Origin of the sequence: Streptomyces sp. NPDC046939, assembly GCF_040644575.1 — a bacterium.
Classification (GTDB): Bacteria; Actinomycetota; Actinomycetes; order Streptomycetales; family Streptomycetaceae; genus Streptomyces.
Genome location: NZ_JBEYWV010000026.1, coordinates 1 through 54648 on the forward strand (window position 1 = coordinate 1; position 54648 = coordinate 54648).

Below are 54648 nucleotides of genomic sequence, written 5' to 3' on the forward strand. Positions count from 1 at the left end.
CCCTCCTCGTCCTGGACAACTGCGAGCACGTCGTGGCGGCCGCTCCCCGCGCCCCTGAGATGCGCACTCCGTGCGCCATCTCCCGATGGAGGCGCGGCGAAGCCGCATGCCTCCAGGGGCGCGGGGAACTGCGCGACCAGCCACGACGGCGCCGCACCCGAGGTCAGGTCAACGGAAGCGGCAGCGGACCCGTGTGGGTGACCAACAGGCCCGACACCGCCCGGGTCAGGGACACGTACAACCGGCGGAGCCCCGTGCGTTCGTCGGGTTCCGCGGCGACCACCGACCCCGGTTCGTCGAGGACCACGTAGTCGTATTCAAGCCCCTTGGCCAGGGACGCCGGGACCAGGGTGAGGCGGGCCTCCGCCGTCGTCTCCTCACCGGGCGCGAGGAAGGACAGGCCCGCTCCGGTCAGGGCCTCGGCCAGCTCGCCGCAGCGCGCGTCCGCCGCGATGAGACCCACGGAGCCTTCGTGCGCCAGGGATTCGACGCACGCGGCGACCACCTCCTGCGGCCCCGACACCTCACGCACCTCGAACGCCCCCGGGTTCTCACGGACCGACTCCACGGGGGCGAGGCCCGGCGCGATGAACGGGAGGAGGCGGGAGGCGTACGTGATGACGTCGGTCGGTACGCGGAACCCGGCCGTCAGCTCCTCGATCACCGCGTCGGGCTTGCCGAGGTGGGCCAGCGCCTCGCCCCAGCTCCGGGTCGCCCATGGCGTCGTGCCTTGCGCGAGGTCCCCGAGGACGGTCACGGACCCGGTCGTCGCGCGCCGCCCCACGGCCCGGTACTGCATCGGCGACAGATCCTGCGCCTCGTCGAGGACGACGTGCCCGAGCGAGTGCGTGCGCGTGACGAGATCGCTCGCCTCGTCGATGAGCACCGCGTCGGCGAGGGACCACTTGGCGCTTCTGACGCTCCGGGCCGGTTTCGCCCACAGCACGGCCTTCTGTTCCTCCGGGCTCAGCACACCGTCCGCGTGCTCCGCGAGGAACTCCGCGTCGGACAGCAGCCGCAGCACCAGCTTCGCGGGGTCGACGGCCGGCCACACCGCCTTGACCACGGCCTTCACCGCCGCGTTCCGCGCGACCGCGTCCTGCACCCGGTCGTCCGGCGCCTCCCCCGCCCGCTCCATCTGGACGAGCACCGCGTGTGCGATGCGCTGCGAGAGAGCGTCGCGGGCGGCCCCGTACCGCATGTCGCGGTCCATCAACTCCCGTACGATGTCGGCCAGTTCGTACGAGGGGACGCGCCAGCGGCGCGAGCCGCGCACGACGACGACGCCCTCGTCCGGCAGCGTGATGTGCGAGCGCAGCGCCCGCCGCACGACCTCCGCCATCCGCGCGTCGCCCTTCACGAGGGCCGCTTCGGCGCTGTCGACGCCCCGCACCTCGACGTGCGTGCTCACGAGGTCGTCGACGGTGGCCTGCTTGACGTCCAGCTCGCCGAGCGCGGGAAGGACTTGTTCGATGTAGTGGAGGAAGGACGCGTTGGGGCCGATGACGAGTGTGCCGGTGCGGGCGAGCCGCTCGCGGTGCGCGTACAGCAGGTACGCGACCCGGTGCAGGCCGACCGCCGTCTTTCCCGTCCCCGGGCCTCCCTGCACGCACACCGATCCGGCGAGCCCGCTGCGCACGATCTCGTCCTGCTCGGGCTGGATGGTGGCGACGATGTCCCGCATCGGGCCGACGCGGGGCCGTTCGATCTCCTGCTGGAGCAGTTTGCTGGTCCGTTCCGCCTCGGCGGGGTCGGAGAGGTGCTCGTCCTCGTACGCGGTCAGTTCGCCGCCGGTGTAGCCGAAGCGGCGGCGCAGCGCGATGTCCATCGGGTCCTTCTTCGAGGCCCGGTAGAACGGCTGGGAGACGGGGGCGCGCCAGTCGATGACCATGGGGTCGCCGTCGGCGTCATGGACGTGGCGCCGCCCGATGTAGAACTGCTCGCCTTCGGCGCCCTCGGCTAGGTCGACGCCGGGTGCGTGGAGGTAGTCGAGGCGGCCGAAGAAGAGCGGGGTGTGGCTGAGGTCGGCGAGGGCCTTGATCCGTTCGTCGATCTGGCGTTGCAGCACTTCGGCGTTGACCCAGTTCGCGGTGACGTCGCGGATGTCGAGCGCCTCGGCGTCCTCGCGCATGGCGCGCAGGGCGGCGCGGGACGCGTGGAGATGTGCGCGCTCACGGTCGAGCGGCGTGGACGTGCTCACGGCTTGCCTCCGGCTACGGATACGCGGGGTACTCGGGTACGCGGTACGCGCGTACGCGGCACTCAGGTACGGCTACGGGTCCGGCCGGTTTCCGTCCGGCCGGCGGCGCTCCGGCTTCGGCGACCGCGGCGGCGACAGCGGTGAAGGGAGGCGGGCAGACGCGCGAGTGTACGGGACGGGTGGCTGCCGGAGCCAACGGTTTTCCCGGTTCCCTGGCGCGGCCGTGATCCGGGGTGTCTCAGGGTCGGGGTCCCCCGCAGGTCGTACACGGGTTGGTCCGCGGGACCGATGTGCGGGTATGCCCGGAATCGCATCCTGGATACATGACCACAGCGACCTTCACCCCGGCCCCGCCCGGCGCCACCGAGGCGACCGGATCCTCCCGTCCGCACCGTGTCGGCGACGCCGCGCGGGCCGTCCGGGCGTTCGCCTCGGCGGTGTTCTCGGTCGTCGTCCTGGGCGACACCGACGGCACCCTGTACCGGGACGCGGGCGTCGTCCGCCACCACTGACACCGGCCCTCAGCCTCTAGGGTTCGGGCATGACCACCCAGGAACTGCGTGACCACTGGGCCCGTGCTCTGCGCGCGGCGAGCGGCGGGACGACGGACCTCGATCCGTACCCGTACGCCGACAATCTGCTCTCCCGCTGGGCCGAACCCCAGCGCAAGTACCACACGACAGAGCACCTGACCGCCGTGCTGGACCGCATCGACGTCCTGGCGGACCACGCCGACGACCCCGCGCTGGTGCGGCTCGCCGCCTGGTTCCACGACGCGGTGTACCGGCCGGACCGCTCGGAGAACGAGGAGCGTTCGGCCGCCCTCGCCGAACGCGCCCTGGCCGAGGCGGGGCTGCCGGAGGCGGCGGTCGCGGAGGTCGCCCGGCTCGTCCGTCTCACGGTCGGCCACGACCCGGCCGACGGCGACACCAACGGCGAGACCCTGTGCGACGCCGACCTGGCGATCCTGGCCTCACCCCCGGAGGCGTACGCCGCGTACACGAAGGCGGTCCGCGCGGAGTACGCCTTCGTGCCCGACGAGGCGTTCCGCGAGGGCCGCGCGGCGGTCCTGCGCCACCTCCTCGGCCTCCCCCGCCTGTTCCGCACCCCGTACGGCGCGGCCCACTGGGAGTCCACCGCGCGGGACAACCTGACGACGGAGCTGGACCTGCTGGACCCGGCCTGACCTATCGGGGCCGGGGGTGCTTGGGCCGCCGCAGCCCCGCCTCCGTGAGCCTGCGCACCAGCTCCTTCGAGCCGACCGCCACGGCCCCGGCGCGCACCGCGTCCTCGTAGCGGTGGGACGGCAGGTCGTAGTGGTCGCGTTCGAAGGCGCGGCGCGGGGCGCCCAGCCGCTCGGCGAACGCGTGGAGTTCGTCGAAGGAGACGTCGCTGACCAGGTGGGACCACATGCGGCCGTGGCCTGGCCAGGTCGGCGGGTCTATGTAGACGGTCACCGGGCGTCCCGTCAGCCCGTGACCGTGGAGAGCGACCCCACCGGCGCGACCACCACGCCCGCCTCGGAGCACACCCAGTGCGGGTCGGCGCCCAGCTCCGGCTCGACGTCCAGGGCGTGCGGGCCCTCGGAACCCGATCCCGGGCCGCACACCGGGCACAGCGGCCACCGCCCGTGCCGTTCGAGCAGGCCGTCCTTGACGTCCTGGGCGACGAGCCCGGCCACGAACTCCACGCCCTCCGGCCACTGCTCGACCCACCAGCGGCGGGACGCGATCGACTCCTCGACGAGCGAGACGACGTCCGGTTCGGCGACGTCCGCCGCCTTCAGGTCCGCGAGCACGAGCGCGCGGGCCGCGTGCAGGGCCTGCTCCAGGGGGCTGATGGTGTCCATGCATCAATTGTGCGCCTCTTGACCCCCCGAACGATTGAAAATATCTTTCAGGCGTGAGCAATGACGTGAAGGAAAGTTTCTCAAGCGACGCGCCGCCCGCACCCGCAGCGCTCGCCGCCAAGGTGCGCACCCTCGCGCCCTCCATGACCCGGTCCATGCAGCGCGTCGCCGAGGCCGTCGCCGCCGACCCGGCCGGCTGCGCCGCCCTCACCGTCACCGGCCTCGCCGAGCTCACCAGCACCAGCGAGGCGACGGTCGTCCGCACCGCCCGCATCCTCGGCTACCCCGGCTACCGCGACCTGCGGCTCGCCCTCGCCGGGCTCGCCGCCCAGCAGCAGTCGGGCCGGGCGCCCGCCGTCACCGCCGACATCGCCGTCGACGACCCGATAGCGGACGTGGTCGCCAAGCTCGCCTACGACGAGCAGCAGACCCTCGCCGACACCGCGGCCGGACTCGATACCGTGCAACTGGCTGCCGCCGTGAGCGCGCTCGCCGGGGCGCGGCGGGTGGACGTGTACGGGGTCGGCGCGTCCGGGCTCGTCGCCCAGGACCTCGCGCAGAAGCTGCTCCGCATAGGGCAGGTCGCGCACGCGCACTCGGACCCGCACCTGGCGATCACCAACGCGGTGACGCTCCGCTCGGGGGATGTGGCGGTCTCCATCACGCACTCCGGCGCGACGGGTGACGTGATCGAGCCCCTCCGACTCGCCTTCGAGCACGGCGCGACGACGATCGCGATCACGGGGCGGCCCGATGGGCCGGTCTCGCAGTACGCGGACCACGTCCTCACGACCTCGATCGCCCGCGAGAGCGAGTTGCGTCCCGCGGCGATGTCGTCCCGTACGAGTCAGCTCCTCGTCGTGGACTGCCTGTTCGTGGGGGTGGCCCAGCGCCGCTACGAGACGGCGGCGCCCGCGTTGTCGGCGTCCTACGAGGCCCTGGCCCACCGCCATCGCGCCACGCCGCGGGGCCCCCGGTCATGAACGCGGGCCGGCGCCCAGCCCCTGGACGTAATCGCCCGGCCATCCCGCCGTCGTGGCTGGTCGCGCAGTTCCCCGCGCCCCTGAGATGCGCACTGCGTGCGCCATCTCAGAGAGGCGCGCGTGACGCGAACCCTATGGGGCTGCGGCGGAGCCGCATGCTCCAGGGGCGCGGGGAACTGCGCGACCAGCCACGACGGTGCCGCAGCCGAAGACCCGCGGGGGAATGCCGCACGAAGTGCGCATTCCAGGGGCGCGGGGAACTGCGCGAGCGACCACGACGGCGCCGCACCCGAGAGCCGGAAAAGCGCCGCAGGCATGCGCGAGCAACCACGACGCGACCCGCACCAGGCCCACTCCATAAACCACCCCGTACCGGAAAGAGCCGCCCCCCGATGACGACCACGGACTACACCGCCCTCCAAGCCCAGCTGGCCACCCTGACCACAGAAGCCTTCCGGCCGGAACTCGCCGAGATCGACCAGCGCTCCACCCTGGAGATCGCCGAGATCATGAACGGGGAGGACGCCACCGTCCCCACCGCGGTCGCGGCCCAGCTCCCCCAGATCGCCGCCGCCATCGACGCGACAGCGACCCGCATGGCCCGTGGCGGCCGTCTGATCTACGCGGGCGCGGGCACGGCGGGCCGCCTCGGCGTGCTGGACGCCTCCGAGTGCCCGCCCACCTTCAACACGGACCCGGGCGAGGTCGTCGGCCTGATCGCGGGCGGCCCCTCCGCGATGGTCACGGCGGTGGAGGGCGCCGAGGACTCCAAGGAGCTGGCGGCGCAGGACCTGACCGCGCTGGACCTGACCGAGAACGACACCGTCGTCGGGGTCTCCGCCTCGGGCCGCACCCCGTACGCGATCGGCGCGGTGGAGCACGCCCGCACGAGCGTCGGCGCCCTGACCATCGGCCTGTCCTGCAACGCGGACAGCGCCCTCGCGGCGGCGGCGGACCACGGCATCGAGGTCGTCGTCGGCCCGGAGCTGCTGACCGGTTCGACCCGTCTGAAGGCGGGCACGGCACAGAAGCTCGTCCTGAACATGCTGTCGACGATCACCATGATCCGGCTCGGCAAGACGTACGGAAACCTGATGGTCGACGTACGCGCGTCGAACGAGAAGCTGCGGGCCCGCTCCCGCCGCATCGTCTCCCTGGCCACGGGCGCCGACGACGCCGTCATCGAGGCCGCGCTCGCCGCGACGGACGGCGAGGTGAAGAACGCGATCCTCGTCGTGCTCGGCGAGGTCGACGGGGAGACGGCGGCCCGTCTCCTGGCCGAGTCCGACGGCCACCTGCGCGCGGCGCTCGCCGCGGCGGCGACCACCACAGCTCCCTGAACCGAAGCCCCTCCATCCGCACCACCCGCACAGCAAGGCAGCACGCACCATGGCTGAGAACAAGAACCGCGACGTGGCGGCCTCGATCCTCCCCCTTGTGGGCGGCGCCGCGAACGTCACCTCCGTCGTCCACTGCATGACCCGGCTCCGGCTGGGTCTCGCGGACCGCTCGCTCGTCCAGGACGAGGCGCTGAAGGCGCTGCCCGACGTCATGGGCGTGGTGGAGGACGAGACGTACCAGATCGTCCTCGGCCCGGGGAAGGTCGCCCGGGTGACGCCGGAGTTCGAGGCGCTGGTGGCGGAGGAGCGGGCCGGGGCGCCCGCCCCCGCGCACACCACGACGGCCGACGACCTCGCGGCCCAGGGCGCCGAGTTGCGGGCGGCCCGCAAGGCGAAGAACGCCACGCCCTTCAAGCTGTTCCTGCGCCGGATCGCCAACATCTTCGTACCGCTGATCCCGGCGCTGATCGGCTGCGGCATCATCGCCGGCATCAACGGCCTGCTGGTCAACCTGGAGTGGCTGCCCGGCGTCACCCCCGCCCTGGCCGCGATCGCCTCCGGCTTCATGGCGCTGATCGCGGTGTTCGTCGGCTACAACACGGCGAAGGAGTTCGGCGGTACGCCGATCCTCGGCGGCGCGGTCGCGGCGATCATCGTGTACGCGGGGGTCGCGAACGTCTCGGCGTTCGGCCAGAAGCTGAGCCCCGGCCAGGGCGGTGTGCTCGGCGCGCTCGGCGCGGCGGTCCTCGCGGTGTACGTGGAGAAGTGGTGCCGCAAGTGGGTCCCGGAGGCGGTCGACGTCCTGGTCACGCCCACCCTCACGGTCCTGGTCTCCGGCCTGGTCACGATCTTCGGCCTGATGTACGTCGCCGGTGAGGTCTCGACCGGGATCGGTACGGCGGCGAACTGGCTCCTGGACAACACGGGCGCGTTCGCGGGCCTGGTCCTGGGCGGCCTCTTCCTCCCCCTGGTCATGCTCGGCCTGCACCAAGCCCTGATCCCCATCCACACCACCCTGATCGAGCAGCAGGGCTACACGGTCCTCCTCCCGATCCTGGCCATGGCGGGTGCGGGCCAGGTCGGCTGCGCGATCGCCGTCTTCAAGCGCCTCAAGCACAACAAGTCGATCCGTACGACGATCAAGTCGGCGCTGCCCGCCGGTTTCCTGGGCGTCGGCGAACCCCTCATCTACGGTGTCTCGCTCCCCCTGGGCCGCCCCTTCGTCACGGCATGCGTGGGCGGCGCGGCGGGCGGCGCGTTCGTCGGCCTCTTCTCGATGCTCGGCACGAAGGTCGGCTCGACGGCGATCGGCCCGTCCGGCTGGGCCCTGTTCCCGCTCCTCAAGGGCGACCACAGCCTCGGTACGACCTGCCTCATCTACGGCGGCGGCCTCCTCATCGGCTACGCGGTCGGCTTCCTGGCCACGTACTTCTTCGGCTTCAGCAAGCAGATGCTCTCCGAGCTGAACCAGGACGTCGACGCGGGCGAGTCCCCATCGGCCCGCGCCGAAGCTGTTCCGGCGTCTCCCGAACCGGCGCGGGCCTGACTGGCCTGACCTGCGCCTTTGTCGCCATCTCGGAGACTGACGTACGCTTACTTGTACGTACAGGAAAGCGTACGTCTTCCGAGGAGGCCGCGATGCGCACCATGACCTACACCGAGTCGCGAGCGAAGTACGCCGAGACGCTCAACGCGGTCGTGGACGATCGCGAGGAAGTGATAGTGACGCGCGCGGGCCACGATCCAGTGGTGATCGTGGCACTCGACGAGTACGAGTCCCTGAAGGAGACGGCGTACCTGCTCCGGAGCCCGGAGAACGCGCGGCGCATCCTTCAGGCGATCGAGGAACTCGAGGCCGGCGGCGGCTCCGTTCGGGAGATGCTCGATTGAAACTCGTCTGGCATGAGAAGGCCTGGGCCGACTACGTCTGGTGGCAGGCTCAGGACCGCAAGACCCTCAGGCGGATCAACGCCTTGCTGCAGGACATCATCCGCAACGGCAACGAGGGCATCGGCAAACCGGAACCCTTGCGCCACGGCTTCCAGGGCTATTGGTCCCGGCGCATCACCGAGGAGCACCGCCTCCTGTACAAGATCGTCGATGACGAGATCCGCATCGCCGCCTGCCGCTACCACTACGAGCGGCCCTGATCACGGCAACCGCCCCTCCTGATTGACGACCCGGACCGATCACATACGGGCCGAGGCTCATCGCGCGTTCCTCTCGTGCAGCACCGCCACCATCCGCAACGTCATGTCCAGGTTGACGCACCCCAGGTTCACCAGCGGATACGCGACATCCCCCGCCGCCGACGCAGCATCGACGCGCAACGACGGCAGCGTCACCCCCAACACCCCCAGCTCCGCCCGCAATTGCTCGACCGCGTCCTCGACCACCCGCAACCGCTCCGCATCCCGCACCACCATGCTCCACCCCTTCACGCGAAGTTGCTCTTTCGCCACACAGCGTGACGGCTGAATCCCTACGCTGGCCAGGGGGCACCCCCCAACAGCCGCACCTGCTGCACCGGAGCTGATGCAGATGACCGGACCGAAGGACCTCGACCCCGCCGCGCGCCGCGTCATGATCGGCGAAGAACTCCGCCACGCCCGCGAGAGAGCGGGCCTCACCCAACAGGCGCTGGGTGAGCGGCTGTTCGTGAGCGGCTCGTACATCGGCCAGATGGAGGCGGGTACGCGGCGCATCCTGCCGGACATGGCGCCGCGCCTGGATGAGGCGCTGAACATGGGCAGCTTCTTCGTACGCCATTGCGTCAAGGCGAACGCGTCGAAGCATCCCGAACAGTTCGCGGAGGCGGCCGAGGCGGAGGCCCTGGCGACCTCGATCATGGAGTACGGGGGCATGCTCATCCCCGGCCTGCTCCAGACGCCGGAGTACGCCCGCGCGGTGTTCCTGGACTACCAGCCCACCGCGGCCGACGAGGCGATCGACAAGCTGCTGAACGCCCGGATGGAGCGCGCCCGGCTCCTCGACGACCCAACAAAGCCGTTGTTGTGGGCCGTCCTGGATGAGGCGGCGCTGCGTCGGCCGGTCGGCGGCCCCGCGGTGATCGCGGCGAACCTGCGCCACATCGCCGAGCTGATCGGACAGCGACGAGTAGTCGTGCAGGTCCTCCCGTTCGCGGCGGGCGCCCACGCCTCACTGCACGGCGCGCTCAAGCTCATGCACTTCAACGACGCACCCCCGTTGTCCTTCATCGAAGCCCCCGGCACCGGACGCCTGTTGGACGACCCAGCCACGACCGCCCGCCACCAGCTCTCCTACGATCTACTCAGGGCCAACGCGCTCACCCCGAACCAGTCTCTGGCCCTGATTACCTCAGTGGCAGAGGATTACGAGCATGAAGATCACGAGCCCCGAGCCTGACCTGACATCGGCCACCTGGCGCAAGTCCACGTACAGCGGCGGCGAGGGCAGTAATTGCCTGGAAGTCGCCACCGACTTCCCCGGACTGGTCCCGGTCCGCGACTCCAAGAACCCGGCCGGCCCGAGGCTCGTGCTCCGGGCGGAGACCTGGTCCGCCTTCGTCGCGGGTCTGCGTCAGCGCTGATCAGTCCAGTCGCGGCCAGGGCGAGCCTGCCTCATCCTGGCCCCATGGCTGACAGCACGTTTTCGAAGATTTCCTGGACGGAGTTCCGGCCGAACCAGCGGCGGCTCGTGACCGGGGCCGCGCTGTGGGGCGCCGGGCTGCTCGTGTCCACCGTCGGCGTAGGCGTCCTCGCGTACGAGGTGGTGCGGGCCGGTCGTACGTGGACCGGCGCCTGGGAGGTGCCGCCCGCCGAGATGGCGTCGCGCGCCTTCCATCAGGCGCAGAGCGCGGCGCAGGCGGGCCGGGACGCCTGGAACAGCTACCAGGAGTCGCCGCTCCGGTAGGGCGCCGCTACCCGGCCCAGCGGCCCGACAGGAACGTCACCGCGTACAGGGTCGACAGCGGAGCGACCACGCACAGGCAGACGTACGTGGCCCGCTGGCTGCGCACCGTCCAGGCCGCGAGGCCCGCCCAGAGCGGCCACCACAGGAGCGTCGCGCGGGGCACGGACGTGTACCAGTAGGACGTGCCGAGCGCCCACAGCGTCAGCGCGATGTACGTCGCCTCGGCCCAGCGGCGACGGCGGAGCAGCCAGGCGAACAGGGCCAGCCCGAGCAGCATGGCGAGGAGTTCGGCCTGGCACATGACGGCGTACCCGGTGGCGTAGGCGCCGTCGAACGCGGCGTCCCAGGTGTGCGCCCACGCCTGCCACGGCGAGTGGAACGTGCGGTACCAGCCGCGTTCCTCCGCGTGCTTCCACGCCATCCAGTCGCCGGTCTCCGCGTACAGATACACGGTGTACGCGAGGACGGGCACGGCGGGCAGCGCCAGCCACGGCAGCCGCCGCCAGCGCCGGCCGGGGCCGTGCGCGACGAGGAACTGCACGAGCAGCGCCGCCGCCAGGAAGAGCCCGCTGACCCGTACGGCCGTGGCGGTCGCGGTGAGGAACGCCGCGAGGGCCCACTTGTCGCGCCGCCCGGCGAGCAACGCGGGCAGCGCGAACGCGAGGAACAGCGACTCCGTGTACCCGGCGGCCAGGAAGACGGAGCAGGGCGACAGCAGCAGGAGCAGCACAGCCCGGCCGCCGACCACCGGACCGGCGATGCGGGCGAGGGCGAGGACGGCGACCGCGCCCGACACGAACGAGATCAGCAGTCCGGCGGCGGTCCAGTCGGGCACGACCGTGTGGACGGCGCGGAGCACGAGCGGGAAGCCCGGGAAGAACGCCTCGGTGTTGTCCGCGCCGTGGAAGTAGCCGAACTCGGCGATGGTCCGGTAGTGCGCCCAGTCCCACTGCTGGAACGCCGAGAGCAGCGGCCGGGCCTCCTTGGCGTCGGGGGACGCGGGGAAGAGCCGGGTCACGCAGTACGCGGTCAGGAGCAGCCCGAGCCGGGTGAGCAGGTAGATCCGCAGCACCGTCCGGTCGAGCGGGTTCAGCCGCGGGCGCCTCGGCCGGCGCCGGGGCGCGGCGGCCCGGGTGGGTATGGACGGCGCTTCCAGAAGGGCCGCGGGCATACGGGAGCTCCGTTCGGGTCGTGCGTGTGGGGGGAGGTCTCAGGGGCGGTCGGGCGGAGACGTCCGCTGCGGGTCCGAGGTGGGGGGTGACGAGGTCCGCAGGGAGGTCGGGGGCGCGGTGAAGCCGGACGAGCCCGCTGAGGAGGTGGAGGAGGTGGAGGAGGAGGACGAGGTCCCGGCCGAGGCCCCGGTCTCCGTCTCGGTCGCGGTCCCGGTCCCGGTCCCGGTCCCGGTCCCGGAGGAGGATGAGGTCGCGGTCCCGGTCGAGGCACCGGTCGCCGTCCCCGTCTCCGTCTCCGTCGAGGACGCGGTCGGTGACGCGTCGGGCGGGGACGTCGGCGTGGCCTGTGCCGTCGACGGCGGGCCCGACGACGGCGCGGGCCTCGGCACCCCGGTCCGCGCGGGCTGGACCGTGCCCGGCCCGTCCGCGAGGAGATGCGCGACGCCGCCGCCCGCCCCGGCGCAGAGCACGACGGCCGTGGCCGCCGCGACGGCGAACCGGCGCTGCCGCAGCCGGTCGCCGCGCGCCCGGACCACGGGGCCCGGCAGCGGCACGGTGGCGCGCCCGCCGGACGCGGCCAGTTCCTTGAGCGCCTCGGCGAGGCCGGGCTCGTCGCGGTGCTCAGTCACGGTGTGCCTCCTGCGCGCGCGGGTCCTGCATACGGGCGGCCAGGGCGGTCCTGCCCCGGGACAGATGGGTCTTCACGGTGCCGGTCGACAACCCGGTCTCGCCCGCGATCTGCTCCACGGAGAGATCACAGATGTAGTGCAGGGCGACGACCCTGCGCTGCTGCGGGGAAAGCTCCTTCAGCGCCTCGACGAGGGCCACGGAACCGGGGTCGGGCGCGCCGACGTGCGGCGCGGCGCCGTGCCGCAGCCAGGCTTGCTCGCTGCGGCGCAGCTTCTTGAAGCGCCGTATCGCGAGCCGCCAGGCCACGGTCCTGATCCACGCCTCGGGGGCGGCCTCCCGGTCGAGGCGTCCGCGCCGGCTCCACGCCTTCACGAACGCTTCCTGCACGACGTCCTGCGCCTCCTGGGCGTCGCCGAGCATGACGTAAAGCTGCCCGGTGAGCCGCCCGACCGCATGGGCGTAGAACTCCTCGAACTCCTCTGCGGTCAACGCCGTGCTCCCTGTGGTTCCCGACCGTGTGCTGTCCGACCGTGCTGTCGTGATCTATAGACCTGGCGGCCGGACGCCGGTTGACACGCGTGAGAGGAATTTCGGGGACCTTAACCCGACAACGCCCGAGGGCGGCACCCCCTCCTGGTGGAGGAAGTGCCGCCCTCGGGACGAACAGACGAGCTGAACCGGTACGGAGGCCGGATCAGAAGTCCATGTCACCGCCCGGCATGCCGCCCGGAGCGCCCGCGGCAGCGGCCTTCTCCGGCTTGTCGGCGATGACGGCCTCGGTGGTGAGGAACAGCGCGGCGATCGACGCGGCGTTCTGCAGCGCGGAGCGCGTCACCTTGGCCGGGTCGAGGATGCCCTCGGCGATCATGTCGACGTACTCGCCCGTGGCGGCGTTCAGACCGTGGCCGACGGCCAGGTTGCGCACCTTCTCCACGACGACGCCACCCTCGAGACCACCGTTGACGGCGATCTGCTTGAGCGGGGCCTCCAGGGCGAGCTTCACGGCGTTGGCGCCGGTCGCCTCGTCACCCTCCAGCTCCAGCTTCTCGAAGACCGCGGAGGCCTGCAGCAGGGCCACGCCACCACCGGCGACGATGCCCTCCTCGACGGCCGCCTTCGCGTTGCGCACGGCGTCCTCGATGCGGTGCTTGCGCTCCTTGAGCTCGACCTCCGTGGCGGCACCGGCCTTGATGACGGCCACGCCGCCGGCCAGCTTCGCCAGACGCTCCTGGAGCTTCTCGCGGTCGTAGTCCGAGTCGCTGTTCTCGATCTCGGCACGGATCTGGTTGACGCGACCCTGGACCTGGTCGGTGTCACCGGCGCCGTCGACGATCGTCGTCTCGTCCTTGGTGATGACGACCTTGCGGGCGCGGCCGAGCAGGTCGAGACCGGCGTTCTCCAGCTTGAGGCCGACCTCCTCGGAGATGACGGTGCCACCGGTGAGGATGGCGATGTCGCCGAGCATGGCCTTGCGGCGGTCACCGAAGCCCGGGGCCTTGACGGCGACGGACTTGAAGGTGCCACGGATCTTGTTGACGACCAGGGTCGACAGGGCCTCGCCCTCGACGTCCTCGGCGATGATCAGCAGCGGCTTGCCCGACTGCATGACCTTCTCCAGGAGCGGGAGGAGGTCCTTCACGTTGCCGATCTTGGAGTTGACGATGAGGATGTACGGGTCGTCGAGCGACGCCTCCATCCGCTCCATGTCGGTGGCGAAGTACGCCGAGATGTAGCCCTTGTCGAAGCGCATACCCTCGGTGAGCTCCAGCTCCAGACCGAAGGTCTGGGACTCCTCGACGGTGATGACGCCTTCCTTGCCGACCTTGTCCATGGCCTCGGCGATGAGCTCGCCGATCTGGGTGTCGGCGGCGGAGATGGAGGCCGTCGAAGCGATCTGCTCCTTGGTCTCGACATCCTTGGCCTGCTCGAGCAGGGCGGCGGAGACGGCCTCGACGGCCTTCTCGATGCCGCGCTTCAGGGCCATGGGGTTGGCACCGGCGGCCACGTTGCGCAGGCCCTCGCGGACCAGGGCCTGGGCCAGGACGGTCGCGGTCGTCGTGCCGTCACCGGCGACGTCGTCCGTCTTCTTCGCGACCTCCTTGACCAGCTCGGCGCCGATCTTCTCGTACGGGTCCTCGAGCTCGATCTCCTTGGCGATGGACACACCATCGTTGGTGATCGTGGGGGCGCCCCACTTCTTCTCGAGGACGACGTTGCGACCCTTGGGGCCCAGGGTCACCTTGACGGCGTCGGCGAGCTGGTTCATGCCGCGCTCGAGGCCGCGCCGTGCCTCCTCGTCGAACGCGATGATCTTGGCCATGTGAAGTGGTCCTCCCGGACGGGGTGGAAAAGCAAGCAAACGGACCGTGCTGGCGCCCGCGACGGACGGCCCCCGAGCCTCGTGGTTCCTTGCCCCACCGGCCCCCGGACCTCACCGACCCGATCCAAGTTCTGTCACTCTCACTGGGAGAGTGCTAAGCCCAATGATTAGCACTCGACCCATGCGAGTGCAAGCGGCTACCACAGATCGGCGGGGGGCGCGCGCAGCACGGAGCGCGGTCCGGGCGCCCCCGGGCACGACGAAGGGCCCGTGCCCCCTCGGGGAAACACGGACCCTTCGTCTCGTACGAAGCCTGTCAGTCGCGACGCGCTTCAGCCGGCGGCGGCCAGACGGACCATGTCGGCCTGCGGCCCCTTCTGGCCCTGCGAGATCTCGAACTCCACTCGCTGACCCTCTTCGAGGGTGCGGTAGCCGTCCATCTGAATCGCGCTGTAGTGGACGAATACATCCGCACCACCGTCGACCGCGATGAAGCCGTACCCCTTCTCCGCGTTGAACCACTTGACGGTGCCCTGAGCCATGCCTAACTCCCCTATTACTGGCCCTTGCACAGATCCGCACTTCGCGGATCCGGGTCAGACCTCACCCTCCCCAATGGGTGGGGGTGTGCGCCGGAACGCGTCGACCGCGGCTGAATGTATCTGCCCAACTGCCGTCTGCAACAGGTCAATCGGACGAGAAATCTGGGCACCCTCGAACGGGGAAACCGGGCCAACTCACCGGATCCCAGGGCAACTCGGGCCGGGTAAATGCCGTAAAAGGCCCGAAGGGGTTCGACACTTTGGCTGCTTCTTGTCGCGTCCCGAGCGGAAACTCATATGCGCCCGTCATGCACCACGCGGGGAAAGGAGGCAGCTTCCCCAACTGTACCGCGCTCAACCATGCAGAATTGCCCCCTCCGCTTCTCTCGCGGAGGGGGCAATCGGGGTGACGCAGCGTGCGCGGGGGCCGGACAGGGCCGGATCAGCCGCCGGCGACGGCGGGAATGATCGACACGCCGGCGCCGTCCGGCGTGGCGGTGTCGAGGCCCTGCTCGAAGCGGACGTCGTCGTCGTTGACGTAGACGTTGACGAACCGGCGCAGCTTGCCCTGGTCGTCGAGGACGCGGGCGGCGATCCCGGTGTGGTTCCTCTCCAGGTCGGCGATGACCTCCCCGAGGGTCCCGCCCTCGGCGGCGACCTCGGCGGCCCCGCCGGTGTAGGTGCGCAGGATGGTAGGAATCCGAACGTTGACGCTCATGCTGGCAAACTCCTGGGACTGGGCTGCGGGTGAGGGGGGCTCAGTGGTCGAGGCCGGCGGCCCGGAACGCGTCGAGGGACGGCTTGATGGTCGCCGTGGCCTGTGAGGTCTCGGCGACGGCGTCAAGCGTCTTGAGACCGTCACCCGTGTTCAGGACGACCGTCGTCAGGGACGGATCGATCAGCCCCGCCTCGATGAGCTTCTTGGTGACGCCGACCGTCACCCCACCGGCGGTCTCCGCGAAGATCCCCTCGGTCTGCGCGAGCAGCTTGATCGCCTCGACGACCTGCTCGTCGTTGACGTCCTCCACGGCACCGCCCGTGCGGCGCGCGATGTCGAGGACGTAAGGACCGTCGGCCGGGTTGCCGATGGCGAGGGACTTGGCGATGGTGTTCGGCTTCTGCGGCCGCACCACGTCGTGGCCGCCCTTGTACGCGACCGAGACCGGCGAGCACCCCTCGGCCTGCGCGCCGAACAGCTTGTACGGCTTGTCCTCGACGAGCCCGAGCTTGATCAGCTCCTGGAGCCCCTTGTCGATCTTCGTGAACTGCGACCCGGACGCGATCGGGATGACCAGCTGGTCGGGCAGGCGCCAGCCGAGCTGCTCGCAGATCTCGTAGGCGAGCGTCTTGGAGCCCTCGCCGTAGTACGGGCGCAGGTTCACGTTGACGAAGCCCCAGCCCTCGCCGAGCGGGTCGCCGATCAGCTCGGAGCAGAAGCGGTTCACGTCGTCGTAGTTGCCCTCGATGGCGACGAGGTCACCGCCGTAGACACCGGCCATGACGACCTTGCCCTGCTCCAGGTCGTGCGGGATGAAGACGCAGGAGCGGAAGCCCGCCCGGGCGGCGGCGGCGCCGACGGCGCCGGCCAGGTTGCCGGTGGAGGAGCAGGAGAGGGTGGTGAAGCCGAAGGCGCGCGCGGCCTCGATGGCCTGGGCGACGACGCGGTCCTTGAAGGAGTGCGTGGGGTTGCCCGAGTCGTCCTTGACGAACAGCTTGCCCTGCTCGACGCCGAGTTCCCGGGCGAGGTTGTCTGCCTTGACGAGCTTGGTCCAGCCGGGGTTCAGGTTCGGCTTCTCGGCGACGTCGGCCGGGACGGGAAGCAGCGGGGCGTAGCGCCAGAGGTTGGCCGGGCCCGCCTCGATCCGCTTGCGGAGCGCCTCCGGGTCACCGGCCGGAAGGTCGTACGCGACCTCCAACGGGCCGAAACACTCGGCACAGGCGAAGATGGGACCAAGGTCAAAAGTGGTGCCGCACTCGCGGCAGGAGAGCCCGGAAGCCGGACCGAGATCGACGGTCCTGGCGGGGGTGGCGACAGTCTGTACAGCCATGAGAGGCGAGGCCCTTTCTCCTCATCTTCCTCGCGGCGCATCTCGCCGCGAGACGGATTTGGCACCTTCCCTAGCCGGGAGCCTCGCGGTGGACGTTGCGGTGTCCTACGAGACCGGCTGGAGGGTTGCCGGGGCTTCAACGGGCCGTATCCCTCTGCCCCTCTGGATGAGCGGTATGTGGTTGTCCGGCGCGGCGACCCCGGCATGCGATGGTCACCGGCCTTGTTCAAGACTGTAACCGAAGGCCCGGACCCTTGAGATAGTCGTCCGAACCGCGAGATGGATCACATCCCACGCCCCCGAAGGAGCCACCGACCGTGCTGGAAGAAGTCGAACGCTGGCTCGAACAGCGCTCCTGGTCCGTGGCCGACCGCCCGCTGCACCAGCTCGTCGCGGCGAAGCGCGCGTCCGGCCAGACGGTGAGCGTCGTGCTGCCCGCGCTCGACGAGGAGGCGACGGTCGGCGACATCGTTCGCATCATCCGGCGCGAGCTGATGACGGAGACGGTCCCCCTCGTCGACGAACTGGTCGTCCTCGACTCCGGCTCCACCGACCGCACCGCCGAGGTCGCCGCGGCGGCCGGGGCGCGCGTGGTCCACCGGGACACCGTCCTGCCACGCATACCGGCCCGGCCCGGCAAGGGCGAGGTGCTGTGGCGCTCCCTGTACGTCACGAGCGGCGACATCGTCTGCTACGTCGACGCCGACCTGCGGGAGTTCTCGGCGGACTTCGTCTCCGGGATCGTCGGCCCGCTCCTCACCGACCCGGACGTCAGCTTCGTCAAGGCGATGTACGACCGCCCGCTCGGCCAGGCCGCCGGGCAGGGCGGCCGCGTCACCGAGCTGATGGCCCGCCCCGTCCTCAATCTGCACTGGCCGCGCCTGGCCGGTTTCGTCCAGCCCCTTGGCGGCGAGTACGCGGCCCGCAGGTCCCTCCTCGAACGGCTGCCGTTCCCCGTCGGCTACGGCGTCGAACTCGGGCTGCTCGTGGACGCGCTGCACACCGTCGGCCTCGGCGCGCTCGCCCAGGTCGACGTCGGGGTGCGCATCCACCGCCACCAGGACGGGCTCGCGCTCGGCCGGATGGCGGCGGCCATCTACCGCACCGCCCAGGTGCGGCTCGCCCGCGGCCACCTGGTGCGGCCCGAGCTCACCCAGTTCGAGCGCGGCGACAGCCGCTTCGAACCGAGGACGTACGCCGTCGACACCGAGGAGCGTCCGCCGATGGCCGAGATCAGCGAGTATGCGCGGCGTCGCGTGGCGTAAGGGCGCGCGGTCATAAAACCTGCCTAGATTGCCCTCATGCGGCTCAAACACCTCACCAGCATGATGATGACGGCGGCGGCGGTGGCCGCCCTCGTCATGAACCCCACCGCCGCCGTCGCCGCCGAACGGGGCGTGCACCGGGACGCGGCCACGGACGCCGGACACTCCCGGCTCTGGCTCTACAGCGGGTTCGGCATCTCCCTGTGCGCACTCGGCGCGCTCGGCCTCGGAGCCGCGCGCAGCCGCCGCCGCGTTTGAACCCGGCCGAGCCGGGCTAGCGTGCCCATATGGCTTCCACGCAAGGTGCTGCTGAGGTTCTCGTCGCGTCCAACCGCGGTCCCGTCTCGTACGTCCTGAAGGACGGCGCCGACGGGGCCGGCATCGAGGCGAAACGCGGCGGCGGCGGACTGGTCTCCGCGCTCAGCGTCGTCAAGGACAAACTGTGGGTGTGCTCCGCCCTCACCGACGGCGACCGGGAAGCCGTACGGCGCGGCGTCACCGAACCCGGCGTCCGGATGCTCGACATCGACGCCGGTGTCCACGCGGACGCGTACAACGGCGTCGCCAACTCCGCGCTCTGGTTCGTGCACCACATGCTGTACCAGACGCCCCTCGAACCGTCCTTCGGCCCGGAGTTCCGCCGCCAGTGGGAGTCCTACGAGGCATACAACCGGGCCTTCGCCGAAGCCCTCGCCGAGGAGGCCGCACCCGGCGCGACCGTCGTCGTGCAGGACTACCACCTCACGCTCGTCCCCGGCATGCTCCGCGAACTCCGCGACGACCTGCGCATCGGGCACTTCTCCCACACGCCCTGGGCGCCCGTCGACTACTTCCGGATGCTCCCCGACGACATCGCCGAGAAGATCCTCCAGGGCATGCTCGGCGCGGACCGGCTCGGCTTCCTGACCCGGCGCTGGGCGGACGCCTTCACCGACTGCGCTACGCGCATCCTCGGGGGCACCTCCGGCACGCGCATCGGCGTGCACGGGCTCGGCGCCGACGCGGACTTCCTCCGGGAGCGGGCCGGCCGCCCTGACGTGGACGAGCGGCTGGCGGCGCTGCGGGAACAGGTCGGCGAGGGCCGCAAGGTCATCGTCCGGGTCGACCGCACCGAGCTGTCCAAGAACATCGTGCGGGGCCTGCGGGCGTACGAACTGCTCCTTGAGACCCGGCCCGAGCTGCACGAGAAGGTCGTCCACGTCGCCTTCGCCTACCCCTCACGGCAGGACCTCGCCGTGTACCGCGACTACACCGCCGAGGTGTCGCGGGTCGCCGAAGCCATCAACGAACGCTTCGGCACGCCCGGCTGGACGCCGGTCGTCCTCCACGTCAAGGACGACTTCGCGCGGTCGCTGGCCGCGTACCGGCTGGCGGACGTCGCCCTGGTCAACCCCATCCGGGACGGCATGAACCTCGTCGCGAAGGAGGTGCCCGTCGTCTCCGAGGAGGGGTGCGTCCTGGTGCTCTCCCGGGAGGCGGGGGCGTACGAGGAGCTGGGGGACGACGCGCTCGTCGTGAACCCGTACGACGTGAGCGGGACGTGTGAGGCGCTTGGCGCGGCGCTCGCGATGTCGGGGGAGGAGCGGGCGGAGCGTACGAAGCGGTTGGCTGCGGCGGGGACCGCGTTGCCGCCCGGGCAGTGGTTCCTGGACCAGCTGTCGGCGCTGCGGGACGCTTGACCGGGCCGGCCTTTCGCGCCGCGGGCCCACCGCTCGGACGGCCTCCGCGGCTCTCGTCGTGGCTGGCCGCGCAGTTCCCCGCGCCCCTGGAATGCGCACTGCGTGCGGCATTCCCCTGTGGTCGTACGCGGCTTTCGTCGTGGTTGCTCGCGCCGTTCCCCGCGCCCCTGAGATGCGCACTTCGTGCGCCATCTCATGGGGCGCGACCGGGGGAAGGCGCGGCGAAGCCGCAGGCCTTCAGGGGCGCGGGGAACTGCGCGACCAGCCACGACGGCGGTGCACCCGGCGACGGATCGACCTGGGCAGACGGGAGGCCCGCTCGACGGGCCCGCGCTTGTCCGGTCAACGGGATACGTGACGGGCCAAGTTCGCGAGCAGCGCTGAGACCTCGGCCGGGCCGGTCACCACCAGGTCCGCCCGGTCCGCCAGCTCCGGAACCTCCGCGCTGCCGCTGCAGACCAGGACACCCGGCACCCCATCGAGCCGCAGCTTCTCGACCGCCGAGAAGGCCGGGAGGTCGCCCAGGTCGTCCCCCGCGTAGAGGACCGATTCCGCGCCGACCTCACGGACGTACTCCGTCAGCGCCACCCCCTTGTCCACCCCCGGCGGGCGCAGCTCGAGGACCATGCGGCCGGGCTCGACGACCAGGCCGTGGCGCGCGGCCAGCGCCGTCAAGGGCGCCCGGAGCGCCTCGAACGCGCCTTGCGGGTCCGCCGCCCGGCGCGTGTGGACCGCGACGGCCCGCCCCTTCTCCTCGACGTACGTGTCGTGCCAGAGCCCGCGTTCGTGCAGCACACCGGGGAGTTCGGAGCGGACGGCGGCGACCCCCGGATGCGGCGCGGGCGCGCGCACCGTGCCGGTCACCGCGTCCCAGCGCTCCGCGCCGTAGTGCCCGAGGACGACGAGGTGTTCGAGGCCGGGCACACCGGCGAACCCGCCGTGGCGGACCGCCACCCCCGCGGGCCGCCCGGTGATGACGGCGACGGAGGCGACGCGGGGCGCGAGCGCGGCGAGCGCGGGCACCGCGTCGGGGTGGGCGCGGGCCTGCTCGGGGTCGGCGACGATGGGCGCCAGTGTCCCGTCGAAGTCGACGGCGATGACGCTCCGCTCCGGCCGGGCGAGGATGGCGGCGAGGCCGTCACGCCCGGCGGCGGTGGAGGGGGTCGGAAGGTCGTCGCGGTGGTCGTCCGTGTGATGGCTGCCCATGCGGTCGACTTTATCCACAGGGAACCCCGCTAATCGTGGGCCGCGACACACCCGCGGCGCACCCGGGCGGGCTCAGCGCTCGCGCCGCCGGCTCTCCCGTACCCGGCGCAGCCTGTTCACCGTCACGGGGGCGAGTGCGAGCGCCCGCGGGTCGTCGAGCAGGGCGTTGAGGAGCTGGTAGTAGCGGACCGGCGCGAGGTCGAGCTCCTCGCGGATCGCGCGCTCCTTCGCGCCGGGTGTCTCCCAGCCGCGCCCCTCGAACGCGAGCACCGCCCGCTCGCGTTCGCCCAGGGAGTCCGGTGCGTCGGGTGTGTCCATGCCCGTCACGCTACTCGGCGGCTTCCGCGGCCGCCGCCTGGTTCTGGATCCTGCCGAGGACGGCGCCCGCGCTGCTGTTGGGGGAGACGGCGGAGCCGATCTGGTCCTTGATGTCGGCGCTGACGGAGGCCCAGGACGTCTTGCCGACGGGGTAGATCTCGGCGTTGGGCAGGCTCTTGAGGAACGGCCAGAGCTTCTTGTCCTCGGTGGCGGCGGACATGGCCTCGGAGGCGCTGTTGGTGACGGGCAGCAGGTTGTACTCGCGGGAGAACTCCAGGACGTTCTTCTCGCTGTAGACGAAGTTGAGGAAGTCGCCGACCTCCTTGCGGTGGCCGTTCTGCTTGAACGCCATCATCCAGTCGGCGACGCCCATGGTGGACTTGGCCGGCCCGTCGGGGCCGGGCAGCGGCACGGTGCCGTAGTCGACGCCCTGCTTGGCGGCCATCTGCATCAGGGTGGGGTGGCCGTTGAGCATGCCGACCTCGCCCTTGGCGAACGCGGCGAAGGCGCCGGCCCGGTTGAGGTCGCCGGGTGCGGTGGGCCCGGTGAGGCCCTTGCCGACGAGGTCGTTCTTCAGCCAGTCGAACGTGGCGACGTTCTGCTTGGAGTCGATGGTGTAGGAGCCGACGTCGTCGGTGTAGCCGTCGCCGCCGCTGAGCATCCAGATCATGGTCTCGGCCTGGGCCTCCTCCCGGCCGAGCGGCAGCGCGTAGGGGATCTTCACACCGTGCGCCTTGAGCGCCTTGGCGTCGGCCTCCAGCTCGTCCCAGGTGGTGGGCGGGGTGATGCCGGCGTCCTTGAAGAGCTTCTTGTTGTAGAAGAGGAGGCGGGTGGAGGAGGCGAACGGCATGCCGTACTGGGTGCTGTCGACCTCGCCCGCCTCGGCGAGCTGCGGCAGGTAGTCGGCCTGGGTCGGCACGTTGAGCAGGGTGCTGACCGGGTAGAGCTTGCCGTCCGCGGCGTAGTCGGCGTAGGCGCCTATCTGGGCCATGTCGGGGGCGTGGCCCTCGTCGACCATGGTCTTGACCTTGGCGTCCACGTCGTTCCACGAGTAGACGTCGACGTCGATCTTGACGCCCGGGTGGTCCTTCTCGTAGGCGGCGGCCAGCTTGTCCCAGTACTTCTGGCTGCTGTTGGCCGCGGAGTCGCCGTAGTCGGCGGCGACGAGCTTCAGGGTGACGTCGCTCGAGCCCGAGCCGCCGCAGGCGGTGAGTGTGCCCGCCATGCCCAGTGCGACCGCCGCTGCCGTCAGACCGGTGATGTACCGCTGCACCGCTGTTCCCACCCTCGTATGTGTGTCACGTGCGTGATCCCGTACATAGCGCCGCCGGGGATCACCCGGAGGCGGACCTAAGGTCTACACCACCCTGCGGCCCGGTCGGAAAACAGGGCCGTCCGCGCGCAAGATCGTGCGAATGGACTAGACCTCTCAAGGGTGTTCGCGCGACACTGTGCCCCGTGGAACATGTCATCGCCCTGGACGTGGGCGGCACCGGGATGAAAGCCGCCCTGGTCGGGGCGGACGGCGCGCTGCTGCACCAGGCGCGCCGGGCGACCATGCGCGAGCGCGGCCCGGACGCGGTGGTCGAGTCGATACTGGGCTTCGCCGCCGACCTGCGCGCGTACGGGGAGAAGCACTTCGGCGCGCCCGCCCTTGCCGCCGGTGTCGCCGTGCCGGGTGTCGTCGACGAAAGGGACGGCATCGCGGTGTTCGCCGCCAATCTCGGCTGGCGGGACGTGCCGATGCGGGCGCTGCTGAGCGAGCGGCTCGGCGCCCTCCCCGTCGCCCTCGGCCATGACGTGCGCACCGGCGGGCTCGGCGAGGGCCGGCTCGGCGCGGGCAAGGACGCCGACCGGTTCCTGTTCATGCCGCTCGGCACGGGGATCGCCGGGGCCATCGGCATCGAGGGCCGGATCGAGCCGGGCGCGCACGGTTCGGCCGGGGAGATCGGCCATGTCGTGGTGCGGCCGGGCGGTGTGCCGTGCGGCTGCGGTCAGCGCGGCTGTCTGGAGCGGTACGCCTCCGCGTCCGCCGTGACCCTGGCCTGGCAGGCGGCGAGCGGCGACGAGGAGGCCACGGCGGCGGACTGCGCGCGGGCCGTCGACGCCGGTGACCCGCTGGCCGCCAAGGTGTGGCAGGACGCCGTGGACGCGCTCGCGGACGGGCTCGTCATGGCGCTCACTCTCCTGGACCCCCGCACCATGATCATCGGTGGCGGTCTGGCCGAGGCCGGGGAAACGTTGTTCACGCCCCTGCGGGCGGCGGTCGCGGAGCGCGTCACGTTCCAGGCCCTGCCCGAGATCGTCCCGGCCGTCCTCGGGGACACCGCCGGCTGCCTGGGCGCGGGTCTGCTCGCCTGGGACCTGCTCCAGAACCCATCCACCGATAGCGCGGAGGTAACCGCCTGATGGCCACAGCAAAGGTGCTCGCCGGTGCCCGGGTGGTACTGCCCACCGGGACCGTCACCGACGGACGCGTCATCGTCGACGGCACGAAGCTCGCGGACGGGGGTACCTCCCTGCCCGAGCGAGGCCGAGAGCTCGGGGGAGCTCCCGGTGACGCCGAGCACGTCGATCTCTCCGGCCACTGGGTGGTGCCCGGCTTCGTCGACATGCACAACCACGGCGGTGGCGGCGCCTCCTTCACCTCCGGCACGGTCGAGGAGATCCTCAAGGGCATCCACACCCACCGCCTGCACGGCACGACGACGGTCGTCACCTCGTTCGTGACCGGCGAGAGCGACTTCCTCGTCCAGCGCGCGGGCCTGCTCTCCGAACTGGCCGAGCAGGGCGAGATCGCGGGCATCCACTTCGAGGGCCCGTTCATCTCGCCGTGCCGCAAGGGCGCCCACGACGAGACGCTCCTTCGCGACCCCGACCCGGCCGAGGTCCGCAAGCTGATCGACGCCGCCCGCGGCACGGCCAGGATGGTCACCCTCGCCACCGAGCTGCCCGGCGGCATCGACTCCGTACGCCTCCTGGCCGAACAGGGCGTGATCGCCGCGATCGGCCACACCGACGCCACGTACGAGCAGACGGTGGAGGCCATCGACGCGGGCGCCACCGTCGCCACGCACCTGTTCAACGCGATGCCCGCCCTCGGCCACCGCGCCCCCGGCCCGATCGCCGCGCTCCTGGAGGACGAGCGGATCACCGTCGAGCTGATCAACGACGGCACGCATCTGCACCCGGCCGCGCTCGAACTGGCCTTCCACCACAAGGGCGGCGAGCGCGTCGCGTTCATCACCGACGCCATGGACGCTGCGGGCTTCGGCGACGGCCGCTACATGCTCGGCCCGATGGAGGTCGAGGTGAAGGACAGCGTGGCGCGGCTCGTCGAGGGCGGCTCCATCGCGGGCTCCACACTGACCCTGGACCGCGCGTTCAAGCGCGCGGTGACCGTCGACGCGCTCACCGTCGAGGACGCCGTCCGCGCCCTTTCGGCCAACCCGGCCCGCCTGCTCGGCATCGACGACAAGGTGGGCTCCCTGGAGCCCGGCAAGGACGCCGACCTCGTCGTCCTGGACGACGCCTTCGACCTCAAGGGCGTCATGCGCAAGGGCGAGTGGCTGGTGGAGCCCCAACTCGGCTGACTGTGCGGGCGGTTGGCCCACGGACTGGGCCAACCGCCTTGACTTTGGCATGATCAACCCCCGTAACTGAAAGCGACACCGTACGTACGCGTCCCTGTCGCGCCCGAACCGCGTCTCCATCGGGGGGTGAGGTCCTGTGATCCTCACAGTCACCTTGAACACCGCGCTCGACATCACCTACCGGGTCGACGCCCTGCGCCCGCACGCCTCGCACCGCGTCCGCGAGGTCACCGAACGGCCCGGCGGCAAGGGGCTCAACGTGGCGCGGGTGCTCGCCGCCCTCGGCCACGAGGTGACGGTCACGGGCTTCGTCGGGGGCGCCACGGGACGCACCCTCCAGGACCAGCTCCGGGGCGCGGACCGGATCTCCGACGCCCTGGTCCCCGTCAGCGGTCCGACCCGCCGCACGATCGCCGTGGTCGACGCGGCGAGCGGCGACACCACCCAGCTCAACGAGCCGGGCCCGCTGATCTCCCCCGCCGAGTGGACCGCCTTCCAGGAGGCGTACGAGGATCTGCTCCGCTCCGCATCGGCGGTCGCCCTGTGCGGCAGCCTGCCGCCCGGCGTCCCCGTCAACGCCTACGCGACCCTGGTCCGCGCGGCGCGGACCGCCGCCGTGCCCGTCCTCCTGGACACCAGCGGCGAACCCCTGCGGCGCGGCATCGCGGCCCGCCCCGACATCGTCAAGCCGAACGCGGACGAGCTGGCCGAACTCACCGGCTCGCACGAACCGGCGCAGGCCATGAAGGACGCCCGCAGGCGCGGCGCGCACGCCGTCGTCGCCTCGCTCGGCGCGGAGGGGCTGCGGGCGCTCACCCCCGAAGGCGCCTGGCAGGCGCCCGCACCGGACCGGCTCAGCGGCAATCCGACGGGCGCGGGCGACTCGGCGGTCGCGGGCCTGATCTCCGGCTGCGTGGAGCACCTGCCGTGGCCGCAGCGCCTGGCCCGCGCGGTGGCGCTGTCGGCGGCGACGGTGGTGGCGCCGGTCGCGGGCGAGTTCGACGCCCCGACCTACGAGAAGCTGGTGGGCGAGGTACGGGTGACGGACCAGGTCAGCGCGGCCTGATCCGTCACGAGGAACTCAGCTGGGAGGGTTGGTCGTGAGCCACATCTGATCGATGTTGGCGTCACACGTGTTGCCCGCTTCGCAGGAGACGGTGATCGCGTTCGTCCCCTTCGTGAGCTGGACTATCGCCCAGGTGTTGGTCCAGCCCTTCTCCCAGTCGCCTTCCTTGGCGTGGGCGAAGTTCGTCATGTTGAGCGGCCGGGTCTGCTTCGTGCCGTTCACATTGATCGTGGCGTCGGAGTCCTTGCCGGGCACGCCGTAGTTCACGTACAGCCGGTACTGGCCGTCCTTCGGGATGTCGTTGACGGTCCAGGTCAGGCTCGCGCCGACCTTGTTGAACCCCGCGACATAGACCCCGCCGGCCGCCTTCGCGCCCTTCACGTCGGACGCCACGACCGTGCCGCCGTCCAGCTTCAGCGCCTTCGCGTCGGTCTTCGGCAGGGCGGCGGGCGCCTCGGCCGTGGCCGACTGCGACGGCGTCGCGCTGGGCTCCACCGACTGCGAGTCCGCCGTCGGGGTGCTGCCCGCGTCGTTCTTGCCCTTGTCGTCGTCCGTGCCGTTGCTCATCATGGCGACGCTGATGCCGATCACCACGGCCGCCACCACGGCGACCGCGCCGATAAGCAGCGCCTTCGTGTTCGGCCCACGGCCCCGGCCGCCACCGCCGCGCGAGGTCTGCGGCGGAGCGGGCCGCGCGGGCGCGCCGCCGGGCAGCGTCTCGGGCGCCTGGTAGTAGGCGTTCGGCTGGTTGTAGGCGTTCGGCTGCTGGTACGCGGCGGTCTGCTGCTGGTGCTGCGGCACCTGCTGCTGCCCGTACTGGCGCTCGCCGACCGCGCGGACGTGGTGGTGCGAGGAGCGGGTGTGCGGGTAGCCGTAACCGCCCCCACCGCTGGGCGGGGTCGCCCCGGCCGCCTGTCCGTCGGCGTACAGATAGCCGAACGGGTCGTCGTCCTCGGGCGTGGTGCTCGCGCCGTTGTTGCCGGGCGCCATCCCTGATCACTCCTCACGCGTTTGCCTACCCGGCGAGCGTACCCGCTGCCGGACCCCCCACGGCGTGGCCTTGACCTCACTGAAACCTGCGAAATCAGCCGTTCTCCCCGGTCAGACCGGTCAGCCCGCCCGCCGGTGCTGTTTGGCACGTGATCTTTTCTCCACGTACATGCGCTGGTCGGCCGAGCTGAGGACGTCCTCGGCCGTCATGCCGCACTGCGCCCAGCCGATGCCGAAGCTCGCCCCCACGCGCACTGCCCGGCCGTCCACGCGGATCGGCGGGATGATCGCGTTGCGCAGCCGGACGGCGAGGTCCTGCGCGTCCGCCGCGCCGAGCCCGTCGGCGAGGACCACGAACTCGTCGCCGCCGAGCCGGGCCACCGTGTCCCCGTCCCGTACGCCGTTGGTCAGCCTGCGGGCCACCTCGATGAGGACGGCGTCCCCCGCGTTGTGCCCGAACCGGTCGTTGATCGACTTGAAGCCGTCGAGGTCGCAGAAGAGGACGGCCAGCCCCTTCGTGCCGTCGTCCACGCCGGTCCCGGTGGCGTCGGGCCCGTCGGGCGACGTCAGGTGCACGTGGTGGTCGCCCTCGAACCCGTCGTAGAGCCCGGACTGGTGCGGGACGGCGGGGACGGCCGGGACGGACCCGTAGTCGTAGTCGTGGCCGTGGAGGCCGTGCGGCCCGTGATCGCCGTAGGCGGCGTCCAGCGAGTCGATCGCGCTCGGCCTGCCGGTGTCCTGCGGGCGCTGGCACAGCCGGGCGGAGAGCCGCGCGCGCAGCTCCGCCGAGTTCGGCAACCCGGTCAGGGAGTCGTGCGAGGCGCGGTGGGCGAGCGCCAGCTCGCGGCGCTTGCGCTCCTCGATGTCCTCGACGTGCGTGAGGAGGAAGCGGGGCCCGTCGGTGGCGTCGGCGACGACCGAGTTGCGCAGGCTGACCCAGACGTAGCTCCCGTCGCGCCGCGCGAGCCGCAGCTCGGCGCGCCCTCCCTCCGCCGAGGTGCGCAGGAGCGTGCCTATGTCCTCCGGGTGCACGAGGTCGGCGAACGAGTAGCGGCGCATCGCGGAGGAGTGCCGGCCGAGCAGGCGGCACAGCGCGTCGTTGACCCGCAGGATCAGACCGTGCTGGTCACCGCCCATCTCGGCGACGGCCATGCCGGACGGCGCGTACTCGAAGGCCTGCCGGAAGGATTCCTCACTGGCCCGCAGCGCCTGCTGCTCCCGCTCCAGGCGGACCAGGGCGCGCTGCATGTTGGCCCGCAGACGGGCGTTGCTGATCGCGATGGCGGCCTGGAACGCGTACATCTGGAGCGCCTCGCGGCCCCAGGCGCCCGGCCTGCGGCCGTTGCGCGGGCGGTCCACGGAGATCACGCCGATCAGCTCGTCGCCCGAGCCGCCCGTCGCGTACATCGGCGCGAAGAGGCGGTCCGAGGGGTGCCACTCGTCCTCGAAGCGGGGCGGCGGGCCGTCGGTGAACCACTGCGGCACGTCGTCGTCGTCGAGGACCCAGCCCTCGGTGTACGGGATGAACCGCAGGGTGCCCCACGCCTCGCCCATGCTCAGGCGGCGGTCCCAGGACTCGCGGGAGCCGACGCGGCCGGCGATCAGCGCCTCGGCGGCGGAGTTCCCGGCGAGGGCGGCGACGACCAGGTCGCCGTCGGGCTGTACGAGGTTCACGCACGCCAGCTCGTAGCCGAGCCCGGTCACGATGCCGTCGGCGACCGTCTGCAAGGTGTCGGCCAGACTGCGGGCGGTGTTCATGTCCGCCATCACCTGGTGCAACTGATGCAGGGTCGCAAGACGGACGTAAGGCTCCGACTCGGTCTCCATGCTCAGTTCTCCCCGAGACCTCGACAGCACTCCAGAATTCTCATCGGCTCTCTACGCGCACGTGCATGAGCACGTTCATCTCGCAGTGTCGACGCCACTGAATCACAGCGAGCTGCCCACTCGGTACACAGGGTCAACAATTAATGCCTCCTGTGACTCAAGTCACAGGCCCTCCCTAGGGATTGAGGCGGTTACCTCGGGGAACCCTGTGAGTTTGCTTACTTCTCACCCGGCCCGCACGGTGGACCCGGGGCGGACCCGGGACCTAGGACCATTCTCGGCCATCCGTCCGATGTGGGGCGCATGGGCGCCGGGCTAGCGTCGGGAGCGTGTTGAAGACTTCCCCGATCACGGATGTGCATGCTGAAGGCGTGAGCACCGACGATTTCCGCGCCGCCCTGTCCCGTCTCGCCTCGGGGGTCGTCCTGCTGACCGCGCACGAGCCGCCGCTCGACCCCGACGGGCCCGCCGGGGAGGACGCGGGGATGACGGCCACGGCGTTCATGTCCGTCTCCCTCGACCCGCCCCTCGTCCTCGTCTCCATCCGCAACGGCTCCCGCATGGACGACCTCCTCGACGACCAGCCCCTCTGGGCCGTGTCCCTGCTCACCGAGGAGCAGAGCCACATCGCGGGCCGGTTCGCCATGAAGGGCCGCATCAGCGACCGGCTCCTGTTCGAGGACATCCCTTACGTGCGCGGCTCCCACACGGGGGCGCCGCTCGTGGGGGGTTCCCTGGCGACGCTCGAATGCCGCACGGAGCAACTGGTTCCCGCCGGTGACCACACGCTCGTGATCGGCCGGGTCCTGAGCGCGGCCCTCCCGAGCGCGGACGGCGGCCCGCTGCTCTATTTCCGGGGCAAGTACCGCACCCTGGGCTAGCCGCAAGGTCCGTGTCGTTCTTGGGTGCGGGTACGTCGTGGCTGGTCGCGCAGTTCCCCGCGCCCCTGAAATGCACACTTCGTGCGCCATTTCACGGGCGGCCAGGAGTGGGGCCGGGTTCGGCGGAGCCGGTAGGCCGCACCCCCGTAGCCGCCTACCAGCCCCGCCCGGACCGCCCCCGCTTGGTCTCGGCCCGCGCCTTCTTCTCCCTCAACCGGCGCTCGTTGATCCCGCGAGGGACCCGCGTGGGCCGCCGCGGCTTCGGCGGCGGCGCACTCGCCTCCGCCAGCAGCGCGGCAAGCCGCACGGCCGCCGCTTCCCGGTTGCGCCACTGCGACCGGTGCTCGGAGGCCCGTACGGACACGACCCCGTCCACGAGGCGCGACGCCAGCCGTTCGAGCGCCCGCGCCTTCCACACCTCGGGCAGCGCTTCGGTCGCCGCCAGGTCGAACCGCAGCTCCACCTGCGAGTCGCTGGTGTTGACGTGCTGCCCGCCCGGCCCGGACGACCGCGAGAAACGCCACTGGAGCTCGGCCTCCGGGAGGACGACCGAGCCGCGGATGGGATAGGGACCGGACATGGGTCCATGGTCGCGCGCCGACGCCGCCCGCGTCACCCGGTTTTCGCCCGCACCGAGACCCGGGTAAAGAAAGTAAAGAGAGCTGGAACCTCCGGTCCCCGCCCCGCGTTCATAGGGGTACGAGTAGCTTCGGGCTACGTACGCAGGATCGAAAACGAGGGAAGGACTCCCCCAATGGCTGTAAGCCTGTCCAAGGGTGGCAACGTCTCGCTGACCAAGGAGGCTCCGGGCCTGACGGCCGTCACCGTGGGCCTCGGCTGGGACGTCCGCACCACCACGGGCACCGACTTCGACCTTGACGCCTCGGCGATCGCCGTGAACCCGCAGGGCAAGGTCTACTCGGACGGCCACTTCGTCTTCTTCAACAACAAGCAGACGCCGGACCAGTCCATCGTGCACACCGGCGACAACCGCACGGGCGAGGGCGCGGGCGACGACGAGGCGATCAACGTCAACCTGGCGGCGCTCCCCGCCGACGTCGACAAGATCGTCTTCCCGGTCTCGATCTACGACGCGGAGAACCGCTCGCAGAACTTCGGCCAGGTGCGCAACGCGTACATCCGCATCGTCAACCAGGCCGGCGGCGCCGAGATCGCCCGCTACGACCTCTCCGAGGACGCGGCGACGGAGACGGCGATGGTCTTCGGCGAGCTGTACCGGAACGGGGCGGAGTGGAAGTTCCGCGCCGTCGGCCAGGGCTACGCCTCGGGCCTGACGGGCATCGCGCAGGACTTCGGCGTCAACGTCTGACGGTAGGCGGAAGTGAAGGGCGGCGGGCCTCGGGTGTGTGCACCGGGGGCCCGCCGCCCGCGTTCCGGCGGCGCCCCCGCTACCCCGTCAGCACCAGCCGCACCGCCAGCCCCGCGATGAGCGCGCTCGAAAGCAGCCCCGTCGCCCTCCGCCCCCGTACGCCGGTCAGCGCGCGGCCGAGCAGCGCGCCGCCGCCCGCGAGCAGCAGTTGCCAGCTCGCCGACGCGGCGAACGCGGCCACGGCGAAGGCGATCCGCGGCCCGGCCCCGGTGACCGCGTCGCCGCCGCCGAGGACGAGCGCCGCGAAGTAGATCACGGTCATGGGGTTGAGCAGCGTCAGGCCGAGGAGCCCCCAGTAGGCCCGGGCGGCGGCAGGCCGCGGCTCCGGAGCGGGTCGTGCGGCACACAGCGCACGTACGACGCCGTGCGCGGCCAGAGCGAGGAGGACGGCCGCCGCGCCCCAGCGCAGTGGGGTGCGGACGGTCTCGATCAGCGGGGCGAGCGCGGCCCCGCCCGCGACGGCGGTCAGCGCGTACAGCCCGTCCGCCGTGGCGACGTCGAGCGCGGCGCAGACACCCGTCCGCAGGTTCGTACGGGCCGTCAACGACACGAGGTAGGCCCCGACGGCGCCGACCGGGACGGCGATGCCGTACCCGGCGAGCACCCCCGCGACCAGGGCCCCGCTCACGCGAGGGGCGGGATCGGCCTCCGGCTCCGGGCGGCCCGCCGCTGTCGCCGCGCCACGACGGCGACAGCGGACAGCGGACGCGGAACGTACCGGTACGAGGTCATGGCCGAAATGCTGCGCGGCCGCGCGCCGCCCGCGCAACGCAATAAGGCGCTCCCTACGCTCACCGCATGATCCTCGAACCGCTCGACCCCGGCCCCGACCACGCCCTGCCCGGCGAACTGCTCACCGAGGTGACCGAGGTGTACGCCGCGAACCGGGAGTTCTTCGCCCTCAGCGGTGACTTCCCCGACCCGGACGCCATCACCGACGCGCAGGTCGCCGTCGCGCTCGCCGACGAGCTGGCCGTACCGGGCGCCGAGGTGCTGCTCGCGCGGGTGGGCGGGCGCCTCGTCGGCCTCGCCGTCACCCTCGCGCACCACCCCGAGGCCACCGAGCGGGACGACCCGGACCCGTGGATCGGACTGCTGATGATCACGGCGGACCGGCAACGGCAGGGGCTCGGGCGGGAGTTGGCGACCGCCGTCGAGGACCGGTTCCGGGCGGACGGGCGGACCGGCGTACGGCTCGCCGTGCTCGACACCAACCCCGAGGCGCTCGCCTTCTGGAGGGCGCTCGGCTACGTAGAGCTCGACCGGCGCCCGGACCTGCGGAAGGGCCGCCCGTGCCGGGTTCTGAGGAAACCGCTCACGCGCTGACCTCAGCCCCGCCCCGGCTTGCCGTCCCCGTACAGCCACACGTCCCAGACGCGCCCCAGCTCCTTCGCCCGGCCGGGGTTCTCCTTCTCGACGTACGCCGTGAAGTCGGCGGTGGAGGCGTTGCCGTACTTGTGGGCGGCGGCCCAGCCGCGCAGCAGGGCGCGGAACTTCGCGTCGCCGACAGTCCGGCGGATCTTGTGCAGGACCATGGCGCCGCGCTGGTACACGGGCGGGTCCGAGATCTGCGCGGCGGTGGGCGGGTCGGCGGGCGGGAAGGACCAGACGGTGTCGCTCCGGGGGCGTGCGTACAGCGCGTCGAAGGTCTCCTGGGCCGTCGGCCCGCCGTGCTCCTCGTCCCAGAGCCACTCCGCGTAGGTGGCGAACCCCTCGTTGAGCCACATGTCGCGCCACGACTCGGGCGAGACGGAGTCGCCGTACCACTGGTGGGCCAGCTCGTGGACGAAGGTGCCGAGGTCCGGGGCGCCGGGGAAGACGGGCCGGTTCTGGGTCTCCAGCGCGTACCCGGCGTCGCCCGCGCGGTCGATGACGGCGCCGGCGGACGAGAACGGGTACGCCCCGAACGTCCTCGTCCCCCACGCGATCACCTCGGGCAGCCGCGCCAGGACCTTGGCGCTCGCCTTCGCCTCGTGCGGATCGACGGCGGTGTGCACGGGCAGCCCGGAGGGGGTGGTGTACGTCCGCATCGTGAACCGGCCGATCGCCACGGTCGCCAAATAGCTCGCCATGGGCTGCGCGACGTGCCAGGCGTAGGTCGTGCGCCGCCCGTCGGCGGAGGTCCGCTCCCGCTTCGGCTCGCCGTTGGAGACGGCCTTCAACCCCTTGGGGACGGTGACCGTGATGTCGTACGTCGCCTTGTCGGACGGGTGATGGTTGCCGGGGAACCAGGCCATGGAGCCGGTCGGTTCGCCGAGGGCGAGGGCGCCGTCGGCGGTGCGCAGCCAGCCCTCCTCCGAACCGTCCGGGTCGGTGATCGTCACCGGCTCGCCCGAGTAGCGGACGGTGGTGCGGAACGTGGCGCCCTCGCGCAGTTCGTCGCGCGGGCGCACCTTCAGCTCGTACCCGACCCGGCTGCCCGCCGCGCGCTCCCCGTCGACCGTGACGCCGTCCACCGTCAGCCCCTTGAAGTCCAGGTCGAACGCGCTGAGCGCCTGCCGCGCGGTCGCGGTGATGTCGGCCCTGCCGGTCAGGCGGTGCGTGTCCGGGTCGTAGGCGAGGTCGAGGGCGTAGTGCGTGACGTCGTAGCCGCCGTTGCCGAGGCGGGGGAAGTACGGGTCGCGGAGACCGGCGGCGCCCGGGGTGCCGTGGACGCCGCCGGAACAGGCGGTGAGGGTCGTCACCAGGAGCAGGGCGGTAAGCGGTGCCGGGCGCGCTGCCAGGAACGGGGAGCGGCCGGGACGGTGGGGATGTTGGGGGCGGCGGGGCTGGTCGGAGCGGCGGGGCTGGTCAGGACGCACGACGCGATCCTATTGCCCCTCTATGTCCGGGCCGCCGCCCCCGTGCCACGGCCTCAGCGGAGGTGGAGCGAGTCCACACCGGCCTGCGCGAACTTCTCGTCCAGGTCGCCCGACGGGGCGCCGGCGACCCCGATGCCCGCGATCGGGGCGCCCTGCGACGCCACGGGCGCGCCGCCGCCGAGGAACAGCGTGCCGGGGATGTCCTTCAAGGTCGGCGCCTTGTCCAGACGCTTGGCCAGCTCGGACGTCGGGGCGTTCCACGAGACGGCGGTGAACGCCTTCTTCTCCGCCGCCTCGTACGCCTGCGGGCCCGCGCCGTCGCCGCGCAACGTCAGGACGGTGTTGCCGTTCCGGTCGACGACGGCGACGGAGACCTTCTGGTTCTCCTTCTTCGCGGCATCGAGCGCGGCCTGCGCGGCCTTGGTGGCGGACGCCAGCGTCAGATGCGTCGTCGACATGGTGGCGCCGCCACCCTTCGCGGCCGAGGCGGCGGCGGGCGCGGCGGCCGGGACCGCCGGGGCGGAGGCGTTGGCGCTGACGGTACCGGCCGTACCCGCGGCGACGGCGACGAGAACGGCGCCGCCGGTGAGGAGGGCGGAGCGGCGGGAGAGCTTCTTCATGGCGGTTCCTTGGAGTCTTGGAGGGATGTCCCGGGGGAGGTCCCGGGGGAGGTCCGGGAGGGGTACGGGGTTGGTCCGGCTGGTATCCAGACTGGGTCCGAGGCAGGGGCGGGGCCGTCGGTGTTTTGGTTGCTCGTGCGGGGCCGGGCGGCCGACAGCGGGGTCATCCGATCGGTTGACCCCGGGGGGCCGCGGGCGCCCGACAATGGAAGGGTCTGCCCAGTTCGGAGCCGTGACAGGAGAAGGAGGCGGCCGTGCCCGACAAGCCGTGGCCGCGCACCGACGGCCTCGACCGCAGCCACCGGGCCGACACCCGGCGCCTGGCCGCCGTCATGCACGCCGCGTTCTTCCTGCTCCTAGCCGTCGCCCTCGCCCGCTTCCTCCTGCGCCACCCCGGCGACGACCGCACCCCCTGGGCCGTCACCCTGTGCGGGTTGCTCGCCCTCGTGTACGTCACCGGGCTCGCCGCCCGCACCCGCTCCAGAGCGGGGCGACGGGTGTGGCTGCTGCTCGTCGTCGCCGTCTGGGTGGTGCTCGTCGCGCTCGCCCCGAGCTTCGCCTGGTGCGCGGTGCCGCTCTTCTACACCGGCCTGCGCACGCTGCCCACCCGCGCCGCGCTCGCCCTGGTGGCGCTGCTGACGGGGCTCGTCATCGCGGCGCAACTCCGGCTCGCCGGCCGCTGGGACCCGGACCTCGTGCTCGGCCCGCCCGCCGTCGTCGTCATCGCCACCGCCGTCTTCCTCCAGATGCAGCGGCAGGCCGTACGCCAGCGGGCCCTCATCGACGACCTCGTCCGCACCCGGCGCGAACTCGCCGCCGCCGAACGCCGCGAGGGCACTCTCGCCGAACGCCAGCGCCTGTCCATGGAGATCCACGACACCCTCGCGCAAGGGCTCTCCAGCCAGCAGATGCTGTTGCAGGCCGCCGAACGGGTCTGGGACACCGAACCGGCCAAGGCCCGCGCCCACGTCCGCACCGCCGCGTCCGTCGCCGAGCACAACCTCACCGAAGCGCGCCGCTTCGTGCACGACCTCGCCCCCGCGGATCTTGCGCGCGGGCTGGAGGAGGCGCTGCGGGCCGTGGCGGCGCGCGAATCGAGCGGCGGCCTGACGGTCCGGGTGACCATCGACCCCGCGAGCGGCTCCAACGGGCCCGTCCTCCCCGACCGCGTCCAGTCGGCGCTCCTGCGGATCGCCCAGGGCGCGCTCGCCAACGTACGCGAACACTCCGGCGCGACCACCGCCGCGCTCACCCTCACCCTCCTCGACGACCAGGTCGTCCTGGACATCGCCGACGACGGCCGCGGATTCGTCCCGACGGACCCGCCCGACGCGCCGTCCGGGGTACGCGGCCACGGCCTCCCGGCGATCCGCGCCCGCGCCCACCAGCTGGGCGGCACGGTCACGATCGAATCGACCCCGGGCGAGGGCACGGTGCTCTCGACATCGATCCCGCTGACGGGAGGAAGATCGTGAGGGGCCCGCGGAGAACAGCGCCCCGCAGGGGCGCGGGGAACTGCGCGACCAGCCACGACGACACCCGCACCCGCGAACAACCCGCCCCCCACGACGCGACGGCGACACCCGCACCCAGCCCCGAGCCCCCAGACCTCACAACAAGGAGCCCCGTGCCCCCGACCCGCCTCATCCTCTGCGACGACCACGCAGTGGTCCGCGCAGGACTCCTCGCCCTCCTCGACAGCGCGGACGGCATCGAGGTCGTCGGCGAGGCGGGCACCGGCGAGGAGGCGCTCGCGCTCGCCGCCAAACTGGCCCCGGACGTCGTGCTCATGGACCTTCAGCTCGGCGCGGGCATCGACGGCGTCGAGACGACCCGCCGCCTCACCGCGGGCCCGGGCCCCACCCCGCACGTCCTGGTCCTGACCACGTACGACACGGACGCCGACATCACCCGCGCGATCGAGGCCGGCGCGACGGGCTACCTGCTGAAGGCGGAGCGCCCGGAGGAACTGTTCGCCGCGATCCAGGCGGCGGCCCAGGGCCGTACGACCCTCTCCGCGCCCGTCGCCAGCCGCGTCATGGCCAACCTGCGCAAGCCCCGCCCGACTCTGACGGAGCGCGAACGCGACATCCTCGCCCAGTTGGCGCACGGCCTCGGCAACCGTGACATCGCCAAGGCCCTCTTCATCAGCGAGGCGACGGTCAAGACCCACCTGGGCCGCATCTACGACAAGCTCGGCGTGGACACGCGGGCGGGCGCGGTGTCGGTGGCGAAGGAACAACGCCTGCTGCCGTGAGCGCCTCCCGGGGCGTGACACCATCCCTTACGTGCTCGACATCGGCTACGCCCTCTCCCGCCGCTTCCCGGACCCCCCGCAGACGGACTACCGCCGCGCGGACGTCCACGCGCTGCGCCACGACCTGTTCTGCGGCGACGTGTATCTGGCCGACACCAAGGCCGACCGGGAGTTGTCCACAGCCTGGGGATGGGTGCCGGTGCTCGACTTCGCGTGGGCGCTGTGCGACATCGTGGAGCTGCTCGACCGGGACCCGCGCGGCAGCCGCAGCGCCACCCCGCAGTACGCGGAGCTGGACTTCACGGAGTCGACGGACCGCATGCTGTTCGAGCGCCGCTTCGGCTGGGTCGACGTGGAGGCCGACTGGATGCCCGGCGACGAACCCCCGCTGACCTTCTCCCACACGGAGCTGCGCCGCGAGGCCCGCGACTTCCTCCACGACCTGATCGCCGACCTGACCGACATGCACGAGCCCCTGGCGGACAACCCAACGATCTGGACCCTCCAGTCCCGCTTCCCCCGCGTCCCGGTCCCCGACTGACCAAAGGCCCCCACCAGGCACGACCCACCCGACGCGGCCCCGACCGTCGCAACCACCCACGCCGCCCCGGAGCTGGGCCGCCACGCTTCCCCCACCTGTCGAAACCACGCCAGCCCCCGCCCGGCAGGGCGCGACCACCCCAGCCCCCGCCCGCCCGGGAGCCCGCCTCCATCACCCGCACCCCCACCCGAAGCACCCCCGCCCCGCCCGAGAACCCGTCACCCCACCACCCGCACCCCCACCTGCGCCGCGAACGCCGGGGCCAAGTGGAAGAGTTGGGGTGGGGAGATCACCGAGCCGCCCAGGCGGTCGACTCCCCGCGCGATGCCCAGTTCGGCCGCGCCCCTCAGGTCGACGTCCGTCAGCGTCGCGCCCGTCAGGTCCGCGCCTTTCAGGACGCACCCGGGGAACTCGACCCGCTCCAGGCGGGCGCCGCCGAAGTCGGGTTCCACCAGTACGCAGCCGTCGAAGACGACGTCCTTGAGGCGTGCCGTGCGCAGGTTCAGGTAGTCGATCTTCCCGCTCTTGACGACGACCCGCTCCAGGACGGCCCCGTGCATCTGCACCCCGCCGAGCCGCGCGTCCGCCACCTCCACGTCCCGCAGGGTCGCCTCCGCGAGATCCGTGCCGACGCCTCTGATCCCGGTCAGCACCGAGTCCAGGATCCGCGCCCGCCGCAACCCCGCGTCGTCGAAGCCGCAGGCCCGGACCGCGCAGTCCATGAAGCGCGCCCCGGCCCCGTCCTGCCCCGCGAAGTCCGCCCCGTCGAACGCGAGCCCGTCGTAGTCCCCGTCCGGCTCCAGCCGCCCGCCCTCCTCCCACGGCACCAGCGGGGGCAACCGCACCTCCGCCCGCCGCGCCTTCTTCACCTTCGCCGCCGCCCCGCCACTCCTGTCCACTGCCATGCCCCCATGCTGCACTCCCCCACTGACATCCCCCGGCCACCGTCCACCCACCGCCCTGACCTCAACCGCCCTTGACCTCAACCGCGGTCGAGGTCGAAGACTGGCGCCCAGCCCCACCCCGCAACCCGCCAAGGGAGCAGCCGTGCACGCCATCCGCCTCCACGCCTTCGGCCCGGCCGAGAACCTGACCTACGAGAAGACCGACGACCCCGAGCCCGGCCCCGGCCAGGTCCGTATCGCCGTCGAGGCCGCCGGCGTACACCTCCTGGACACCGCCATCCGCAGCGGTGTGCAAGGCCCGCTGCCCCGCCTCCCCGATCTGCCCACCATCCCGGGCCGCGAGGTCGCCGGCACCGTCGAGGCGCTGGGCCCGGACACCGACCCGTCCTGGCTGGGCCGGAAGGTCGTCGCCCATCTGGGTTTCGCCCCCGGGGGCTACGCCGAGCTGGCCGTCACGGACGCCGACCGCCTCCACGACGTCCCGGCCGGACTCGACGCCGCCCGGGCCGTCGCCATGATCGGCACCGGCCGTACCGCCCTCGGCATCCTGAACTTCACCGAGACCACCCCCGACACGGTCGCGATCGTCCCCGCGGCGGCGGGCGGCATCGGCACCCTCCTCGTCCAGTACGTGAAGCACGCGGGCGGCACGGTCATCGGCCTGGCCGGCGGCCCCGCGAAGACCGCGCTCGTGGCGGAGAACGGCGCCGACCTCGCCCTCGACTACACACGCCCCGACTGGACCGCCCGGGCGGCCGACTTCCTCGTACACCTCGGCCGCGAGGCCACCGTCCTCTACGACGGCGTGGGCGGCCCCACCGCCACCGCCGCCCTGGACCTCCTCGGCCCCGGTGGCCACCACGTCATCTTCGGCTGGTCCGCCCAGGGCATCGGCGACACCGGCGGCCCCCTCCTCCTCGACGAGGCGGAACGCGCCCGCCGCGGCCTCGTGCAGGAGGAGGTCCTCGGCCCGGCGATGATGCGCAAGGCGGGCGGCGACAACCCCATCCGCACCCTGGAGCTCGCCGCCCTCGATCTCGCGGGCCGCGGCGTCCTCAGGCCCGCCGTCCACCGCTTCCCGCTCGCCCGGGCGGCGGCCGCGCACCACGCCCTGGAGACGCGCGGCACGACGGGCAAGGTGGTCCTCGAACCCTGAGAGCTGTCTTCGGAACCCCCGCGCGAGGGGCTACGAACCGAGCTTGTCCAGCGCCTCGCCGGTCAGCCGGTACACGCTCCACTCGTCCTGCGGCCGGGCCCCGAGCGCGCGGTAGAAGTTGATCGACGGCTCGTTCCAGTTCAGGACGGACCACTCCAGGCGCCCGTACCCACGCTCCACACAGATCCGCGCCAACTCGGTGAGCAGCGCCTTCCCGTGGCCGCCGCCCCGCGCCTGCGGACGCACGTACAGGTCCTCCAGGTAGATCCCGTGCACCCCGCGCCAGGTGGAGAAGTTCAGGAACCACAGCGCGAACCCGACCGGCTCCCCGCTCGCGTCGTCCTCGGCGATGTGCGCGAACGCGGCGGGGCGCTCCCCGAACAGCGCCTCGCGCAGCTGCTCCTCGGTGGCCTGCGCCTCGTCGAGGCAGCGCTCGTACTCGGCGAGTTCACGCACCATGGCGTGGATGACGGACACATCGGCGGGGGCTGCGGCTCGGATCATGCGCGCAGGCTAACCGCTGCCGCCCCGCCGCTCACCGGCCGCCCAGCAATCGACGAGCGATCTCCAAGTCGTCGGCCGACAGCTCCCGCCCGTCCTCCACGTCCCACAAGGCGTTCTGCAGCACACGGCCCAGCGTCCAGGCGCGTGCCCGCTCCCGGTCGAGCCCCAGCACGTCCGTCATCGCGTCGAACCGCCACATGACCTCGTCGGCCTCGAAGCGGTTGTCGAGCGCGGGCCACAGGTCGAACCCCGGGTCCCCGGCCAGCGGCTTCGGGTCGATGGCGACCCACGGCTCCCGCTCGCTCGCCAGGACGTTCTCGAAGTGCAGGTCCCAGTGGAGCAGCCGGTCGCCCGCGGGCTCCGCCGCGACCTCCCGCACCGCCGCCGCGCACGACGCCACGACCGCCCGCCGCCCCGGGTCCGCGATCCGCTCCAGCGCCCGCGGCACCCCCGCGAGCATCCGCGCCGCGATGTCGTCCAGGCGCCGCATCCCCTCCGGCGCGGGCCCCGCCGTCAGCCGCGCGAGCAGCTCGGCGATGACCAGCACGCCCTTGCGGGAGTCCTCGACGGAGCTCAGCATCCGCCCCGCGTCGAGCCGTTCGAGCAGCATGGTCCCCGTACGGGCGTCATGGTCGAGCAGACGCACCGCGCCGTCACCGTCCCACACCCGCAACGCGACCGGCTCGCCCTCCGTCTCCTCGTCCAGGAGCTGGAACTTCACCACCGCGGGCACCGAGTCCGCGCGCCGCACCACCGGGAGGACCAGCGCCGCCACCCCGTGCATGGGCGCCCCGTCGAGCCGCAGCCCCCACCGCTCGACGAACTCCTCCACCAGCGCGGGCAGCGCCGCGATGAACGCGCGGCCCGCCTCCCCCGCGTACTCCGCCTGCGACTGTACGAGCCCCTCCGGAATGTCGATCACACAGCCGACCCTACCCGCGTGCCTCAATCGACCATGCGCCTTTTTCTGCGCCGTGCGGGAACGCTCGCCGGGTCGTACGTCCGCGACGCCCCCTGCACCTACCTCTGGCTGACCGTGCTCCTCCTCACCACCGTCGCCGCCCACCACATGGACCCGCACTCCGAGCACGACTTCCTGCGCCGGCGCTCCACCAACCTGCACGAACTCGCGACCCACCCCGTCCGCGTCCTCGTCTCCTCCGCCCTGTGGACCGACGGCGGCGCCTGGTGGCCGTACGCCGTCCTCTACACCGTCTTCCACGCCCAGGCCGAACGCTGGCTCTCGACCGCGCGCTGGCTCGTCGTCGTCGCCGCCGCGCACGTCCTCGCCACCCTGGTCAGCGAGGGTGCCCTGCTGTGGGCCATCCGCTACGGGCACGCGCCCACGTCCGCCGTCGACACCCTGGACATCGGCGTCAGCTACGCCCTCGCGGGCAGCATCGGCGTCCTCACCCACCGCATCACGCCACCCTGGCGCCACGTGTACCTGGCCGCCGCCCTCCTCATCTACGGCGTCCCGCTCGCCACCACCCGCACCTTCACCGACCTCGGCCACGCAGCCGCGCTCCTGACCGGCCTCGCCTGCCGCCCCCTCGGCCGCGGCCGACCCCTGCCGCGAACCCGTCCCGCGCAGTAACGTCCACCGCCATGAGCAGCGCGAACAGCATCGGCAACGGCGCGGCGGGCCCCGCCAACGGCGGCATATCGTTCTGGTACGCGGACGACGGCCTGCCCGCCCCCCGTGAACCCCTCGCGGGCGACGCGAGCGCCGATGTCGCCATCGTCGGCGGCGGCTACACGGGCCTGTGGACGGCGTACTACCTGAAGAAGGCCGCCCCCTTCCTCCGCATCACCGTCCTCGAACAGAAGTTCTGCGGCTACGGGGCCTCGGGGCGCAACGGCGGCTGGCTCTACAACGGCATCGCCGGCCGCGACCGCTACGCCGCCCTCCACGGCCACGACGCCGCCGTCCGCCTCCAACAGGCCATGAACGCCACGGTCAGCGAGGTCATCGAGGTGGCCCGCGCGGAATCCATCGACGCCGACATCCACCAGGGCGGCGTCCTGGAGGTCGCGTACACCCCGGCCCAACTGGCGCGCCTGCGCGCCTTCCACGCCACGGAACTCTCCTACGGCGAGAAGGACCGCACCCTGCACGGCGCCCGCGAGACGACCGACCGCATCCGCGTCGCCGGGGCCGTCGGCTCCACCTGGACCCCGCACGGCGCCCGCCTGCACCCGGCGAAGCTCCTCAAGGGCCTGGCCAGGACGGTGGAGGCCCTGGGCGTGACGATCCACGAGTCGACACCCGTCACCGAGATCAAGCCCAAGCACGCCGTCACCCCCTACGGCACGGTCCGCGCCTCCTACGTCCTGCGCTGCACCGAAGGGTTCACCGCCTCCCTCAAGGGCAACCGCCGCACCTGGCTCCCCATGAACTCCTCCATGATCGCCACGGCGCCCCTCACCCCCGCCCAATGGGACTCCATCGGCTGGGAGAACCGCGAAACCCTCGGCGACATGGCCCACGCCTACCTCTACGCCCAGCGCACCGCCGACGACCGCATCGCCCTCGGCGGCCGGGGCCACCCCTACCGCTACGCCTCCCGCACGGACACCGACGGCCGCACCCACCCGGCGACGGTGGCCTCCCTGACCCAGCTCCTGACGACCCTCTTCCCCCATCTGACCGGAGTCCCCGTCACCCACACCTGGTCCGGCGTCCTCGGCGTCCCCCGGGACTGGTGCGCCACCGTCGCCCTGGACCGCTCGACCGGCCTCGGCTGGGCGGGCGGCTACGTCGGCTCCGGCGTCGCCACCTCCAACCTGGCCGCCCGCACCCTGCGCGACCTGGTCCAACAGGACTCGGGCCAGTCCGGCCCCACCGACCTGACGACCCTGCCCTGGGTCAACCACAAGGTCCGCAAGTGGGAACCGGAACCCTTCCGCTGGCTCGGCGTCCACGGCCTCTACGCCACCTACCGCACAGCCGACCACCGCGAACGCACCACGCACACCGCGACATCGTCCCGCCTGGCGAGAACGGCCGACCGCCTCACCGGCCGCCACTGAACACGCGAAAAGGCCCCGCTCCTCTGCGCAAGGAGCGGGGCCCTTCCTGACGTGCTGGAGCCCCCTGTCGGATTCGAACCGACGACCTTCGCTTTACAAGAGCGGCGCTCTGACCAGCTGAGCTAAGGAGGCACGCGCAGCAGGGGCCGCGCGGAGGCCTCTACCTTACACAGCCTCCCTTGTCGCAGACCAAGAAGTTCTTGCGTGCTGTCGACCGGAGGGCGGGCGTAACCACCCGAGCGCCCGTTCGTTGGACGGACAGACATGCTGTTCCGAATATCGGACTGCACCGAGGGGCGGGGGCTCATGGTTTCGGTGGCTGGCACAGAGGCCAAACGCATCAAGCGGGAGGCTTTCGGTATCGCCGACAGCAGCTGGTCACGTAGCGGTCCGACCGTCCCCGCCCGGGGTCGCGCGACGGAGGCCGGCACCCGGAACCGTGTCTACCGGTACCGCTTCTACCCGACGCCGTCGCAAGCCGAGCAGTTGTCGAAGACGTTCGGCGCGTGCCGCTGGGTCTACAACGAGGGGTTGGCGCTGCGGGAGAAGGCGTGGCGTGAGCATCGGGTGTCGGTGGGCTTCGCGGAGACGTGCCGGGCCCTGACCGGTTGGCGGCGGGCGGAGGGTACGTCGTGGCTGATGGAGGTGTCGTCGACGGTGCTGCAGCAGCCGTTGCGCCACTTGCAGGCCGCCTTTCAGCGCTTCTTCCGCGGTTCGTCGAAGTACCCGAGGCGGAAGAAGAAGGGGAGGGCGCGGGACACGGCGACGTATGCGCGCACCGGTTTCAGCTGGCGCGAGGATGCGGAGCAGCCCGGCATCGGCACTGTGAAGCTCGCTTTGCACAGTGCACCGCTGGACGTGCGATGGTCGCGGCCGTTGCCGTCGGGTGTCATGCCGGTGCGGCTGACGGTGGAGCGGGATCGGGCGGGGCGGTTCTTCGTCGCATTTTTGGTGGAGGAAGTGGTCGAGCCACTGCCGGTGGCGCTTCTCGCGGGTTCGCGGGAGCCGCGGGCTGTGGGCCTGGACCTGGGTCTGGCTTCACTGATGACGCTCGACGACGGCACAAAGGTGGACCACCCCCGCTTGCTGCGACGGTACGCGGACCGACTACGCCTGCTACAGCGGGAGTTGCATCGCAAGGAACGCGGTTCGCGCAACCGCGAGAAGGTACGCCAGAAGATCGCGCGCCTGTACGCCCTCATGGGCGACGTGCGAAGGGACATGCTGGATCAGCTCACCACCCGCCTCGTGCGCGAGAACCAAGTGCTCGTGGTGGAGGATCTGTCCATCGTGTCCCTCATGGCCGGAGGGAAGGGCAAGGGCCGTCGGCGCAAGGCACGTCTCAACGACTCGATCAGAGACGCTTCATGGGGTGAGCTGCTGCGCCGGCTTCGCTACAAGTGCGGTTGGTACGGCCGGACGCTGGTGATCGTGGACCGCTTCTTCCCGTCTACGCGGCGCTGTGCGCGCTGCCACGAGAAGGGACCGAAGCTGGATGTCGCAGTGCGCGTTTGGGTATGCACCGGGTGTAGTGCGGTTCACGACCGCGATGTGAACGCGGCGGTGAATCTGCGGGACGAGGGGATGCGGCTGTACTGGCTGGTGGCGTCGGCGTTGCCGCCGGAGCGGGCGATTCCCTCGGTGATCAAAGCGTCCGAGCTGTCGGATGAGGTGGTGGCCGCGTAGAAGGCGGTTCGTGCGGTGGTGTGCGTTACGGACCGATGGGCTGTCGGCCGTCATGCCTGTGGAGCCTGCGTGAGACCGTGCGGTGCGACGGAGGAGTCCGTTGTCCGTCGGCGGCGAGCTGTGAAGCAGGAAGCCGTGAGGCGTGGTCAAAAGTGCGTTGTTCTGCCTGCCCGAATATTTCGGCGAATCTCACAAGCTCAGGACTGCTGACAGACCGGCCACCCGGCAGGTACGGTCCGATCAGTTCACTCACGTGGACTACACCAGTGCTTCATCCAGCGCTCCACCATGCTTCACGCCGCCGTGGCACGAGCCAGGGCGGCCCCGCCTTTACAACGGATCGTCCGGCACGTTCCTGCCGGTGAAGGGGGCTTCACAGCCATGGCATCTGTCACGTTCGACAAGGCGACCCGCGTCTACCCGGGTTCGACCAAGCCCGCCGTCGACGGCCTGGACATCGCGATCGAGGACGGCGAGTTCCTCGTTCTCGTCGGCCCGTCCGGCTGCGGCAAGTCGACCTCGCTGCGCATGCTCGCGGGCCTGGAGGACGTCAACGGCGGCGCGATCCGCATCGGCGACCGCGACGTCACGCACCTCCCGCCGAAGGACCGGGACATCGCCATGGTGTTCCAGAACTACGCGCTCTACCCGCACATGACCGTCGCCGACAACATGGGCTTCGCGCTCAAGATCGCCGGCGTCAACAAGGCGGAGATCCGGCAGAAGGTCGAGGAGGCCGCGAAGATCCTCGACCTCACCGAGTACCTGGACCGCAAGCCGAAGGCGCTCTCCGGTGGTCAGCGCCAGCGTGTCGCCATGGGCCGCGCCATCGTGCGTGAGCCCCAGGTGTTCCTCATGGACGAGCCGCTGTCGAACCTCGACGCCAAGCTCCGCGTGTCGACCCGTACGCAGATCGCCTCGCTCCAGCGCCGTCTCGGCATCACCACCGTCTACGTCACCCACGACCAGGTCGAGGCCCTGACGATGGGCGACCGCGTGGCCGTGCTCAAGGACGGTCTGCTCCAGCAGGTCGACACCCCGCGCAACATGTACGACCGCCCGGCCAACCTCTTCGTCGCCGGCTTCATCGGCTCCCCGGCCATGAACCTGGTCGAGGTCCCGATCACCGACGGCGGCGTGAAGTTCGGCAACTCGGTCGTCCCGGTCAACCGCGAGGCGCTGAAGGCCGCGTCCGACAAGGGCGACACCACGGTCACGGTCGGCATCCGCCCCGAGCACTTCGACGTCGTCGAGCACGGCGGCGAGGCCGCCAGGTCCCTCACCAAGGACGCCACCGACGCCCCGGCGGGCCTCGCGGTCTCCGTGAACGTGGTGGAGGAGCTCGGCGCCGACGCCTACGTCTACGGCAGCGCCCGCGTCGGCGGTGAGGACAAGGACCTCGTCGTCCGCGTCGGCGGCCGTGAGGTCCCGGAGAAGGGCGCGCAGCTCCACGTCGTGCCGCGGCCGGGCGAGACCCACGTGTTCTCGACCTCGACGGGCGAGCGTCTCTCCGACTGAACGGACTGAGAGCCGCGGAAGGGCCCCGTGCCGTACCGGCGCGGGGCCTTTCCGCGTATGCCCCGGGCGCGTGCCGTGTCGACAAATACCCCGGCAAGTAAGACATATAGGCCAGTGGCGTCAACGCGTAAGCAAAGAAACCTAGTTACCCGTCCCTCGGTCGAGTGACGAAATGTCGCCAAATCATCACTGACCGCTACGCTCACTCGCGTGACGCACTCCGCTGACTACACCCAGAAGCCGCGCCGTGCCCGGGGCCAGGGCCCCGCCCGCCGCGCCGCCCGCACGCTCGCGTTCGTCCTGCCGGTGATGCTGGTGCTCTCCGGGACCCTCGCGGTCACCCGAGTCAACTGGTCCGGGAGCGACGCGGACTCCATCCTCACGGCTTCCTCACACGATGTCTCCGCCCGCGCCAAGTCGCGCGCCCCGCAGGACGTCCTGCGCGACCGGCTCCTGCAGGAGCTCCAGGAGGACAACCCCGGGATCGCGCTGACCCACCTCCAGCAGGAGGTCGACCGGCGCCCGTCGCTCGCCAAGCACTGCATGTCGATCGCGAAGGCCCTGGGCCGCGCGGCGGTGCAGGCGTACGGTCCGGCGCGCGCCCAGTCCTACGCGCGGCCGGTCTGTGACACCTCGTTCGCATCGGGGGTGGCCGGGTTCCGCGCCTGAGCCGCCGACGGACGGCAGCCCCGGCGGGCCGTGCGCACGTACAGTTCCGGTCATGACGACCGTTGAACCGTCCGCGCACGGCCCGCATTCTTCTGCCCACCGCCCGACCCAGGCCGTCGTCCTCGCGGGCGGCCAGGGCTCCCGGCTGCGCCCGTACACCGACGACCGCCCGAAGCCGATGGTGGAGATCCCGGGCACGGGCACGCCGATCATCGGCCACCAGCTGGCCTGGCTCGCCGAGGAGGGCGTCACGGACGCCGTCGTCTCCTGCGGGCATCTCGCCGAGGTCCTCCAGGAGTGGCTGGAGGGGACGGATCTGCCGCTGCGCGTCACGACGGTCGTCGAGAAGGAGCCGCTCGGCCGGGGCGGCGGCCTGAAGTTCGCGGCCCGGCACCTGCCGCACCAGGACCGGCCCTGGTACGCGACGAACGGCGACATCTGGACCCGGTTCTCGCTGCGCGACATGGCCGACTTCCACCACGAGCGCGAGGCGACCGCGACGCTCGCCCTCGCCCGGCCGCGCATCCCGTGGGGCGCCGTCGAGACGGACACGTTCGGCCACATCACGGACTTCGTGGAGGCGCCGCCCTCGCCGTACCTGATCAACGCGGGCCTGTACGTCTTCTCCCCCGAGTTCGCCTCGCTGCTCCCGGACACGGGCGACCACGAGCGCACCACGTTCCCCCGCCTGGCCCGCGCCAAGCGCCTCGCCGGGTTCCCGATCCCGCAGGGCGCCTACTGGCGGGCGATCGACACGGCGAAGGACCTCAGCGAGGCGGCGAAGGAGCTGGCGGCCCTGGGCCGTTGACCACCATGACGACGGGGCCCCGCACGACCTTCGTGCGGGGCCCCGCTCTCGTACGGGCGAGGACGCGGGGTCAGCCGAGCAGGCCGCCCACCAGCCTGCCGTGCCCGCCGTTGCCGTTGCCGTTGCCGTTGCCGCCTTGCTCGGGGGCGCCGCCACCGCCGCCGGAGGAGGAGGCGCCGCCGTCGGACGTGCTGCCGCCCGCGCCGCCGGACGTGTCGTCGGCGCCGGTGGCCGGGCCCGCCGTCGCGCTGGCCGGGGGCTGCTGCGGGGTGGTCTGGCGGGGCGGGACCTGGCCGGCCGTGGCGCCCTGCGTCGGGGCGGCGGTGGCGCCGCTGACCGTGCCGGACTCGCGCACGGTGCCCGGGGAGCTGGCCGCGCCGGACGGGCTCGCGGTGGTGCCCTGCGTCGGCGAGCTGGAGGACGCCGACGGGGCCTGCGAGTGGCGCTGCTTGTGGCCGGGGGCGGAGGGGAGCGGGGAGCCGGGCTGCTCGTTGCGCGGGGCGTCGCCGGGCCCGGGGGCCGTGACGCGGTCGGCGTCGCGGACGGCGCTGCCGAGCAGGGAGCCGATGAGCAGCGTGGAGCCGATGACGAGGGTGGCGATGACGGTGCCTCGGCGCAGCACGTAGCGGCGCAGGTCCCACAGGGCGGTGCGGGGTCCGAGGCGCCGCCAGGCCCCGGCGGCGAGGCGGCCGTCGACCGAGTAGACCGGGGCGCCCGCGATGATCAGCGGGGACCAGGCGGCGAGGTAGATGATGTCGGGCGCGTCGTAGGCGGGCACGGTCTTCCAGCTCACGGTGAGCAGGAGCGCGGCCGAGAGCAGGGCGCCGAGGACGGCGGAGATGCGCTGCCACAGGCCGAGGACGGTGAGGACACCGACGATGACCTGGGCGAAGGCGATGACGAGTCCGGCGCCGACGGGGTGCTGGAGCGCCCAGTCGCGCATGGGTTCGGCGAGCTCCCACGGATGCAGCGAGTTCAGCCACTTGACCATGGAGCCGCGCTCGCCGCCGTCGAAGTAGACGGGGTCGCAGAGCTTGCCCATGCCCGCGTAGATGGAGATGAAGCCGAGGAAGACGCGGAGCGGGAGGAGGACGACGCCGAGGTTCATCCGGCGGCCCGGATAGTAGGCGTGCCGGACGGGACCGTAGCGCCGGGCGGCGGTGGTCTCGTTGGCCGACTCCTCGTCGCCGTCGGGCCCGTCGAACTCCTCGTCCCCGTACGGGATCCGCTGGAGTTCGCCGGTGTCCTCGAACGCGGCGCCGGACTGGCGCATCTGCGGCAGGATCCGGGTGCCGGGGCCGCCGCCCTGGCGGCCGATGACGACGGGCGTCTCCTCGGTCGGCTCGCCGTCGTACATCTCGTCGGCGAGATCGCGGTCCATGTCGACGCGCGGGATGACCTGTGTGGCACCACCGTCGTCCGGCTCGCCCACGCGGCGCGCGGACTGCAGCAGGCCGCTGGCGGCGAGGTCCTGGGCGCCGCGCATGACGACGGGGCGGCGCCGGGCGCCGGGTGTACCGGCGCCGGTGATGACGGGGATACGGGTGGTCGACGCTTCGGCTCCGGCCATCCCCATGGCGTCCAAGTGCCGTGCGATGCGCGGGAGTTGCGTCTGCTGCGCCCTGGGAAGCTGCACGCGGAAACTCGCGTGGTTGACGATGACCTGCGCCGGGTCGCACGGAACCTTCACCATGCTCAGCGCGGGAGCGTCGTCGAATCCCGACGAGCGGTCCCCCGAGGGTGTGCGGGGCGTTCTGGTGTCCACACTCATCTAACCGAGTGATGTGTGTTTAGGACACTGCCTTGACCGCACCCAAATGTCCGGGCCCCGTCAAACCCTGGTGGGAGGGGCGGGGCCCGGGACGAACGCGCCGGTCAGGCGCGGCGGCGGGACGCCTCGTAGAGCACGACACCGGCGGCCACACCGGCGTTCAGCGACTCGGCGCCACCCGGCATCGGGATGCGGACGCGGAAGTCGCAGGTCTCCCCGACGAGCCGGGACAGGCCCTTGCCCTCGCTGCCGACCACGATGACGACCGGGCCCGAGAGCGCGTCGAGGTCGCCGACCTCGTGGTCGCCGTCGGCGGCCAGGCCCACGATCGCCACGCCCGCCTTCTTGTACTGCTCCAGGGCGCGCGTCAGGTTGGTCGCGCGGGCGACGGGCGTACGGGCGGCGGTACCGGCCGACGTCTTCCACGCGCCCGCGGTCATCCCGGCGGCCCGGCGCTCGGGCACGACCACGCCGTGGCCGCCGAACGCGGAGACGGAGCGGACGACGGCGCCGAGGTTGCGCGGGTCGGTGACGCCGTCGAGCGCGACGATCAGCGGGTCCTCGCCCTGGTCGAAGGCGGCGGCGACGAGGTCCTCCGGGTGCGCGTACTCGTACGGCGGGACCTGGAGGACGAGGCCCTGGTGGTTGAGGCCGTTGGTCATGCGGTCCAGCTCGGGGCGCGGGGCCTCCATGAGGTGGATGCCGCCGCGCTCACCGGCGAGCTGGAGCGCCTCGCGGACGCGCTCGTCGTTGTCGATGAACTGCTGGACGTAGAGCGTGGAGGCGGGCACGCCCTCGCGCAGCGCCTCCACGACCGGGTTGCGGCCGACGACCATCTCGGACGTCGACTTCCCGCGCGGGCCGCCGGTGCGGCTGCTCGGGCGGCGGGCGGCCTGCTTGGCCTGCGCGTTGGCGACGCGGTTCTTCTTGTGGCCCTTGCGCATCTCGGCGGGCGGGGTGGGGCCCTTGCCCTCCAGGCCCCTGCGCCGCTGGCCGCCACTGCCGACCTGCGCGCCCTTCTTGCCGGACATGCGGCGGTTGTTGTTGGCGGCCATGACCTACCTGTCTCTTACGTCTGCGCCCTGTGGGGCTACGAATATGTGTGTACGTCTATGAAGTGTGCCGCCCGACGGCGCGGGCGGCACATCCGGGGGCTCAGCGGGGGCCGAGGCTCCAGCGCGGGCCGCTCGGGCTGTCCTCGATGACGAGCCCGGACTGGCCGAGCTGGTCGCGGATGGCGTCGGCGGTGGCCCAGTCCTTGCGGGCGCGGGCCGCTTCCCGCTGGTCGAGCACGAGGCGGACGAGGGTGTCGACGACGCCGTGCAGGTCCTCGCCGCGGTCGCTCTCGCCCGCCCAGTGCGGGTCGAGCGGGTCGAGGCCGAGGACGCCGAGCATGGCGCGGACCTCGGCGAGGCGGGCCACGGCGGCTTCCTTGTCGTCGGCGGCGAGCGCCGAGTTCCCCTGCCGGACGGCGGTGTGCACGATGGCGAGCGCCTGCGGCACCCCGAGGTCGTCGTCCATGGCCTCGGCGAACGCGGGCGGCACCTCGTCGGCCGGGTCCACGACGCCGCCCGCCTTCTCGGCGACGCGCTGGATGAACCCCTCGATGCGGGCGAACGCGGACTCGGCCTCGCGCAGCGCGTCCTCGCTGTACTCGATGGTCGAGCGGTAGTGCGGGGTGCCCAGGTAGTACCGGAGCACGATGGGCCGCCAGTGCTTGACCATCTCGGAGACGAGGACGCTGTTGCCGAGCGACTTCGACATCTTCTCGCCGGCCATGGTGACCCAGGAGTTGTGCACCCAGTACTTGGCGAACTCGTCCCCGTACCCCTTGGCCTGCGCGATCTCGTTCTCGTGGTGCGGGAAGATCAGGTCGATGCCGCCGCCGTGGATGTCGAAGGCGGAGCCCAGGTACTTGTGGGCCATCGCCGAGCACTCCAGGTGCCAGCCGGGGCGGCCTCGGCCCCACGGCGTCTCCCAGCTCGGCTCGCCCTCCTTGGCCGCCTTCCACATGGCGAAGTCGCGGGGGTCGCGCTTGCCGGTCTCGCCCTCGCCGGAGGGCTGGCGCAGGTCGTCGATGTCCTGGTTGGACAGCTGGAGGTAGCCGGGGAAGGAGCGGACGTCGAAGTAGACGTTGCCGTCGGCCTCGTAGGCGTGGCCGCGCTCGATGAGGCCGCGCATCATCTCGACCATCTCGGTGACGTGGCCGGTGGCGCGTGGCTCGTAGGTGGGCGGCAGGCAGCCGAGAGCGGTGTAGGCGTCGTTGAACGCCCGCTCGTTCTCGTACCCGATCGACCACCAGGGGCGGTTCTGCTCGGCCGCCTTCTTGATGATCTTGTCGTCGATGTCCGTCACATTGCGCACGAACGTCACGTCGTAGCCGCGGTACGTGAACCAGCGGCGCATGATGTCGAAGTTCAGGCCCGAACGGATGTGCCCGATGTGCGGGGCCGCCTGCACGGTGGCGCCACACAGGTAGATCGAGACACAGCCCGGCGTGAGCGGGGTGAAGTCGCGAGTCTGCCGGGCGCTGGTGTCGTACAGGCGAATAGTCACCCCTCCAGGGTAGTGGGCCCGGAGGGGTGCCATGGGCCCGACGGTGTCACGGCTGTGTCATCGCCGCGGCCGGGGTGATGAACGGACTTCTACAGGCCGCCGACGACCTTGCGCGCGCGGACCCGGACGACGACCCGCTCGCCGTCCTGGGCGGACGCCGGGTTGAACTCCGCGTACTTCTTGCCGGTGTACTTGAGGGACAGCTCGTCGATGAGCTCCTGGCCGCCCTCGGTGGTGATCTCGACGGTGCCGCGGATCTCGGCGTACGTGTACGGGTTGTCGGCGGGCTGCACCAGGACCGTCACACGCGGGTCGCGGCGCAGGTTCTGCTCCTTGCGGCGGCCGACGGTCGTGGAGAAGAGGACGTCGTCGCCGTCGCGCTTGGCCCAGACCGGGGAGACCTGGGGGCTGCCGTCGGGCTGGATCGTGGCGACGTTGATGAAGACCTTGCTGTCGAGCAGCGCCTTGAGCTCGTCGGACAGGTGGGCGGACATGGCCTCACTCCTCTTTCTGGTCTTTCTGGACTTCTGCACGGGCCGGTGACGGGTGTCGCCTACCCGATCCTGCGCCAACACCATGCGCCTGCGGGGCATTTACGTGACGCGGGTGCCCCGATGTCACAAGTCGTCCGATTCCCGCCGCCGCCAGCGGCACCGCCGCGAGCGCCGTCCACAGGGCGGGGGCGGGCAGCGAGAGGAGCGCCCCGGTGCCCGCGCTGCCGCCCAGGACGGCGAGCCCGGAGACGGAGGAGAGGGCGCCGGTGGCCAGACCGAGGTGCCGCTCGTCGACGAGATCGGGGACGAGGCCGCGCGCGGCCGGGACCAGGAGCATCTGCCCCAGGGTGAGCAGGACGACCAGGACCCCGGCGGGGAGGTACACGTACGCGCCCCGGCCGGGCAGCCAGGCGACCGCCAGGAAACCGGCGGCCACGAGGAGCAGCCCGGCGGTGAGCGCGGTGCGCGGGGCCAGCCGCCGCGCCGACCAGCGGGTGACGGGCAGCTGCGCCCCGACCACGAGCAGCGAGGACAGCGCGAACAGCACGCCGACCCCGTCCTGGGAGCCGGTCGCGCGGGTCAGCTCGACGGGGAGGGCGAGATAGAGCTGGTTGTACGCGATGAGGTAGCCGCTGTAGGCGAGGCACAGGGCGAGGAAGTGGGGGCGGGCGAAGACCGAGCGGAGGGCTCCGCCGGTTCTCTCGGCGCGGGGTGATCCGGGGCGTTTTCTGCCGGGCATCAGGCGGGCGTGGGCGATCAGTACGGCCACGAACACGACCGCGCCCGCCAGGCAGGCCGCCCGGAAGCTCACGAAGAGCAGGGCCGTGCCGAGCAGCGGGCCCAGGAAGGCGCCCGCCTGGCCCGCCGCCGAGAAGAGGCCGAGGATCTGGGCGCGGGGGGTGCCGGTCTCCCGTTCGTGGCGGACGGCCTCGCGGGCCGTCTCCGACTCGACGGCCGGGGAGAACAGTGCGGCGGCGAAGCCGATGAGGACGACTGCGGCGGTGACCGTGACCGTGCGGTCCGCGAAGGCCAGCCAGGTGAAGCCGGCGATGCGGAGGGTGCAGCCTGCCAGTACGACTGGGCGGGGCCCGAAGCGGTCGGTGAGGGCGCCGCCCACCATGAAGAGGCCCTGTTGGCTGAACGTGCGTAGGCCCAGGACCAGGCCCACCGCCCAGCCGGCGAGGGCCAGGTTGTCGGTGAGGTGGGCGGCTAGATAGGGCAGGACCGCGTAGAAGCCGATGTTGAAGGCGAGCTGGGTTGTGGTGAGGAGGCGGAGGTAGGGCGGGGTGTTGCGTAGGCGGAGGCGGCTTGTTTTCACGAGGGACTCGCCGTGGCTGGTTCCGTTGTTCGCCGAGTGCGGTTTCGTCGTGGCTGGGCGCACAGTTCCCCGCGCCCCTGGGCAGTCGATGCGAGCGCCAGACATCCGCCAACGCATGCCAGTGCCAGGGCCGGGGCGAGGGTCGACCATGGGGCCCGTTCCGCGTACGGGAGGTTTTCCATCAGGAGGCGGCCCCACTCCGGGGTGGGGGGTTGGGTGCCCAGGCCCAGGAAGCTCAGGGAGGCCAGCGCCAAGGTCGTCGGGGCCAGGCGGAGTGTCGCGTGGCGGGCCACCGGGGGGAGGACTGCGGTGAGGATGTGGTGGCGCAGGATGTGCTGGCGGCCCGCGCCGTAGACGAGCGCCGCCTCCACGTGGCCCGAGGCCCGTTCCGTCTCGGCCAGGGCTGCCGTGTGCGCGGCGAGCGGGGCCCAGCCGACCGCCGCGACGGCGACGGCCGCACCGGTCATGCCCGCGCCGAAGAGGCCGGTGACGAGGAGCCCGGCGAGGATCGCGGGCATGGCGTTGGCGACCTCGGTCAGGCCCTTGGTCCAGCGGGCGAGGCCGAGCGCGACGCCGAGGACGAAGGACGCCGCGCAGACCGCCGCCGCGACGGCCAGGGTGCGCAGGGCACCGTGGCCGAGCCGGGCGAGCACGTCGCGGCCCAGTGCGTCCGTGCCGAACGGGTGCGCGGCCGAGGGCGGTGCGAGGCGCGCCGCGAGGTCGATGTGGAGCGGGTCGCGGGTGAGGCCCCAGACGATCACGGCGAGGAGTACGGCGGCCAGGGCTCCGGCCGCGTAGAGCCGTCCGCGTCCGCCGCC

At 71.9% G+C, this 54648-nt stretch carries 58 protein-coding genes, 1 tRNA gene and 1 riboswitch (1 of these 60 only partly in view); of the genes, 29 read left to right on the forward strand and 30 right to left on the reverse strand.

Annotation, left to right across the window (positions count from 1 at the left end; translation table 11 throughout):
• Positions 1–163: 163 nt before the first annotated feature.
• Positions 164–2131 (reverse strand): AAA family ATPase, encoded by a 1968-nt coding sequence (locus ABZ877_RS26235; protein WP_361075585.1) that lies wholly within the window; start codon positions 2129–2131, stop codon positions 164–166.
• Positions 2132–2523: 392 nt separating this feature from the next.
• Here ABZ877_RS26235 and ABZ877_RS26240 point away from each other — a divergent pair, with 392 nt between their 5' ends.
• Both ABZ877_RS26240 and ABZ877_RS26245 read left to right on the forward strand, forming a co-directional pair.
• Positions 2524–2712: a hypothetical protein gene (locus tag ABZ877_RS26240; protein WP_361075327.1), complete on the forward strand. Its 189-nt coding sequence runs from the start codon at positions 2524–2526 to the stop codon at positions 2710–2712.
• A gap of 29 nt (positions 2713–2741) precedes the next feature.
• Positions 2742–3386, forward strand: a complete 645-nt coding sequence (locus ABZ877_RS26245) for a hypothetical protein (protein WP_361075329.1) — start codon at positions 2742–2744, stop codon at positions 3384–3386.
• 1 nt (position 3387) lies between these two features.
• Here the strand turns inward: ABZ877_RS26245 and ABZ877_RS26250 are convergent, their stop codons facing one another.
• Both ABZ877_RS26250 and ABZ877_RS26255 read right to left on the reverse strand, forming a co-directional pair.
• A complete protein-coding gene (locus ABZ877_RS26250; protein WP_361075331.1) occupies positions 3388–3657 on the reverse strand; it encodes a DUF4031 domain-containing protein in 270 nt (89 codons plus the stop codon).
• An 11-nt stretch (positions 3658–3668) separates the two neighbouring features.
• The gene (locus tag ABZ877_RS26255) at positions 3669–4049 is read right to left on the reverse strand and encodes a hypothetical protein (protein ID WP_361075333.1); all 381 of its coding nucleotides are present in this window, start codon (positions 4047–4049) and stop codon (positions 3669–3671) included.
• 53 nt (positions 4050–4102) lie between these two features.
• On the opposite strand from ABZ877_RS26255, the gene ABZ877_RS26260 reads away from it, so the two are divergent.
• From ABZ877_RS26260 to ABZ877_RS26280, 5 genes are all read left to right on the forward strand, one after another.
• Positions 4103–5032 carry a MurR/RpiR family transcriptional regulator gene (locus tag ABZ877_RS26260; RefSeq protein WP_361075335.1) on the forward strand — a complete coding sequence of 310 codons (930 nt, stop codon included), beginning with the start codon at positions 4103–4105 and terminating at the stop codon, positions 5030–5032.
• 392 nt (positions 5033–5424) lie between these two features.
• Positions 5425–6372 carry an N-acetylmuramic acid 6-phosphate etherase gene (murQ, locus tag ABZ877_RS26265; protein ID WP_361075337.1) on the forward strand — a complete coding sequence of 316 codons (948 nt, stop codon included), beginning with the start codon at positions 5425–5427 and terminating at the stop codon, positions 6370–6372.
• A gap of 49 nt (positions 6373–6421) precedes the next feature.
• Positions 6422–7918, forward strand: coding sequence for a PTS transporter subunit EIIC (locus ABZ877_RS26270; RefSeq protein ID WP_361075339.1), 1497 nt, complete (start codon positions 6422–6424; stop codon positions 7916–7918).
• A gap of 92 nt (positions 7919–8010) precedes the next feature.
• Positions 8011–8262, forward strand: a complete 252-nt coding sequence (locus tag ABZ877_RS26275) for a type II toxin-antitoxin system prevent-host-death family antitoxin (protein WP_361075341.1) — start codon at positions 8011–8013, stop codon at positions 8260–8262.
• On the forward strand, positions 8259–8522 hold the full coding sequence (locus ABZ877_RS26280) for a Txe/YoeB family addiction module toxin (RefSeq protein WP_361075343.1): 264 nt from the start codon (positions 8259–8261) through the stop codon (positions 8520–8522). The genes ABZ877_RS26275 and ABZ877_RS26280 overlap by 4 nt, the downstream gene beginning before the upstream one ends.
• Positions 8523–8579: 57 nt before the next feature.
• Here the strand turns inward: ABZ877_RS26280 and ABZ877_RS26285 are convergent, their stop codons facing one another.
• Entirely contained in the window at positions 8580–8798 is a 219-nt protein-coding gene (locus ABZ877_RS26285; protein WP_361075345.1) for a hypothetical protein, read from the reverse strand.
• Positions 8799–8913: 115 nt separating this feature from the next.
• Between ABZ877_RS26285 and ABZ877_RS26290 the strand changes: the two genes are divergently transcribed.
• From ABZ877_RS26290 to ABZ877_RS26300, 3 genes are read left to right on the forward strand one after another with little or no spacing between them, the layout of a single operon-like run.
• Entirely contained in the window at positions 8914–9759 is an 846-nt protein-coding gene (locus ABZ877_RS26290) for a helix-turn-helix transcriptional regulator (RefSeq protein WP_361075347.1), read from the forward strand.
• A complete protein-coding gene (locus ABZ877_RS26295) occupies positions 9734–9943 on the forward strand; it encodes a DUF397 domain-containing protein (protein WP_361075349.1) in 210 nt (69 codons plus the stop codon). The genes ABZ877_RS26290 and ABZ877_RS26295 overlap by 26 nt, the downstream gene beginning before the upstream one ends.
• A 44-nt stretch (positions 9944–9987) precedes the next feature.
• On the forward strand, positions 9988–10266 hold the full coding sequence (locus ABZ877_RS26300; RefSeq protein WP_361075351.1) for a hypothetical protein: 279 nt from the start codon (positions 9988–9990) through the stop codon (positions 10264–10266).
• A gap of 7 nt (positions 10267–10273) precedes the next feature.
• Here the strand turns inward: ABZ877_RS26300 and ABZ877_RS26305 are convergent, their stop codons facing one another.
• The 7 genes from ABZ877_RS26305 to thrC form a co-directional block, all read right to left on the reverse strand.
• Positions 10274–11437: a mannosyltransferase family protein gene (locus ABZ877_RS26305; protein WP_361075353.1), complete on the reverse strand. Its 1164-nt coding sequence runs from the start codon at positions 11435–11437 to the stop codon at positions 10274–10276.
• Between the two features lie 39 nt (positions 11438–11476).
• Entirely contained in the window at positions 11477–12067 is a 591-nt protein-coding gene (locus ABZ877_RS26310; protein ID WP_361075355.1) for a hypothetical protein, read from the reverse strand.
• Positions 12060–12557, reverse strand: a complete 498-nt coding sequence (locus tag ABZ877_RS26315; RefSeq protein ID WP_361075357.1) for a SigE family RNA polymerase sigma factor — start codon at positions 12555–12557, stop codon at positions 12060–12062. The genes ABZ877_RS26310 and ABZ877_RS26315 overlap by 8 nt, the downstream gene beginning before the upstream one ends.
• A 205-nt stretch (positions 12558–12762) precedes the next feature.
• Positions 12763–14388, reverse strand: coding sequence for a chaperonin GroEL (gene groL / locus ABZ877_RS26320; protein WP_361075359.1), 1626 nt, complete (start codon positions 14386–14388; stop codon positions 12763–12765).
• Between the two features lie 332 nt (positions 14389–14720).
• A complete protein-coding gene (locus ABZ877_RS26325; protein ID WP_109445992.1) occupies positions 14721–14930 on the reverse strand; it encodes a cold-shock protein in 210 nt (69 codons plus the stop codon).
• A 442-nt stretch (positions 14931–15372) separates the two neighbouring features.
• Positions 15373–15648: a MoaD/ThiS family protein gene (locus tag ABZ877_RS26330; RefSeq protein WP_361075362.1), complete on the reverse strand. Its 276-nt coding sequence runs from the start codon at positions 15646–15648 to the stop codon at positions 15373–15375.
• 40 nt (positions 15649–15688) lie between these two features.
• Positions 15689–16978: a threonine synthase gene (gene thrC / locus ABZ877_RS26335; RefSeq protein WP_361075364.1), complete on the reverse strand. Its 1290-nt coding sequence runs from the start codon at positions 16976–16978 to the stop codon at positions 15689–15691.
• An 18-nt stretch (positions 16979–16996) separates the two neighbouring features.
• A riboswitch (SAM riboswitch) is annotated at positions 16997–17151 on the reverse strand.
• Between the two features lie 144 nt (positions 17152–17295).
• Between thrC and ABZ877_RS26340 the strand changes: the two genes are divergently transcribed.
• Genes ABZ877_RS26340 through ABZ877_RS26350 form a run of 3 tightly spaced genes read left to right on the forward strand, consistent with a single transcriptional unit; the run spans position 17296 to position 19922 of the window.
• Positions 17296–18243, forward strand: a complete 948-nt coding sequence (locus tag ABZ877_RS26340; protein WP_361075366.1) for a glucosyl-3-phosphoglycerate synthase — start codon at positions 17296–17298, stop codon at positions 18241–18243.
• A 36-nt stretch (positions 18244–18279) separates the two neighbouring features.
• The gene (locus ABZ877_RS26345; protein ID WP_361075368.1) at positions 18280–18501 is read left to right on the forward strand and encodes a hypothetical protein; all 222 of its coding nucleotides are present in this window, start codon (positions 18280–18282) and stop codon (positions 18499–18501) included.
• Positions 18502–18530: 29 nt separating this feature from the next.
• Positions 18531–19922: a trehalose-6-phosphate synthase gene (locus tag ABZ877_RS26350; protein ID WP_361075370.1), complete on the forward strand. Its 1392-nt coding sequence runs from the start codon at positions 18531–18533 to the stop codon at positions 19920–19922.
• 342 nt (positions 19923–20264) lie between these two features.
• Here the strand turns inward: ABZ877_RS26350 and otsB are convergent, their stop codons facing one another.
• The 3 genes from otsB to ABZ877_RS26365 form a co-directional block, all read right to left on the reverse strand.
• Positions 20265–21128: a trehalose-phosphatase gene (gene otsB / locus ABZ877_RS26355; protein WP_361075372.1), complete on the reverse strand. Its 864-nt coding sequence runs from the start codon at positions 21126–21128 to the stop codon at positions 20265–20267.
• Between the two features lie 72 nt (positions 21129–21200).
• Complete coding sequence (locus ABZ877_RS26360; RefSeq protein WP_361075373.1) at positions 21201–21446, reverse strand: DUF3263 domain-containing protein; 246 nt, start codon at positions 21444–21446, stop codon at positions 21201–21203.
• Positions 21447–21456: 10 nt separating this feature from the next.
• Positions 21457–22671, reverse strand: coding sequence for an extracellular solute-binding protein (locus ABZ877_RS26365; protein ID WP_361075588.1), 1215 nt, complete (start codon positions 22669–22671; stop codon positions 21457–21459).
• 233 nt (positions 22672–22904) lie between these two features.
• On the opposite strand from ABZ877_RS26365, the gene ABZ877_RS26370 reads away from it, so the two are divergent.
• The 3 genes from ABZ877_RS26370 (at position 22905) to ABZ877_RS26380 (ending at position 26105) form a co-directional block, all read left to right on the forward strand.
• Complete coding sequence (locus tag ABZ877_RS26370; RefSeq protein ID WP_361075375.1) at positions 22905–23855, forward strand: ROK family protein; 951 nt, start codon at positions 22905–22907, stop codon at positions 23853–23855.
• On the forward strand, positions 23855–25039 hold the full coding sequence (gene nagA / locus ABZ877_RS26375) for an N-acetylglucosamine-6-phosphate deacetylase (protein ID WP_361075377.1): 1185 nt from the start codon (positions 23855–23857) through the stop codon (positions 25037–25039). Before ABZ877_RS26370 ends, nagA begins: the two co-directional genes overlap by 1 nt.
• 136 nt (positions 25040–25175) lie before the next feature.
• Positions 25176–26105 carry a 1-phosphofructokinase family hexose kinase gene (locus tag ABZ877_RS26380; protein ID WP_361075379.1) on the forward strand — a complete coding sequence of 310 codons (930 nt, stop codon included), beginning with the start codon at positions 25176–25178 and terminating at the stop codon, positions 26103–26105.
• A 15-nt stretch (positions 26106–26120) separates the two neighbouring features.
• Here ABZ877_RS26380 and ABZ877_RS26385 read toward each other — a convergent pair whose 3' ends face one another.
• Both ABZ877_RS26385 and cdgB read right to left on the reverse strand, forming a co-directional pair.
• The gene (locus ABZ877_RS26385) at positions 26121–27095 is read right to left on the reverse strand and encodes a carbohydrate-binding protein (RefSeq protein ID WP_361075380.1); all 975 of its coding nucleotides are present in this window, start codon (positions 27093–27095) and stop codon (positions 26121–26123) included.
• 120 nt (positions 27096–27215) lie between these two features.
• Positions 27216–28922, reverse strand: a complete 1707-nt coding sequence (gene cdgB, locus ABZ877_RS26390; protein ID WP_361075382.1) for a diguanylate cyclase CdgB — start codon at positions 28920–28922, stop codon at positions 27216–27218.
• Between the two features lie 329 nt (positions 28923–29251).
• Between cdgB and ABZ877_RS26395 the strand changes: the two genes are divergently transcribed.
• Positions 29252–29803: a flavin reductase family protein gene (locus tag ABZ877_RS26395; RefSeq protein ID WP_361075384.1), complete on the forward strand. Its 552-nt coding sequence runs from the start codon at positions 29252–29254 to the stop codon at positions 29801–29803.
• A gap of 154 nt (positions 29804–29957) precedes the next feature.
• Here the strand turns inward: ABZ877_RS26395 and arfB are convergent, their stop codons facing one another.
• Positions 29958–30383: an alternative ribosome rescue aminoacyl-tRNA hydrolase ArfB gene (gene arfB, locus ABZ877_RS26400; RefSeq protein ID WP_361075386.1), complete on the reverse strand. Its 426-nt coding sequence runs from the start codon at positions 30381–30383 to the stop codon at positions 29958–29960.
• A gap of 174 nt (positions 30384–30557) precedes the next feature.
• Between arfB and ABZ877_RS26405 the strand changes: the two genes are divergently transcribed.
• A complete protein-coding gene (locus tag ABZ877_RS26405; RefSeq protein WP_361075388.1) occupies positions 30558–31133 on the forward strand; it encodes a TerD family protein in 576 nt (191 codons plus the stop codon).
• Between the two features lie 79 nt (positions 31134–31212).
• Here the strand turns inward: ABZ877_RS26405 and ABZ877_RS26410 are convergent, their stop codons facing one another.
• Positions 31213–31821 (reverse strand): LysE family transporter, encoded by a 609-nt coding sequence (locus ABZ877_RS26410; protein ID WP_361075390.1) that lies wholly within the window; start codon positions 31819–31821, stop codon positions 31213–31215.
• Positions 31822–31991: 170 nt separating this feature from the next.
• On the opposite strand from ABZ877_RS26410, the gene ABZ877_RS26415 reads away from it, so the two are divergent.
• Positions 31992–32519, forward strand: a complete 528-nt coding sequence (locus ABZ877_RS26415) for a GNAT family N-acetyltransferase (protein WP_361075392.1) — start codon at positions 31992–31994, stop codon at positions 32517–32519.
• Positions 32520–32521: 2 nt separating this feature from the next.
• On the opposite strand, the gene ABZ877_RS26420 is transcribed toward ABZ877_RS26415, so the two are convergent.
• Positions 32522–33886 (reverse strand): M1 family metallopeptidase, encoded by a 1365-nt coding sequence (locus ABZ877_RS26420; RefSeq protein WP_361075591.1) that lies wholly within the window; start codon positions 33884–33886, stop codon positions 32522–32524.
• Positions 33887–34047: 161 nt separating this feature from the next.
• Complete coding sequence (locus tag ABZ877_RS26425) at positions 34048–34614, reverse strand: heme-binding protein (RefSeq protein ID WP_361075394.1); 567 nt, start codon at positions 34612–34614, stop codon at positions 34048–34050.
• Between the two features lie 332 nt (positions 34615–34946).
• Between ABZ877_RS26425 and ABZ877_RS26430 the strand changes: the two genes are divergently transcribed.
• The 3 genes from ABZ877_RS26430 (at position 34947) to ABZ877_RS26440 (ending at position 37412) form a co-directional block, all read left to right on the forward strand.
• On the forward strand, positions 34947–36089 hold the full coding sequence (locus ABZ877_RS26430) for a sensor histidine kinase (RefSeq protein WP_361075594.1): 1143 nt from the start codon (positions 34947–34949) through the stop codon (positions 36087–36089).
• A 152-nt stretch (positions 36090–36241) separates the two neighbouring features.
• Positions 36242–36871: a response regulator transcription factor gene (locus tag ABZ877_RS26435; protein WP_361075396.1), complete on the forward strand. Its 630-nt coding sequence runs from the start codon at positions 36242–36244 to the stop codon at positions 36869–36871.
• 31 nt (positions 36872–36902) lie between these two features.
• The gene (locus ABZ877_RS26440) at positions 36903–37412 is read left to right on the forward strand and encodes a hypothetical protein (RefSeq protein ID WP_361075398.1); all 510 of its coding nucleotides are present in this window, start codon (positions 36903–36905) and stop codon (positions 37410–37412) included.
• Between the two features lie 218 nt (positions 37413–37630).
• Here ABZ877_RS26440 and ABZ877_RS26445 read toward each other — a convergent pair whose 3' ends face one another.
• Positions 37631–38317 carry a pentapeptide repeat-containing protein gene (locus ABZ877_RS26445; protein ID WP_361075400.1) on the reverse strand — a complete coding sequence of 229 codons (687 nt, stop codon included), beginning with the start codon at positions 38315–38317 and terminating at the stop codon, positions 37631–37633.
• Between the two features lie 142 nt (positions 38318–38459).
• Between ABZ877_RS26445 and ABZ877_RS26450 the strand changes: the two genes are divergently transcribed.
• Entirely contained in the window at positions 38460–39473 is a 1014-nt protein-coding gene (locus ABZ877_RS26450) for a zinc-binding dehydrogenase (protein WP_361075402.1), read from the forward strand.
• A 30-nt stretch (positions 39474–39503) separates the two neighbouring features.
• On the opposite strand, the gene ABZ877_RS26455 is transcribed toward ABZ877_RS26450, so the two are convergent.
• Together ABZ877_RS26455 and ABZ877_RS26460 are read right to left on the reverse strand one after the other, a co-directional pair.
• The gene (locus ABZ877_RS26455; RefSeq protein WP_361075404.1) at positions 39504–39977 is read right to left on the reverse strand and encodes a GNAT family N-acetyltransferase; all 474 of its coding nucleotides are present in this window, start codon (positions 39975–39977) and stop codon (positions 39504–39506) included.
• A gap of 31 nt (positions 39978–40008) precedes the next feature.
• Positions 40009–40899 carry an aminoglycoside phosphotransferase family protein gene (locus ABZ877_RS26460; RefSeq protein ID WP_361075406.1) on the reverse strand — a complete coding sequence of 297 codons (891 nt, stop codon included), beginning with the start codon at positions 40897–40899 and terminating at the stop codon, positions 40009–40011.
• A gap of 33 nt (positions 40900–40932) precedes the next feature.
• On the opposite strand from ABZ877_RS26460, the gene ABZ877_RS26465 reads away from it, so the two are divergent.
• Both ABZ877_RS26465 and ABZ877_RS26470 read left to right on the forward strand, forming a co-directional pair.
• Positions 40933–41574, forward strand: a complete 642-nt coding sequence (locus tag ABZ877_RS26465; protein ID WP_361075597.1) for a rhomboid-like protein — start codon at positions 40933–40935, stop codon at positions 41572–41574.
• Between the two features lie 11 nt (positions 41575–41585).
• Positions 41586–43010, forward strand: coding sequence for an FAD-dependent oxidoreductase (locus tag ABZ877_RS26470; protein ID WP_361075408.1), 1425 nt, complete (start codon positions 41586–41588; stop codon positions 43008–43010).
• A gap of 55 nt (positions 43011–43065) precedes the next feature.
• Here ABZ877_RS26470 and ABZ877_RS26475 read toward each other — a convergent pair.
• Positions 43066–43142: transfer RNA gene (locus ABZ877_RS26475), tRNA-Thr, on the reverse strand.
• A 174-nt stretch (positions 43143–43316) separates the two neighbouring features.
• Between ABZ877_RS26475 and ABZ877_RS26480 the strand changes: the two genes are divergently transcribed.
• The 4 genes from ABZ877_RS26480 to ABZ877_RS26495 all read left to right on the forward strand — a co-directional run bounded on the left by ABZ877_RS26480 (position 43317) and on the right by ABZ877_RS26495 (position 47691).
• Complete coding sequence (locus ABZ877_RS26480) at positions 43317–44696, forward strand: transposase (protein WP_361075410.1); 1380 nt, start codon at positions 43317–43319, stop codon at positions 44694–44696.
• Between the two features lie 381 nt (positions 44697–45077).
• Complete coding sequence (ugpC, locus tag ABZ877_RS26485; protein ID WP_361075412.1) at positions 45078–46214, forward strand: sn-glycerol-3-phosphate ABC transporter ATP-binding protein UgpC; 1137 nt, start codon at positions 45078–45080, stop codon at positions 46212–46214.
• 210 nt (positions 46215–46424) lie between these two features.
• Positions 46425–46883 carry a hypothetical protein gene (locus ABZ877_RS26490; RefSeq protein WP_361075414.1) on the forward strand — a complete coding sequence of 153 codons (459 nt, stop codon included), beginning with the start codon at positions 46425–46427 and terminating at the stop codon, positions 46881–46883.
• A 52-nt stretch (positions 46884–46935) separates the two neighbouring features.
• On the forward strand, positions 46936–47691 hold the full coding sequence (locus ABZ877_RS26495; protein ID WP_361075416.1) for a nucleotidyltransferase family protein: 756 nt from the start codon (positions 46936–46938) through the stop codon (positions 47689–47691).
• Between the two features lie 70 nt (positions 47692–47761).
• Here ABZ877_RS26495 and ABZ877_RS26500 read toward each other — a convergent pair whose 3' ends face one another.
• The 6 genes from ABZ877_RS26500 to ABZ877_RS26525 form a co-directional block, all read right to left on the reverse strand.
• Positions 47762–49456: a DoxX family membrane protein gene (locus ABZ877_RS26500; protein ID WP_361075600.1), complete on the reverse strand. Its 1695-nt coding sequence runs from the start codon at positions 49454–49456 to the stop codon at positions 47762–47764.
• Between the two features lie 110 nt (positions 49457–49566).
• Positions 49567–50517: a 23S rRNA (guanosine(2251)-2'-O)-methyltransferase RlmB gene (gene rlmB / locus ABZ877_RS26505; protein ID WP_361075418.1), complete on the reverse strand. Its 951-nt coding sequence runs from the start codon at positions 50515–50517 to the stop codon at positions 49567–49569.
• 100 nt (positions 50518–50617) lie between these two features.
• Positions 50618–52018, reverse strand: coding sequence for a cysteine--tRNA ligase (cysS, locus tag ABZ877_RS26510; RefSeq protein WP_361075420.1), 1401 nt, complete (start codon positions 52016–52018; stop codon positions 50618–50620).
• An 89-nt stretch (positions 52019–52107) separates the two neighbouring features.
• Positions 52108–52512, reverse strand: coding sequence for a PPOX class F420-dependent oxidoreductase (locus ABZ877_RS26515; RefSeq protein ID WP_361075422.1), 405 nt, complete (start codon positions 52510–52512; stop codon positions 52108–52110).
• Between the two features lie 4 nt (positions 52513–52516).
• Positions 52517–53830: an MFS transporter gene (locus ABZ877_RS26520; RefSeq protein ID WP_361075424.1), complete on the reverse strand. Its 1314-nt coding sequence runs from the start codon at positions 53828–53830 to the stop codon at positions 52517–52519.
• Positions 53827–54648, reverse strand: partial view of an ABC transporter permease subunit gene (locus tag ABZ877_RS26525; protein WP_361075426.1) — the end only. It continues 954 nt past the right edge of the window; only the last 822 of its 1776 coding nucleotides appear in the window; its start codon lies beyond the right edge, outside the window — the gene reads right to left on this strand; its stop codon occupies positions 53827–53829. Before ABZ877_RS26525 ends, ABZ877_RS26520 begins: the two co-directional genes overlap by 4 nt.

Excerpts from the sequence above, each read along its gene's own strand:
- ABZ877_RS26235 (WP_361075585.1), bottom strand. The coding sequence starts at position 2,131 with ATGCGCGAGGACGCCGAGGCGCTCGACATCCGCGACGTCACCGCGAAC.
- ABZ877_RS26240 (WP_361075327.1), top strand. The coding sequence starts at position 2,524 with ATGACCACAGCGACCTTCACCCCGGCCCCGCCCGGCGCCACCGAGGCG.
- ABZ877_RS26245 (WP_361075329.1), top strand. The coding sequence starts at position 2,742 with ATGACCACCCAGGAACTGCGTGACCACTGGGCCCGTGCTCTGCGCGCG.
- ABZ877_RS26255 (WP_361075333.1), bottom strand. The coding sequence starts at position 4,049 with ATGGACACCATCAGCCCCCTGGAGCAGGCCCTGCACGCGGCCCGCGCG.
- murQ (WP_361075337.1), top strand. The coding sequence starts at position 5,425 with ATGACGACCACGGACTACACCGCCCTCCAAGCCCAGCTGGCCACCCTG.
- ABZ877_RS26270 (WP_361075339.1), top strand. The coding sequence starts at position 6,422 with ATGGCTGAGAACAAGAACCGCGACGTGGCGGCCTCGATCCTCCCCCTT.
- ABZ877_RS26275 (WP_361075341.1), top strand. The coding sequence starts at position 8,011 with ATGCGCACCATGACCTACACCGAGTCGCGAGCGAAGTACGCCGAGACG.
- ABZ877_RS26285 (WP_361075345.1), bottom strand. The coding sequence starts at position 8,798 with ATGGTGGTGCGGGATGCGGAGCGGTTGCGGGTGGTCGAGGACGCGGTC.
- ABZ877_RS26290 (WP_361075347.1), top strand. The coding sequence starts at position 8,914 with ATGACCGGACCGAAGGACCTCGACCCCGCCGCGCGCCGCGTCATGATC.
- ABZ877_RS26295 (WP_361075349.1), top strand. The coding sequence starts at position 9,734 with ATGAAGATCACGAGCCCCGAGCCTGACCTGACATCGGCCACCTGGCGC.
- ABZ877_RS26300 (WP_361075351.1), top strand. The coding sequence starts at position 9,988 with ATGGCTGACAGCACGTTTTCGAAGATTTCCTGGACGGAGTTCCGGCCG.
- ABZ877_RS26305 (WP_361075353.1), bottom strand. The coding sequence starts at position 11,437 with ATGCCCGCGGCCCTTCTGGAAGCGCCGTCCATACCCACCCGGGCCGCC.
- groL (WP_361075359.1), bottom strand. The coding sequence starts at position 14,388 with ATGGCCAAGATCATCGCGTTCGACGAGGAGGCACGGCGCGGCCTCGAG.
- ABZ877_RS26325 (WP_109445992.1), bottom strand. The coding sequence starts at position 14,930 with ATGGCTCAGGGCACCGTCAAGTGGTTCAACGCGGAGAAGGGGTACGGC.
- ABZ877_RS26330 (WP_361075362.1), bottom strand. The coding sequence starts at position 15,648 with ATGAGCGTCAACGTTCGGATTCCTACCATCCTGCGCACCTACACCGGC.
- thrC (WP_361075364.1), bottom strand. The coding sequence starts at position 16,978 with ATGGCTGTACAGACTGTCGCCACCCCCGCCAGGACCGTCGATCTCGGT.
- ABZ877_RS26345 (WP_361075368.1), top strand. The coding sequence starts at position 18,280 with ATGCGGCTCAAACACCTCACCAGCATGATGATGACGGCGGCGGCGGTG.
- ABZ877_RS26350 (WP_361075370.1), top strand. The coding sequence starts at position 18,531 with ATGGCTTCCACGCAAGGTGCTGCTGAGGTTCTCGTCGCGTCCAACCGC.
- otsB (WP_361075372.1), bottom strand. The coding sequence starts at position 21,128 with ATGGGCAGCCATCACACGGACGACCACCGCGACGACCTTCCGACCCCC.
- ABZ877_RS26360 (WP_361075373.1), bottom strand. The coding sequence starts at position 21,446 with ATGGACACACCCGACGCACCGGACTCCCTGGGCGAACGCGAGCGGGCG.
- ABZ877_RS26365 (WP_361075588.1), bottom strand. The coding sequence starts at position 22,671 with ATGGCGGGCACACTCACCGCCTGCGGCGGCTCGGGCTCGAGCGACGTC.
- nagA (WP_361075377.1), top strand. The coding sequence starts at position 23,855 with ATGGCCACAGCAAAGGTGCTCGCCGGTGCCCGGGTGGTACTGCCCACC.
- ABZ877_RS26385 (WP_361075380.1), bottom strand. The coding sequence starts at position 27,095 with ATGGCGCCCGGCAACAACGGCGCGAGCACCACGCCCGAGGACGACGAC.
- cdgB (WP_361075382.1), bottom strand. The coding sequence starts at position 28,922 with ATGGAGACCGAGTCGGAGCCTTACGTCCGTCTTGCGACCCTGCATCAG.
- arfB (WP_361075386.1), bottom strand. The coding sequence starts at position 30,383 with ATGTCCGGTCCCTATCCCATCCGCGGCTCGGTCGTCCTCCCGGAGGCC.
- ABZ877_RS26405 (WP_361075388.1), top strand. The coding sequence starts at position 30,558 with ATGGCTGTAAGCCTGTCCAAGGGTGGCAACGTCTCGCTGACCAAGGAG.
- ABZ877_RS26415 (WP_361075392.1), top strand. The coding sequence starts at position 31,992 with ATGATCCTCGAACCGCTCGACCCCGGCCCCGACCACGCCCTGCCCGGC.
- ABZ877_RS26425 (WP_361075394.1), bottom strand. The coding sequence starts at position 34,614 with ATGAAGAAGCTCTCCCGCCGCTCCGCCCTCCTCACCGGCGGCGCCGTT.
- ABZ877_RS26430 (WP_361075594.1), top strand. The coding sequence starts at position 34,947 with ATGCACGCCGCGTTCTTCCTGCTCCTAGCCGTCGCCCTCGCCCGCTTC.
- ABZ877_RS26445 (WP_361075400.1), bottom strand. The coding sequence starts at position 38,317 with ATGGCAGTGGACAGGAGTGGCGGGGCGGCGGCGAAGGTGAAGAAGGCG.
- ABZ877_RS26455 (WP_361075404.1), bottom strand. The coding sequence starts at position 39,977 with ATGATCCGAGCCGCAGCCCCCGCCGATGTGTCCGTCATCCACGCCATG.
- ABZ877_RS26465 (WP_361075597.1), top strand. The coding sequence starts at position 40,933 with ATGCGCCTTTTTCTGCGCCGTGCGGGAACGCTCGCCGGGTCGTACGTC.
- ABZ877_RS26470 (WP_361075408.1), top strand. The coding sequence starts at position 41,586 with ATGAGCAGCGCGAACAGCATCGGCAACGGCGCGGCGGGCCCCGCCAAC.
- ABZ877_RS26480 (WP_361075410.1), top strand. The coding sequence starts at position 43,317 with ATGGTTTCGGTGGCTGGCACAGAGGCCAAACGCATCAAGCGGGAGGCT.
- ugpC (WP_361075412.1), top strand. The coding sequence starts at position 45,078 with ATGGCATCTGTCACGTTCGACAAGGCGACCCGCGTCTACCCGGGTTCG.
- ABZ877_RS26495 (WP_361075416.1), top strand. The coding sequence starts at position 46,936 with ATGACGACCGTTGAACCGTCCGCGCACGGCCCGCATTCTTCTGCCCAC.
- rlmB (WP_361075418.1), bottom strand. The coding sequence starts at position 50,517 with ATGGCCGCCAACAACAACCGCCGCATGTCCGGCAAGAAGGGCGCGCAG.
- ABZ877_RS26515 (WP_361075422.1), bottom strand. The coding sequence starts at position 52,512 with ATGTCCGCCCACCTGTCCGACGAGCTCAAGGCGCTGCTCGACAGCAAG.